The 56,491-nt window shown below is 72.0% G+C and carries 52 protein-coding genes (2 of these 52 running past the window's edge); 29 read left to right on the top strand and 23 right to left on the bottom strand.

Annotation, left to right across the window (positions count from 1 at the left end; all coding sequences use genetic code 11):
• Both ACIBBD_RS24065 and glgB read left to right on the top strand, forming a co-directional pair.
• Positions 1 to 169 carry the 3' end of a maltokinase gene (locus ACIBBD_RS24065; protein ID WP_399421543.1) on the top strand. The gene continues 1,202 nt to the left of window position 1, outside the view, so the window shows 169 of its 1,371 coding nt (coding positions 1,203-1,371); its start codon lies beyond the left edge, outside the window; it ends in the stop codon at positions 167 to 169.
• Positions 170 to 182: 13 nt separating this feature from the next.
• Complete coding sequence (gene glgB / locus ACIBBD_RS24060; RefSeq protein WP_399421542.1) at positions 183 to 2,903, top strand: 1,4-alpha-glucan branching enzyme; 2,721 nt, start codon at positions 183 to 185, stop codon at positions 2,901 to 2,903.
• 67 nt (positions 2,904 to 2,970) lie between these two features.
• Here the strand turns inward: glgB and ACIBBD_RS24055 are convergent, their stop codons facing one another.
• The 5 genes from ACIBBD_RS24055 to ACIBBD_RS24035 form a co-directional block, all read right to left on the bottom strand.
• A complete protein-coding gene (locus ACIBBD_RS24055) occupies positions 2,971 to 3,330 on the bottom strand; it encodes a hypothetical protein (protein WP_399421541.1) in 360 nt (119 codons plus the stop codon).
• A 405-nt stretch (positions 3,331 to 3,735) separates the two neighbouring features.
• Positions 3,736 to 5,988 (bottom strand): HelD family protein, encoded by a 2,253-nt coding sequence (locus tag ACIBBD_RS24050; RefSeq protein ID WP_399421540.1) that lies wholly within the window; start codon positions 5,986 to 5,988, stop codon positions 3,736 to 3,738.
• A gap of 178 nt (positions 5,989 to 6,166) precedes the next feature.
• Positions 6,167 to 6,481, bottom strand: a complete 315-nt coding sequence (gene trxA / locus ACIBBD_RS24045; RefSeq protein ID WP_399421557.1) for a thioredoxin — start codon at positions 6,479 to 6,481, stop codon at positions 6,167 to 6,169.
• 20 nt (positions 6,482 to 6,501) lie between these two features.
• Complete coding sequence (locus tag ACIBBD_RS24040; protein ID WP_399421539.1) at positions 6,502 to 6,924, bottom strand: MerR family transcriptional regulator; 423 nt, start codon at positions 6,922 to 6,924, stop codon at positions 6,502 to 6,504.
• Positions 6,925 to 6,953: 29 nt separating this feature from the next.
• A complete protein-coding gene (locus tag ACIBBD_RS24035) occupies positions 6,954 to 7,406 on the bottom strand; it encodes an Lrp/AsnC family transcriptional regulator (protein WP_399421538.1) in 453 nt (150 codons plus the stop codon).
• Positions 7,407 to 7,511: 105 nt separating this feature from the next.
• Between ACIBBD_RS24035 and ACIBBD_RS24030 the strand changes: the two genes are divergently transcribed.
• Both ACIBBD_RS24030 and ACIBBD_RS24025 read left to right on the top strand, forming a co-directional pair.
• Complete coding sequence (locus ACIBBD_RS24030) at positions 7,512 to 8,480, top strand: NAD-dependent epimerase/dehydratase family protein (RefSeq protein WP_399421537.1); 969 nt, start codon at positions 7,512 to 7,514, stop codon at positions 8,478 to 8,480.
• Between the two features lies 1 nt (position 8,481).
• Complete coding sequence (locus ACIBBD_RS24025; protein WP_399421536.1) at positions 8,482 to 9,390, top strand: aldo/keto reductase; 909 nt, start codon at positions 8,482 to 8,484, stop codon at positions 9,388 to 9,390.
• A 266-nt stretch (positions 9,391 to 9,656) separates the two neighbouring features.
• Here the strand turns inward: ACIBBD_RS24025 and ACIBBD_RS24020 are convergent, their stop codons facing one another.
• Positions 9,657 to 11,441 (bottom strand): MFS transporter, encoded by a 1,785-nt coding sequence (locus ACIBBD_RS24020; protein WP_399421535.1) that lies wholly within the window; start codon positions 11,439 to 11,441, stop codon positions 9,657 to 9,659.
• Positions 11,442 to 11,619: 178 nt separating this feature from the next.
• On the opposite strand from ACIBBD_RS24020, the gene ACIBBD_RS24015 reads away from it, so the two are divergent.
• Together ACIBBD_RS24015 and ACIBBD_RS24010 are read left to right on the top strand one after the other, a co-directional pair.
• A complete protein-coding gene (locus ACIBBD_RS24015; protein WP_399421534.1) occupies positions 11,620 to 12,243 on the top strand; it encodes a TetR/AcrR family transcriptional regulator in 624 nt (207 codons plus the stop codon).
• A 338-nt stretch (positions 12,244 to 12,581) separates the two neighbouring features.
• A complete protein-coding gene (locus ACIBBD_RS24010) occupies positions 12,582 to 12,905 on the top strand; it encodes a hypothetical protein (RefSeq protein ID WP_399421533.1) in 324 nt (107 codons plus the stop codon).
• Positions 12,906 to 13,248: 343 nt separating this feature from the next.
• On the opposite strand, the gene ACIBBD_RS24005 is transcribed toward ACIBBD_RS24010, so the two are convergent.
• Positions 13,249 to 14,676, bottom strand: a complete 1,428-nt coding sequence (locus ACIBBD_RS24005; protein WP_399421556.1) for a cation:dicarboxylate symporter family transporter — start codon at positions 14,674 to 14,676, stop codon at positions 13,249 to 13,251.
• 122 nt (positions 14,677 to 14,798) lie between these two features.
• On the opposite strand from ACIBBD_RS24005, the gene ACIBBD_RS24000 reads away from it, so the two are divergent.
• Complete coding sequence (locus ACIBBD_RS24000) at positions 14,799 to 16,451, top strand: ATP-binding protein (RefSeq protein WP_399421531.1); 1,653 nt, start codon at positions 14,799 to 14,801, stop codon at positions 16,449 to 16,451.
• Positions 16,448 to 17,155, top strand: a complete 708-nt coding sequence (locus tag ACIBBD_RS23995) for a response regulator (RefSeq protein WP_399421530.1) — start codon at positions 16,448 to 16,450, stop codon at positions 17,153 to 17,155. The genes ACIBBD_RS24000 and ACIBBD_RS23995 overlap by 4 nt, the downstream gene beginning before the upstream one ends.
• A 252-nt stretch (positions 17,156 to 17,407) precedes the next feature.
• On the opposite strand, the gene ACIBBD_RS23990 is transcribed toward ACIBBD_RS23995, so the two are convergent.
• Complete coding sequence (locus tag ACIBBD_RS23990; protein WP_399421529.1) at positions 17,408 to 17,968, bottom strand: hypothetical protein; 561 nt, start codon at positions 17,966 to 17,968, stop codon at positions 17,408 to 17,410.
• Between the two features lie 45 nt (positions 17,969 to 18,013).
• Here ACIBBD_RS23990 and ACIBBD_RS23985 point away from each other — a divergent pair, with 45 nt between their 5' ends.
• The 3 genes from ACIBBD_RS23985 (at position 18,014) to ACIBBD_RS23975 (ending at position 21,739) form a co-directional block, all read left to right on the top strand.
• A complete protein-coding gene (locus ACIBBD_RS23985) occupies positions 18,014 to 18,874 on the top strand; it encodes a 5'-methylthioadenosine/S-adenosylhomocysteine nucleosidase (protein ID WP_399421528.1) in 861 nt (286 codons plus the stop codon).
• 91 nt (positions 18,875 to 18,965) lie between these two features.
• Complete coding sequence (locus ACIBBD_RS23980) at positions 18,966 to 20,948, top strand: ATP-binding protein (protein WP_399421555.1); 1,983 nt, start codon at positions 18,966 to 18,968, stop codon at positions 20,946 to 20,948.
• A 68-nt stretch (positions 20,949 to 21,016) separates the two neighbouring features.
• Positions 21,017 to 21,739 (top strand): helix-turn-helix domain-containing protein, encoded by a 723-nt coding sequence (locus ACIBBD_RS23975; protein ID WP_399421527.1) that lies wholly within the window; start codon positions 21,017 to 21,019, stop codon positions 21,737 to 21,739.
• 64 nt (positions 21,740 to 21,803) lie between these two features.
• On the opposite strand, the gene ACIBBD_RS23970 is transcribed toward ACIBBD_RS23975, so the two are convergent.
• Complete coding sequence (locus ACIBBD_RS23970) at positions 21,804 to 22,829, bottom strand: ATP-dependent 6-phosphofructokinase (protein WP_399421526.1); 1,026 nt, start codon at positions 22,827 to 22,829, stop codon at positions 21,804 to 21,806.
• 212 nt (positions 22,830 to 23,041) lie between these two features.
• On the opposite strand from ACIBBD_RS23970, the gene pta reads away from it, so the two are divergent.
• From pta to pyk, 3 genes are all read left to right on the top strand, one after another.
• A complete protein-coding gene (pta, locus tag ACIBBD_RS23965; RefSeq protein ID WP_399421525.1) occupies positions 23,042 to 25,132 on the top strand; it encodes a phosphate acetyltransferase in 2,091 nt (696 codons plus the stop codon).
• Positions 25,129 to 26,337: an acetate kinase gene (locus ACIBBD_RS23960; RefSeq protein WP_399421524.1), complete on the top strand. Its 1,209-nt coding sequence runs from the start codon at positions 25,129 to 25,131 to the stop codon at positions 26,335 to 26,337. Before pta ends, ACIBBD_RS23960 begins: the two co-directional genes overlap by 4 nt.
• 89 nt (positions 26,338 to 26,426) lie before the next feature.
• A complete protein-coding gene (gene pyk, locus ACIBBD_RS23955; protein WP_399421523.1) occupies positions 26,427 to 27,857 on the top strand; it encodes a pyruvate kinase in 1,431 nt (476 codons plus the stop codon).
• 105 nt (positions 27,858 to 27,962) lie between these two features.
• Here pyk and ACIBBD_RS23950 read toward each other — a convergent pair whose 3' ends face one another.
• The 4 genes from ACIBBD_RS23950 to ACIBBD_RS23935 all read right to left on the bottom strand — a co-directional run bounded on the left by ACIBBD_RS23950 (position 27,963) and on the right by ACIBBD_RS23935 (position 32,345).
• Entirely contained in the window at positions 27,963 to 29,363 is a 1,401-nt protein-coding gene (locus ACIBBD_RS23950; RefSeq protein WP_399421522.1) for a hypothetical protein, read from the bottom strand.
• Positions 29,353 to 29,967, bottom strand: a complete 615-nt coding sequence (locus tag ACIBBD_RS23945; RefSeq protein ID WP_399421521.1) for a DUF6114 domain-containing protein — start codon at positions 29,965 to 29,967, stop codon at positions 29,353 to 29,355. Before ACIBBD_RS23945 ends, ACIBBD_RS23950 begins: the two co-directional genes overlap by 11 nt.
• Positions 29,968 to 30,086: 119 nt before the next feature.
• Entirely contained in the window at positions 30,087 to 30,722 is a 636-nt protein-coding gene (locus ACIBBD_RS23940) for a DUF6230 family protein (RefSeq protein ID WP_399421520.1), read from the bottom strand.
• Between the two features lie 648 nt (positions 30,723 to 31,370).
• Positions 31,371 to 32,345, bottom strand: a complete 975-nt coding sequence (locus ACIBBD_RS23935; protein ID WP_399421519.1) for a tetratricopeptide repeat protein — start codon at positions 32,343 to 32,345, stop codon at positions 31,371 to 31,373.
• A 232-nt stretch (positions 32,346 to 32,577) separates the two neighbouring features.
• On the opposite strand from ACIBBD_RS23935, the gene ACIBBD_RS23930 reads away from it, so the two are divergent.
• The gene (locus tag ACIBBD_RS23930; protein WP_399421518.1) at positions 32,578 to 33,204 is read left to right on the top strand and encodes a TetR/AcrR family transcriptional regulator; all 627 of its coding nucleotides are present in this window, start codon (positions 32,578 to 32,580) and stop codon (positions 33,202 to 33,204) included.
• Between the two features lie 58 nt (positions 33,205 to 33,262).
• Here the strand turns inward: ACIBBD_RS23930 and ACIBBD_RS23925 are convergent, their stop codons facing one another.
• The 4 genes from ACIBBD_RS23925 to ACIBBD_RS23910 all read right to left on the bottom strand — a co-directional run bounded on the left by ACIBBD_RS23925 (position 33,263) and on the right by ACIBBD_RS23910 (position 37,035).
• Positions 33,263 to 34,963 carry a methylmalonyl-CoA mutase gene (locus ACIBBD_RS23925; protein ID WP_399421517.1) on the bottom strand — a complete coding sequence of 567 codons (1,701 nt, stop codon included), beginning with the start codon at positions 34,961 to 34,963 and terminating at the stop codon, positions 33,263 to 33,265.
• A 74-nt stretch (positions 34,964 to 35,037) separates the two neighbouring features.
• Entirely contained in the window at positions 35,038 to 35,376 is a 339-nt protein-coding gene (locus tag ACIBBD_RS23920; RefSeq protein WP_399421515.1) for a DUF3817 domain-containing protein, read from the bottom strand.
• A gap of 43 nt (positions 35,377 to 35,419) precedes the next feature.
• Complete coding sequence (locus ACIBBD_RS23915) at positions 35,420 to 35,929, bottom strand: MarR family winged helix-turn-helix transcriptional regulator (protein WP_399421514.1); 510 nt, start codon at positions 35,927 to 35,929, stop codon at positions 35,420 to 35,422.
• A gap of 113 nt (positions 35,930 to 36,042) precedes the next feature.
• Positions 36,043 to 37,035: a matrixin family metalloprotease gene (locus ACIBBD_RS23910; protein ID WP_399421513.1), complete on the bottom strand. Its 993-nt coding sequence runs from the start codon at positions 37,033 to 37,035 to the stop codon at positions 36,043 to 36,045.
• A gap of 185 nt (positions 37,036 to 37,220) precedes the next feature.
• Between ACIBBD_RS23910 and ACIBBD_RS23905 the strand changes: the two genes are divergently transcribed.
• Genes ACIBBD_RS23905 through ACIBBD_RS23895 form a run of 3 tightly spaced genes read left to right on the top strand, consistent with a single transcriptional unit; the run spans position 37,221 to position 39,300 of the window.
• Entirely contained in the window at positions 37,221 to 37,973 is a 753-nt protein-coding gene (locus ACIBBD_RS23905) for a hypothetical protein (RefSeq protein ID WP_399421512.1), read from the top strand.
• Positions 37,970 to 38,650, top strand: a complete 681-nt coding sequence (locus ACIBBD_RS23900; protein WP_399421511.1) for a DUF4166 domain-containing protein — start codon at positions 37,970 to 37,972, stop codon at positions 38,648 to 38,650. The genes ACIBBD_RS23905 and ACIBBD_RS23900 overlap by 4 nt, the downstream gene beginning before the upstream one ends.
• Positions 38,647 to 39,300, top strand: a complete 654-nt coding sequence (locus ACIBBD_RS23895) for a TetR/AcrR family transcriptional regulator (protein ID WP_399421510.1) — start codon at positions 38,647 to 38,649, stop codon at positions 39,298 to 39,300. Before ACIBBD_RS23900 ends, ACIBBD_RS23895 begins: the two co-directional genes overlap by 4 nt.
• Before the next feature lie 94 nt (positions 39,301 to 39,394).
• On the opposite strand, the gene ACIBBD_RS23890 is transcribed toward ACIBBD_RS23895, so the two are convergent.
• Both ACIBBD_RS23890 and ACIBBD_RS23885 read right to left on the bottom strand, forming a co-directional pair.
• The gene (locus tag ACIBBD_RS23890; RefSeq protein ID WP_399421509.1) at positions 39,395 to 39,697 is read right to left on the bottom strand and encodes an MTH1187 family thiamine-binding protein; all 303 of its coding nucleotides are present in this window, start codon (positions 39,695 to 39,697) and stop codon (positions 39,395 to 39,397) included.
• Entirely contained in the window at positions 39,694 to 40,041 is a 348-nt protein-coding gene (locus ACIBBD_RS23885) for a DUF3817 domain-containing protein (protein WP_399421508.1), read from the bottom strand. The genes ACIBBD_RS23890 and ACIBBD_RS23885 overlap by 4 nt, the downstream gene beginning before the upstream one ends.
• A 221-nt stretch (positions 40,042 to 40,262) precedes the next feature.
• Here ACIBBD_RS23885 and ACIBBD_RS23880 point away from each other — a divergent pair, with 221 nt between their 5' ends.
• The 4 genes from ACIBBD_RS23880 to ACIBBD_RS23865 all read left to right on the top strand — a co-directional run bounded on the left by ACIBBD_RS23880 (position 40,263) and on the right by ACIBBD_RS23865 (position 42,914).
• A complete protein-coding gene (locus tag ACIBBD_RS23880) occupies positions 40,263 to 40,895 on the top strand; it encodes an AIM24 family protein (protein WP_399421554.1) in 633 nt (210 codons plus the stop codon).
• A gap of 1 nt (position 40,896) precedes the next feature.
• A complete protein-coding gene (locus tag ACIBBD_RS23875; protein WP_399421507.1) occupies positions 40,897 to 41,547 on the top strand; it encodes an AIM24 family protein in 651 nt (216 codons plus the stop codon).
• On the top strand, positions 41,544 to 42,341 hold the full coding sequence (locus ACIBBD_RS23870) for an AIM24 family protein (RefSeq protein WP_399421506.1): 798 nt from the start codon (positions 41,544 to 41,546) through the stop codon (positions 42,339 to 42,341). Before ACIBBD_RS23875 ends, ACIBBD_RS23870 begins: the two co-directional genes overlap by 4 nt.
• A gap of 96 nt (positions 42,342 to 42,437) precedes the next feature.
• Positions 42,438 to 42,914, top strand: coding sequence for a MarR family winged helix-turn-helix transcriptional regulator (locus tag ACIBBD_RS23865; RefSeq protein WP_399421505.1), 477 nt, complete (start codon positions 42,438 to 42,440; stop codon positions 42,912 to 42,914).
• Positions 42,915 to 42,923: 9 nt separating this feature from the next.
• On the opposite strand, the gene ACIBBD_RS23860 is transcribed toward ACIBBD_RS23865, so the two are convergent.
• Positions 42,924 to 44,387 (bottom strand): ATP-binding protein, encoded by a 1,464-nt coding sequence (locus ACIBBD_RS23860; protein WP_399421504.1) that lies wholly within the window; start codon positions 44,385 to 44,387, stop codon positions 42,924 to 42,926.
• Positions 44,384 to 45,106 (bottom strand): response regulator transcription factor, encoded by a 723-nt coding sequence (locus tag ACIBBD_RS23855; protein ID WP_399421503.1) that lies wholly within the window; start codon positions 45,104 to 45,106, stop codon positions 44,384 to 44,386. The genes ACIBBD_RS23860 and ACIBBD_RS23855 overlap by 4 nt, the downstream gene beginning before the upstream one ends.
• A gap of 148 nt (positions 45,107 to 45,254) precedes the next feature.
• On the opposite strand from ACIBBD_RS23855, the gene ACIBBD_RS23850 reads away from it, so the two are divergent.
• Positions 45,255 to 45,869 carry a PepSY domain-containing protein gene (locus tag ACIBBD_RS23850; protein WP_399421502.1) on the top strand — a complete coding sequence of 205 codons (615 nt, stop codon included), beginning with the start codon at positions 45,255 to 45,257 and terminating at the stop codon, positions 45,867 to 45,869.
• 457 nt (positions 45,870 to 46,326) lie between these two features.
• Here the strand turns inward: ACIBBD_RS23850 and meaB are convergent, their stop codons facing one another.
• Entirely contained in the window at positions 46,327 to 47,283 is a 957-nt protein-coding gene (gene meaB / locus ACIBBD_RS23845; protein WP_399421501.1) for a methylmalonyl Co-A mutase-associated GTPase MeaB, read from the bottom strand.
• A 42-nt stretch (positions 47,284 to 47,325) separates the two neighbouring features.
• Positions 47,326 to 48,528: an acetyl-CoA C-acetyltransferase gene (locus ACIBBD_RS23840; RefSeq protein ID WP_399421500.1), complete on the bottom strand. Its 1,203-nt coding sequence runs from the start codon at positions 48,526 to 48,528 to the stop codon at positions 47,326 to 47,328.
• Between the two features lie 150 nt (positions 48,529 to 48,678).
• Here ACIBBD_RS23840 and mce point away from each other — a divergent pair, with 150 nt between their 5' ends.
• From mce to ACIBBD_RS23810, 6 genes are all read left to right on the top strand, one after another.
• Positions 48,679 to 49,119: a methylmalonyl-CoA epimerase gene (mce, locus tag ACIBBD_RS23835; RefSeq protein WP_399421499.1), complete on the top strand. Its 441-nt coding sequence runs from the start codon at positions 48,679 to 48,681 to the stop codon at positions 49,117 to 49,119.
• A 233-nt stretch (positions 49,120 to 49,352) separates the two neighbouring features.
• Entirely contained in the window at positions 49,353 to 53,264 is a 3,912-nt protein-coding gene (gene scy, locus ACIBBD_RS23830) for a polarized growth protein Scy (RefSeq protein WP_399421497.1), read from the top strand.
• 182 nt (positions 53,265 to 53,446) lie between these two features.
• A complete protein-coding gene (locus ACIBBD_RS23825) occupies positions 53,447 to 54,382 on the top strand; it encodes a cellulose-binding protein (protein ID WP_392005861.1) in 936 nt (311 codons plus the stop codon).
• 85 nt (positions 54,383 to 54,467) lie between these two features.
• Entirely contained in the window at positions 54,468 to 55,418 is a 951-nt protein-coding gene (locus tag ACIBBD_RS23820; protein WP_399421496.1) for an ABC transporter ATP-binding protein, read from the top strand.
• Between the two features lies 1 nt (position 55,419).
• Entirely contained in the window at positions 55,420 to 56,190 is a 771-nt protein-coding gene (locus ACIBBD_RS23815) for an ABC transporter permease (protein ID WP_399421495.1), read from the top strand.
• A 276-nt stretch (positions 56,191 to 56,466) separates the two neighbouring features.
• Positions 56,467 to 56,491, top strand: the 5' portion of a protein-coding gene (locus tag ACIBBD_RS23810; RefSeq protein WP_399421494.1) for an ABC transporter ATP-binding protein. The gene runs 1,250 nt beyond the window's last position; 25 of the gene's 1,275 nt are visible here — the first part of the coding sequence; its start codon is at positions 56,467 to 56,469; the stop codon falls past the right edge of the window.

Raw genomic sequence — 56,491 nt, 5'->3', positions numbered from 1 at the left:
GTACGCCGAGGTGGCCGGCGCGGACCCGCGCACCGATCCCGTACTGCTGCGGGCCTACGAAACGGACAAGGCCGTCTACGAGGTCGTCTACGAGGCCCGGCACCGCCCCGACTGGCTCCCCGTCCCGCTGTCCGCGATACGCAGGCTCGCCGCATCCGACCAGCTCTGAGGAGGCTTGGCCCGTGACCCCCAGTCCCCCGTCCGACGGTTCGAACCCGAGGAAGAAAGCCGCCGCGAAGAAGGCAGTGGCGAAGAAGACGGTGGCCAAGAAGGCGGTGGCGAAGAAAGCGGTGGCCAAGAAGGCGGTGGCCGAGAAGGCGGCGAGCGCGAAGACGGCGGCGATCGGGAGGGTCACTCCCGAGGACGCCACCGTGAAGAAGGCCGTCGCCGAGAAGGCCGTCGCGGCGAAGGCCACGGCCAAGAAGGCCGCAGCCAAGACGGCCATGGCGAAGACGACCGTGGCCAGGAAAGCAACCGCTGAGAACGTCAGTGCCGAGAAGCCCGCCGCGAACAGGACGTCCGCCGAGAAGGCCGTGGCCGAGGCGTCCGCCGCCAAGAAGGCGTCCGCCAAGAAGGCCGTGACCAGGAAGGCCGTGGCCAAGACGGCGCCCGCGCCGGCCGTGGCGAAGAAGGCTCCCGCCAAGGCCCCGGCGCGGAGGCGCTCCGCCAGGAAGGCCCCGGCGACGAACCCCGCCGTGGAGCCTTTGGAGGTCGCCCTCTCCCCCGCGCTGGACGCCGTCGACCGCGAGCGGCTGCTGCAGGGCACCCACCACGATCCGCACTCCGTGCTCGGCGCCCATCCGGCGCCCGGCGGGATCGTCGTGCGGGCCTTCCGCCCCTACGCGCTGTCCGTCACGGTGGTCTCCGGCGATCTGCGCGCCGACCTCCACGACGACGGCGACGGCTTCTTCTCCGGCCTGCTGCCCCTGGAGGAGGTACCGGACTACCGCCTCCTCGTCACGTACGAGAGCACGGCCCTGGAGACCGAGGACGCGTACCGCTTGCTGCCCACGCTGGGCGACCTGGACCTGCACCTGATCGGCGAGGGCCGGCACGAGCAGTTGTGGACGGTGCTCGGGGCGCATCCGATGACCCACCAGGGCGTGGCCGGAACCCGCTTCGCCGTGTGGGCGCCCAACGCGCGCGGGGTGCGGGTGGCCGGCACGTTCAACTTCTGGGACGGCACCGGGTTCCCGATGCGGTCGCTCGGCTCCTCCGGGGTCTGGGAGCTGTTCGTGCCGGGCATCGGGGAGGGCGAGCTGTACAAGTTCGACATCACCCGCCCCGACGGTTCGCACACCCTGCGCGCCGACCCGCTGGCCCGCCGTACGGAGGTGCCGCCGGCCACCTCGTCGGTCGTGCACGCCTCGCACTACGAGTGGGGCGACGAGGAGTGGCTGGCGCGCCGGGCCGACCGGCCGGTCCACGAGGCCCCGCTCTCGGTGTACGAGGTCCACCTGCCGTCCTGGCGGCCCGGTCTGACCTACCGCCAACTGGCGGAACAGCTGCCGGCGTACGTCAAGGACCTGGGGTTCACGCACGTCGAGCTGATGCCGGTCGCCGAGCACCCCTTCGGCGGCTCCTGGGGCTACCAGGTCACCGGCTTCTACGCGCCGACGGCCCGGCTGGGCACCCCCGACGACTTCAAGTACCTGGTCGACGCCCTGCACCGGGCCGGGATCGGTGTCCTCATGGACTGGGTACCGGCGCACTTCCCGCGCGACGACTGGGCGCTGGCCGAGTTCGACGGGCGGCCCCTGTACGAGCACGAGGACCCGTTGCGGGCCGCGCACCCCGACTGGGGGACCCTGGAGTTCGACTTCGGGCGGCGCGAGGTGCGCAACTTCCTGGTGGCCAACGCCACGTACTGGTGCGAGGAGTTCCACATCGACGGCCTGCGGGTGGACGCCGTCGCCTCGATGCTCTACCTGGACTACTCGCGCGAGCCCGGCCAGTGGACGCCGAACGAACACGGCGGCCGGGAGAACCTGGACGCGGTGGCCTTCCTCCAGGAGATGAACGCCACCGTGTACCGCAGGAACCCGGGCGTGGTGACGATCGCCGAGGAGTCGACGGCCTGGGACGGCGTCACCCGGGCCACGCACCACCGGGGTCCCAGCGGCTTCGGCGGGCTCGGTTTCGGACTGAAGTGGAACATGGGCTGGATGCACGACTCGCTGCAGTACGTCAGCCACGAGCCCGTCCACCGCGCATACCACCACCACGAGATGACCTTCTCGATGGTGTACGCCTACAGCGAGAACTACGTCCTGCCGATCTCCCACGACGAGGTCGTCCACGGCAAGCGCTCGCTGGTGTCGAAGATGCCCGGCGACTGGTGGCAGCGGCGCGCCGACCTCCGGGCGTACCTGGGGTTCATGTGGGCCCATCCCGGCAAGCAGCTCCTCTTCATGGGCCAGGAGTTCGCCCAGGGCGCGGAGTGGTCCGAGGCCCACGGTCCCGACTGGTGGCTGCTGGACCCCGCCTACGGCGCCGAGGCCGACCACCGGGGCGTACGGGACCTGGTCCGCGACCTGAACGCCGTCTACCGGTCGACGCCGGCCCTGTGGGAGCGGGACACCACGCCCGACGGCTTCCAGTGGGTGGTGGGTGACGCGGCCGACGACAACGTCCTCGCCTTCCTGAGGTACGACGCCGACGGCACGCCCCTGCTGGCCGTCTGCCACTTCTCCCCGGTCGTCCGCCAGGACTACCGTCTCGGCGTCCCCGACGACGTCCCCGCCTGGCACGAGGTCCTCAACACCGACGCCGCGCGGTACGGCGGCAGCGACGTCACCCATGCCCACCCGGTCAAGCCCGAGCCCCGGGCCTGGCACGGGAAACCGGCGAGCATCCGGCTGACGCTGCCCCCGCTGGCGACGGTGTGGCTGCGGCCGGCCTGAGCAGGCGGCGCGGCGGCGTGGAGCCCGGTGGTCGTCGCCACCGGGCTCACGGCCGTCCCGGATCCGCTCAGCAGTCGGCGCGGATGCTGTACACGGGCGTCCAGTTGCCCCGGACGGGACCGTAGTTGGCCGGCGTGGTGTAGATCCGGGTGCCGTCCGCGCCGAACATCCGGACCACGCCGTTGCCCGGGAGGCGGTTGTTCCAGGTGCCGCCACCGCTCCACGGGATGCTCCGCGACATGCCGCAGTACAGGGTGAGACTCCCTCCACTGTCGCTGGTCGCGCAGAACGCGCCGGAGACGTGGCAGGTCGCCTGGATCCTGCTGCCGGTCTCGGCGTGGGCGGTCGCGCCCGCCCCGGTGGCGGTGAGCGCCACCGTGGCCGCCGACAGGGCCAGTACCGACAGGGCGTTGCGCTTCTTCCTCATGTTTTCCCCTTCGTGCGAGCGGGTGTGTGCTCTCACCGTGCCGGGGCCGGCTTCGGGAAACCTTGGGGAAATCTGCGGCCGGGCTTCACCGGCAGGTCAGCGCGGGGGCCTGGGGACGTCTCTCGTGCGAGACCAGCCGCCGCGAGGGCCGTCAGCCGCCCGCCCGGCCCGGCCCCCGCCGCCCTCGGGGCCGGCCGTGGCCGAGGGGAACTCCGGGTGGCCGCCGCGGGGCAGGGCGCCGTGCACGGCGCCCGGGTCGGTGTCGCGCTCCGCGGTGAGCAACGGCTCCGCGGGCAGCGACCCGAGCGCGGGGCGTCGGGCCGGTGCGGCGGCAGGGAGGCGGGCTTCCCTGCCGCACCGCCTGCCGCACCGTCCGTGCACGCGCGGTGAGCGCGGCCCGAACTGCTACGTCCTGGTCGTCCCGCGTGCCGAAAGGGCTTCGGCCAGCGGCTTCGGCAGTTCCCCGGTGTGCACTACGCCGAGCCGCTGCGTGGCCCGGGTCAGGGCGACGTACAGGTCGCTGGTGCCGTACCGGCCCGGTTCGACCACGAGCACGGAGTCGAACTCCAGGCCCTTGGACTGGCGGGGGTCCAGGAGCACGACCGTCCGGGTGAGGTCCGGTTCGGCGCCCGCGGTGACCCCGTCCAGCCGGGCCGCCAGACGGCGGTGCAGCTCGCGCGGGGCGATCACCGCGAGCCGGCCCTCGGCCGGGGTCAGCTCCTGGACCGCCTCGGCGACCGCGGCGGGCAGGTCGTCGGTGGCGCGCGCCCAGGGCCGCACGCCGGTGGAGCGCACCGAGCTGGGCGGCGCGAACTCCGGCTGCTCGGCGCGTACGACGGCCGCGGCGACCTCCATGATCTCGGCCGGGGTGCGGTAGTTGACGCCGAGCCGGGTGTGTTCCCAGCGGTCCTGCACGTACGGCTCGAGGATCCCCGACCAGGAGCCGACGCCGGCCGCCTCCGCGGTCTGGGCGGGATCGCCGACCAGGGTCATCGAGCGGGTGGGGCAGCGCCGCATCAGCAGCCGCCACGCCATCGGCGACAGCTCCTGCGCCTCGTCGACGATGATGTGCCCGAACGCCCAGGTCCGGTCGGCCGCCGCCCGCTCGGCCGCGCTGCGGTGATCGTCCTCCTCGTGCCGCTCGGCGAACCGCTCGGCGTCGATGATGTCGTGCGCGGACAGCACCTCGCTGGCTTCCGGATCGCTGTCCTCCTTGTCCTCGAACTCGTAGGTGCGGGAGGCGTAGGAGACGTCCAGCACGCCCTGCGCGTAGGCGATCTGCGTCTGCCGTTCGCGGTCGGCCCGGGCCCGCGCCGACCGGTCGTCCTCGCCGAGGAGTTCGGCGGCCTCGTCGAGCAGCGGTACGTCCGCCACGGTCCACGCCCGGGTCACCGGCCGGCGGATGGCGGCCGCGTCCTCGTCGCCGACGTACCCCTCGGGGTCGGCGAGGAAGTCGGCGACCACGCGCTGCGGGGTGAGCACCGGCCACAACTGGTCGATGGCGGACCACACGTCGGGGTTCTCGGCCAGCTCGTCGCGGATCTGGGTGATGTCACTGGGGTCGAGGAGGCTGGAGCCGTCGTAGGGGTCGGTGCCGACGCGCTCGGCGTACAGCTCGGTGAGCGTGTTGAGGATGTGGCCCTCGAAGTGCTCACGAGCGGCGTTGTGCGGCAGTCGGGCGGCCCGGGTGCGCTCACGGGCGACGCCCACGAGCCCGTCGTCGAGCATCAGCACCTCGCGGTCGTGCTCGATCGCGATCACCGGGTCGGGCAGCGCCTGCCGGTCGCGTACGACGGCGGCGAGCACGTCGGCCATGTCGGCGCGGCCCTTCACGGCGGCCGCCTCGGGGGTGTCCGTGGCCGTCGCCCGTACGCCCGGGTACAGCTCGCCGACCGTCGCGAGCAGCACGCCCGTCTCGCCCAGCGAGGGCAGCACCTCGCCGATGTAGCCGAGGAAGGCGGGGTTGGGGCCGACGATCAGCACGGCGCGCTTGGCGAGCAGTTCGCGGTGCTCGTAGAGCAGGTAGGCCGCCCGGTGCAGGGCGACCGCCGTCTTGCCGGTGCCGGGACCGCCCTCGACGACCAGGACGCCTCGGTGCGGGGCGCGGATGATCTCGTCCTGCTCGGCCTGGATGGTCTGCACGATGTCGTGCATGCGGCCGGTGCGGGCGGCGTCGAGGGCGGCGAGCAGGACGGCGTCGCCGGCCGGGTCCTCGTACCCGGTGCGGGTGGCGTCGCCGAGGTCGAGGAACTCGTCGTGCAGGGCGGTGACCCGGCGGCCCTCGGTGGAGATGTGCCGACGGCGGCGCAGGCCCATCGGGGTGTGGCCGGTGGCCAGGTAGAAGGGGCGGGCGACGTCGGCCCGCCAGTCGACGAGGACCGGGGTGCGTTCGGCGTCGTCCAGGCGCAGCCCGATCCGGCCGATGTGGTGGCTCGCGCCGGAGGCCAGGTCGATCCGGCCGAAGCAGAGGGAGCCGTCGACGGCGTTCAGCGCGGCGAGCAGCCCCGAGCGCTCGGCGACCAGGATGTCCCGCTCCAGCCGGGCCTGCATGGGCTTGTCGCCCTGGGCGAGGGCGTGGGCCACCGAGGCCTCGGTGTCGCCGCGCAGGGCGTCCACGCGGGCGTACAGGCCGTCGATGAATTCCTGTTCACCGCGCATTTCACCGTCGGTGAATTCGGTGTTTGACTCGGTGTTTGACAATTCCGCTCCCGCCCGGATATACTGTGCTCACTGAACTTCTGCGCGACCGCTCCATTCCAAGTCGCGAACCATTGAATATACGCAGAAAAATCCCCCGGACGCAATTGTCCGGGGGATTTCCTGGTGTACGGGGTGTTCAGAGCACGTCCGACAGCTCCTCCAGCAGCCGCCGCTTCGGCCGCGCCCCCACCATCGCCTTCACCGGCTCACCACCGCGGAACACCATGAAGGTGGGCATCGACAGCACCTTGTAGTGCTGGGTCGTGTCCGGGTTGTGGTCCACGTTCAACTGCACCACCTTCAGCCGCTCCCCCTCCTCCGACGCGAGCGCGCTGAGCACCGGCGCCATCTGCCGGCAGGGCGGGCACCAGTCGGCGGTGAACTCCACCAGCACCGGCAGATCCGCCCCCAGCACCTCCGCCCCGAAGTCCGCGTCCGTCACCTCGGGCACTCCGGCCGCCTTCGTCACCGTCACTGTCCTCCCAGCTCGCACACGGGTTCCGGACCCCCCGGAACCAGCGCCTCGGCACCCAGCTCGTCCCGCGCCGCCTCCGCTCGCGCGAGCTGCCCGGCGACCTTCTCCCGGACCGCGCGCAGATCCCCGATGAGCGCGTCCAGCTCGTCCAGCTTGCGCCGGTACACCGCGAGCGACGCCGGGCAGGAGTCGCCCTCCGGGTGCCCGGCGCGCAGGCACTCCACGAAGGGCCGGGTCTCCTCCAGTTCGAACCCGACGTCCTGCAACGTCCTGATCTGCCGCAACAACCGCAGGTCGCGCTCGTCGTACGCACGATGACCCAGTTCGTCACGCCGCGCGGGCAGCAGCCCCCGCGACTCGTAGTACCGCAGCGCCCGCGTCGTGGTCCCGGCCCGTGCGGCCAGCTCGCCGATTCGCATGGTGACGAACGTACGGCTTGACGCCGACGTCAAGGCAAGGGCGGCAGGAGCGGTTTCCGCTCGACCGGGGAGGTGAGCACGATCGACGTCGTCGTGCGGCCCAGCGCCGAGGTCTGTTCGAGGACCTCTTCCAGGTGGACCGTGTCCGCGACGGCGACCTTGAGGATCCAGCAGTCCTCGCCGACCACATGGTGCACCTCGGTGATCTCGGGGCGGTCGATCAGCTCCAGGGTGCGGGGGTGCTTGAGGGTGTAGCCGCCGTGCGGGTCGACCCGGATGAACGCCTGGATGCCGTAGCCGAGGCGGGCCGGTGCCACCTGCGCGCCGTAACCGGTGATCGCGCCGGTCGCCTCCAGCCGCCGCACCCGCTCGGTGACCGCGGCCGGGCTGAGGCGCACCCGCCGGCCCAGCTCGCTGAGCTTGATCCGTCCGTCGGTCTGGAGCAGGTGGAGGATCTGCCGGTCCAGCGCGTCGAAGGCCACCGACGTTCCGTTGGCGGCGGAGCGAAGATGCCGTGGTTCTTTCGGTGCGGTGGCCGGATCTCCCATGTCTTCCCCTTCAGACCTCGTGGGTACGCCGGGAGAATTATGGTCATGGAAAAGGCTGGAGGGGCAGTGGCCGGCACGGCAGGGGCCCGAGAGGTGTTGGTCATCGGCGGCAACCGGTATTTCGGGAAGCGGCTGATCGAGCGGCTGCTGAAGGCCGGAGACCGGGTCACGGTCGTCAACCGCGGATCGGCACCGCCACCGCCCGGCGTCACGCACCTCGTCGCCGACCGCGACGACGAGCGGTCGCTGAGCACGGCGCTCGGCGAGCGCACCTTCGACGTCGTGGTCGACCAGGTCTGCTACACCCCGCGCCAGGCGGCGACCGCCCTGCGCGTCTTCACCGGCCGCACCCGCCGCTACGTGATGACGTCCACGGTCGAGGTGTACGAGTACGAGGACTCGATCGCACCGGTGCGCGAGACGGACGTCGACCCGCTGACGGTGCCCGTCGACCTGGAACTGCCCTGGGACGACGCGCAGTTCCGGGAGTCCCACTACGGCGAGGGCAAGCGGCAGGCGGAGGCGGTGTTCGCGGCGGCCGGCGCCTCCGGCCCGCCGTACGTGTCCGTCCGGGTGGCCCATGTGCTGGGCGGGGACGACGACTTCACCGGACGGCTGGCGCACTACGCGGACCGTATCCGCGCCGGCGAGCCGATCGCCGTGCCCTCCCCGAACCATCCGGCGACGTACATCCATGTCGAGGAGATCGCCGACTTCCTGTTCTGGGCTGCGGGCGAGGACTTCACCGGGCCGGTCAACGCGGCCTCGCACCAGCCGCTGAGGACCGAGGAGCTGTGCGGGGCGGTGGCCGCACACGTGCCCGACGGCAGGATCGTCTTCCAGGAGGTGGAGGTCGGCGAGGTCTCGCCGTTCGCCTTCCGCCGCTGCTACGCGATGGACAACTCCCGCGCCGTACGGCTGGGTTTCCGCTTCGGGTGTGCCCGGCGGTGGCTCGGGCGGGCGGTGGCGGAGACGCTCGGTGCGCCCGGCGTGCGGAAGGACGGCTGACATGCGGTACCGCACGCTGGGCGGGCTGCGCGTGAGCGCGATCGGGCTCGGCGCGATGCCGCTGTCCATCGAGGGCCGGCCCGACGAGGCCCGTGCCCTGGCCACGATCCACGCGGCCCTGGACGCGGGCGTGACCCTGCTGGACACGGCGGACTCCTACCACCTGCCGGGCGCCGCGCCCGGCCACAACGAACGCCTGGTGGCCCGCGCCCTCGCCACCTACGGCGGTGCCACGGACGACGTGCTGGTGGCGACCAAGGGCGGCCGGGGCCGGCCGGCCGGCGAGGACTGGACGGTGAACGGCGATCCCCGGCACCTGAAGGCGGCCGCCGAGGCCTCCGCCGGACGGCTCGGTGTCGAGGCGATCGGCCTCTACCAGCTCCACAAGCCGGATCCACGGGTGCCGTTCGAGGAGTCGGTGGGCGCGCTGCGGGACCTGCTGGACGCGGGCACGATCCGGCTGGCCGGCGTCTCCAACACGGACGCGGACCAGATCCGCCGGGCCCGCGCGGTCCTCGGTGACCGGCTGGTCTCGGTGCAGAACCGGTACTCTCCCGCCGTCGGCGACAGCGAGCGGGAGCTGCGGCTCTGCGCCGGGCTGGGGCTGGCGTTCCTCCCGTGGAGCCCTCTGGGCGGCATCTCCCGCAGCTCCCTGGACGGGCCGTCCCGGCAGGAGGACGAGCGGCGTTTCGGCGCCTTCCACGAGATCGCCCGCGACCGCGGCGTGAGTCCCCAGCAGGTCTGCCTCGCCTGGCTCCTGGCCCGCTCCCCCACGGTCCTCCCGATCCCGGGCGCCAGCCGGCCGCGGACGGCACGGGACTCGGCGGGCGCGGCGGACCTGGTCCTCTCGGCCGAGGAGTCCGAACGGCTGGAGGGGGCGGTGGAGCGGGGGCGGAGGCTTCGGGTGTGAGGCGTCGTTCCCCGTCACCCACCCGGGTCGGCCGGACCACCGCACGCCGTGCGCCGCCGTAGGCGACGCGCGCCGCGGGGGCCGGACGTGCGGCCACGCTCCCCGGGTGGGCGTGGCCGCACCGGGAGGCGTGCCCACTCAGGAGGGCGTGGCCGTCCGAGGCCCGCAGGGCAGGTGGCTGCCGGATGCGCGCGGCGGCGAGGGTTGAGTGTCACCGGCGCCGCCGCGTCGGCGGGAGCACGAGCCGCGTCGGCGCTTCCGCCCCCTCAGCGGTGCCGGCCCGCATCGGCCACTTCGGCACCCTCGGCCGATTCCACGCCCTCGGCCGATTCCACACCCTCGGTGGTCTCGACGCCGTCCGCGGGGGCTTCGGCCCCTTCCGCCGCGTCGGCCGCTCCGGCCTGCTCGGCGGTACCGGCCTCCTCCTGCACCGTCTGCGTCCCGCGCGGCAGCAGCACCGCCACCAGCAGCGTGCCGATGCCCAGCACCACCGCGCCCACCAGGCTGGTGTGGGCGACCGCGTCCGCGAAGGAGGAGCCGACCGCGTCGGCCATCTGCCGCGCGTTCCCGGCGAGCTGGGTCGCCTGGGCCTTGAGCTGGGCGGCCTGCTGCGGGTCGGTCGCGCGTGCCGCCTGCTCGGCGAGCTGCGCGGCCTTGTCGGCGACGCCCTGGGCGACGGCGTACCCGGCGCCGACGGAGTCCTGGGCGGTGGCGAGGGTGCCGGCCGGGAGCTCCGCGCCGGAGGCGGCGTCCGCGAGGTGGTCCGCGTACGACGTGCCCAGCAGCGAACCGAGGATCGCGATGCCGAGCGAGCCGCCGAGCTCGAGCGAGGTGTCGTTCACCGCGCCGCCGACGCCCAGTTCGGGCTCGGGGAACGCCCCCATGATCGCGTCCGTGCAGGGCGAGAGGGCGAGCCCGATCGCCAGTCCGAGGACGACGAGGGGGGCGACGAAGTCGCCGTACGACGAACCCGCGTCGACCCGGGTGAGCAGGGCGAGGGCCGCGGTGCCTCCGGCCATGCCCGCGCCCACCGTCCACTTCATGCCGACGCGCGGGGTGAGGTAGCCGGTCAGGGCGGAGCCAACGAAGACCGCGCCGGCCAGCGGGAGCATGCGCAGCCCGGTGTCGAGGGCGTCGTAGCCGAGGACGAACTGCAGGTGCTGGGTGAGGTAGTAGAAGGCGCCGAAGACGGCCAGGAAGAACAGGGCGACGGCGAGGTTGGAGCCGGCGAAGCGGCGGTCGGTGAAGCGGCGGACGTCCAGGACCGGGCGCGGATGGCGCAGCTCCCAGAGGACGAACCCGAGCAGGCCCGCGGCCGCGACGGCCGCCGCCGTGATCGCCTTCACGCCCCAGCCGAAGTGCGGCCCCTCGATGATCATGTAGACGAGCGCGCCGGTCCAGACCACGGACAGCAGCCCGCCGACATGGTCGATACGGTCCGCGTGACCGGCCTTGGACGGCGGTACGAGGACGAGGGCGCCGACGATCGCGAGGACGGCGACCGGCACGTTGATCAGGAACGTCGACGACCAGCCGTGGTCCTCCAGCAGGGCGCCGGCCACCAGCGGGCCGGCCGCGATGGCGAGGCCGGCGGTCGCCGTCCACAGGGTGATCGCCTTGGCGCGCTCCGCGCGCGGGAAGGTCGCGGCGAGCAGGGAGAGGGTCGCGGGCATGATCATCGCCGCGCCGACGCCCATCACGGCCCGGGCCGCGATGACCGCCGTGGAGCTGTCGGCGAGGTAGCCGGAGACCGCGCCGCCGCCGAACACGACGAGCCCGAGGACGAGCGCGCCCCGCCGGCTGTACTTGTCGCCGATCGCGCCGAGCAGCAGCATCAGCGCCGCGTACGGCACGGTGTAGCCGTCGATCACCCACTGCAGGTCCGCGCTGGACAGGCCCAGGTCCTGGGTCATGTCGGGTGCGGCGACCGTGAGGGCGGTGTTCGCCATCACGATGATCAGCAGGCTCAGGCAGAGGACGAGCAGCGCCCACCAGCGCCGGCGGTAGGGGCCCTCCATCCGTTCGACCGGTTCGTTCATGACGAGTCGCATGGGCCGGGATCGCCTTCCTCAGGACGTACGCGGGGACGTGCGCGGGGATGTGCCCGACGGCACGCCCGCTGGATTTGCACACTGGCGTGCAATTTTTCAGTCATGTGCAATGTACGTCGATGCACAACCGTGTGCAAATCACGGGAGGAGAACGAGCCAGGGACGGAAGGCGGGCAGAATGGCCGCCATGACCACGGGTAACACCAGTCGCGCCGACGCCAACCGCCGCCGCATCCTCGACGTGGCCCTCGCCGAGCTGCTGCGCGACCCCGACGCGTCCATGGACCAGATCGCCCGCGCCGCCGGTGTCGTACGCCGCACGGTGTACGGGCACTTCCCCAGCCGTGAGGCACTGATCGGCACACTGGTCGACGGGGCGGTGGACGCGCTGGCGACCGCGCACGCGACGGGCCGCGAGGGCGTCGCGGACCCGGCGGAGGCACTGGCCCGCTCGGTGCTCGCGGTCTGGGAGATCGCCGACCGCTACCGCCTGCTGGTCGCCCTCGCCCAGCGCACGGTCACGATGCAGGGCATCCGGGAGCGGCTCACCCCGGTCCGTGAGAGCAGCGTCCGGCTGATCCAGCGCGGGCTGGACGAGGGCACCTTCGCCTCACCGCTGCCGGCGCCCGCCCTGGCGTACGTCCACGAGCAGATCCTGTTCGCCCTGATGGAGGCCGTGAACGACGACCTGCTGAGCACTCGCGAGGCGGGCCGCTCGGCCGCGGTCACGGTGCTGACCGCGTCGGGCGTGCCCGCCAATCTGGCCACCGCGCTGGTGGCGAGGGTGAGCGGATCCGGCTGACGCGCCGGCCCGGCCCGCCCACTCCGCCACCCGTCCGCTCCGCCACCCGCCCGGCCCGCCCGCTCTGCCGCTCGCCCCTCTGCCGCTCGCCCCTCTGCCGCTCATCCCTCCGGGCACGGAGAGAGACCGCCGGATCACCGACCTGGGCACTCGCCACCCGTCCGCTCTGCCGCTCGTCCGCTGGTCCGCTGGTCCGCTGGTCCGCTGGTCCGCTGGTCCGACCGGACGATGAGCTGCCGATGAGGCCGAAGGCCTGACATTCGCACGCCACCGCAACCGGCGCCGGTGTCCCAGCGCTCCTGTCCTGCAGATCCGCAATCAACCCGAGGAGCAGAGACGTGACCGCCATCACCGTCGAGCACAGCTCGCCCCGTACCTTCGTCGACCCGTACGCCGTGGACGACGCCGCACCCGTCTGGCCGGCCCCGGCCGGGCAGCCGCAGGACGCGGACGCGGACCACCTGCTGCCGCCGCCCCACCCCGCCGAGCGTCTGAGCCTCGCCCTCGACCCGCGCGACCGCCGGCGCCTCGATCTGCACGCGGCCCTGACCGCGGCCGGCATCCCGCCCCGCCCCGAGGACCGGGAGGCCATCGACCAGCTCAGCGCGCTGCCCCTCAGCGTCAACACCGCCCTCCAGCGGTGGCTCCGCCACACCCTCTGAAGCCAAGGAGGAGCCGGTGCCGGCCTGACGCGACCTGCGTATCGGCGTACGGCGCGCACGGCGCGTGAGGGGGGATCCGACGCGGGCCGCGCACGGGAAGACCCACAAGGCCAGCGCACGGGAAGACCGCCTGCGGCCCGCGCACGGGAGACCGTACGCGGGCCGCAGGCGGATAAAGAGAGAACCGGGCGGCTGAGCTACGGGGGAGCACTCAGCCGCCCGGAGTGGGGGGCGGACACCGCACGGGACCACCGCGGGGATACCGCGGGCGGTCCCGCCGGGACCTCGGCCGGATGCCCGGCCCCGGTTCAGGCGGGGCCGGACACCCGGAGTCCGGGACCGGTCAGGCCTTGGCGAGTTCCTTCTCGCCCTCCTCGTGCTGCTCGGGCACGTCCGCGGCCGCCGGAGCGGGACCGTGTCCGTCGTCCAGCAGCGTCTTCTCGTCGAAGGGCGCCCGGCCGGCGAGCACCTGCTCCACGCGGACCTTGTCGATCTCCTTGGTCCAGGTGCCGATCAGGACGGTGGCGACCGCGTTGCCCGCGAAGTTGGTGAGGGCGCGGGCCTCGCTCATGAAGCGGTCGATGCCGACGATCAGACCGATGCCGTCCACCAGGGCCGGCTTGTGCGACTGGAGGCCGCCGGCCAGGGTCGCGAGGCCGGCGCCGGTGACACCGGCGGCACCCTTGGAGGCCACCAGCAGGAAGAGCAGCAGCGGGATCTGCTCGCCGACCGACATCGGCGTCCCCATGGCGTCGGCGATGAAGAGCGAGGCCATGGTCATGTAGATCATGGTGCCGTCGAGGTTGAAGGAGTAGCCGGTCGGGACGGTGATGCCGACGACGGGCTTGCTGACGCCGAGGTGCTCCATCTTCGCGATGAGACGCGGCAGGGCGGACTCGGAGGAGGAGGTCGACAGGATCAGCAGGAACTCACGGCCCAGGTACTTGAAGAGCGTGAGGATGTTCAGGCCGGCGACGATCCGCAGCAGCGCGCCGAGCACGATGAAGACGAACAGGAAGCACGTGACGTAGAAGCCGAGCATCAGCACGGCGAGGCTCTTGAGCGCGTCCACGCCGGCGGAGCCGGTGACGGCCGCGATGGCACCGAAGGCACCGATCGGGGCGGCCCACATCACCATGGCGAGGATGCGGAAGACGAGCCGCTGGATGTGCTCGACACCGCGCAGGATCGGCTCTCCGGCCGCGCCCATGGCCTGCAGGGCGAAGCCCGCCAGCAGGGCGATGAGCAGGGTCTGCAGCACCTCGCCGCCGGTGAAGGCGGAGACGATCGTGGTGGGGATGATGCCCAGCAGGAACTCGGTGGTGTCCTTGGCCTCCGCCGACACCTGCGCCTGGCCGGTCTCCTTGACCGCGTCGGTGATCGCGAGGCCGGTGCCCGGCTCCAGGATGTTGCCGACGACCAGGCCGATACCCAGCGCCACCAGCGACATGGCCAGGAAGTAGACGAGGGCGATACCGCCCACGGCGCCGACCTTGGCGGCCTTCCGGACGGAACCGATGCCGAGCACGATCGTGCAGAAGATGATCGGCGAGATCATCATCTTGATCAGGTTCACGAAGCCGGTACCGATGGGCTTCAGCTCGACCGCGAAGTCCGGTGCGATCAGACCCACGGCGATGCCGATGGCGACCGCGACGATCACCGCGATGTACAGGTAGTGGGTGCGGTCCCGCTTGGCGGGTGCGGCAGGTGCCGTATGGGGAGTGGTGCTGGCGGCCACGGCTGCCCTCCTTGACGTCTTCGTCGGCATCACCGGCGTGCGGCTCACGTCCGGGGGTTATGGGGATTGCCGTGACTATCCCCCCACGCTGTGAGCGCGGTCACCCTTCCGTTCATTTAGTTCACGCTCGACGCCGGGGGCACACTGACGGCATGCGCATCCCCGCCCCCCGACCCCGCAGCCTGGCCGGCCAGCTCTTCGCCATGCAGGCCGTGCTGATAGCGGTCGTCGTCGCCGGTTACGCGCTGTTCACCTACGTCAGCGACCGCGGCCAGGCCGAGGAGGCGGCGCGCCGCCAGGCCACCGCCGTGGCCCGCTCGGTCGCCGACTCCCCGTCCGTGCGCGAGGCGATCCACACCGGGAACCCCACGGCCGAGCTCCAGCCGTACGCGATGCGGATCATGCGGGACACCGGGGTCGACTTCGTCACGATCATGAACCCGGAGGGCATCCGCTGGACCCACCCCGACGTCGACGAGATCGGCCGGCACTTCCGCGGCAACACCGCGCGCGCCCTGAAGGGCGAGACGTTCACCGAGACCTACACCGGCACCCTCGGCCCGTCCGTCCGCGCGGTGACCCCCGTCGAGGACGACGACAAGCGGATCGTCGGCCTGGTCAGCGCCGGCATCAAGGTCGAGGCGATCAGCAAGCGCGTCTCGGACCAGGTGACGGCCCTGTTCGGGGTCGCGGCCGGCGCGCTCTCGCTCGGCGCGGTCGGCACCTACGTCATCAACGCCCGCCTGCGCCGCCACACCCACGGCATGAACGCGACCGAGCTGAGCCGGATGCACGACTACCACCAGGCGGCGCTGCACGCCGTGCGCGAGGGCCTGCTCATGCTGGACGGCCAGTACCGGGTGGCGCTGGTCAACGACGGCGGCCGGGAACTGCTCGGCGTCTCGGAGGAGGTCGTGGGCTGCTCGGTCGCCGACCTCGGCCTGCCCGCCCCGCTGACGGGCGCGCTGCTGTCCTCCGAGCCGAGGGTGGACGAGGTGCACCTGACGGCGAACCGGGTGCTGGTGGTGAACACCTCACCGGTGTCGGGCGGCGAACACCGGGGCACGGTGGTGACCCTGCGCGACGTCACCGAACTCCAGTCCCTGATGGGCGAGTTGGACTCGGAGCGCGGTTTCACCCAGGCGCTGCGCTCGCAGGCCCACGAGGCGGCCAACCGTCTCCACACCGTGGTCTCGCTGATCGAACTGGGCCGCGCGGACGAGGCCGTCGACTTCGCGACCGCCGAACTGGAACTGGCCCAGGCCCTGACCGACCAGGTGGTGGCGGCGGTGAGCGAGCCGGTGCTGGCGGCCCTGCTCCTGGGCAAGACGGCCCAGGCGAACGAGCGCGGGGTGGAGCTGGTCGTGTCGGAGGAGAGCGGCCTGGACGACGGGCTCCTGCCGGAGTCGCTGCCGGCCCGGGACCTCGTCACCATCCTCGGCAACCTCATCGACAACGCGGTGGACGCGGCGCAGGGCAGCGTGCGGGCGCGGGTGACGGTGACGGCGTCGACGGAGGGCTGCAGGGGCGGTGCCGGGGGCGGTGAGCTGGTGCTGCGGGTGGCGGACACCGGGGCGGGAGTGGATCCCGCGCACGCCTCCCAGGTCTTCGAACGCGGTTTCTCGACCAAGCCGGCGGGCCCCGGGGGCCGGGGCCTGGGCCTCGCCCTCGTCCGGCAGGCTGTACACCGCCACGAGGGCACGCTGTCGGTGACGGAGGCCGAAGGGGGCGGCGCCGAGTTCGTGGTGCGGTTGCCGTTGCGAACGACGGTTCCGGCCGCGCCGGTGTCGGGAGGCGAGAGATGACGGACGTGACGGGCGGGACCGGCGGCGAACCGATCAGAGTGCTGGTGGTCGAGGACGACCCCGTGGCCGCCGACGCGCATGTCCTGTACGTCGGCCGGGTGCCGGGGTTCGTCGCCGTGGGCAAGGCCCACACGGGCGCGGAGGCGCGGCGGCTGCTGGACCGTACACCGGTGGACCTGCTGCTGCTGGACCTGCACCTCCCCGACGGACACGGGTTGCAGCTGGCCCGGTCACTGCGGGCCGCGGGCTACCACGCGGACGTCATAGCGGTGACGTCGGCGCGGGATCTGACGGTGGTGCGGGAGGGCGTGTCCCTGGGCGTCGTGCAGTACGTGCTGAAGCCGTTCACCTTCGCGACGCTCCGCGACCGGCTGGTGCGGTACGCGGAGTTCCGGGGGGCGGCGGGCGAGGCGAGCGGCCAGGACGAGGTGGACCGCGCCCTGGCCACCCTGCGCGCGCCGGGGCCGGCCGCACTGCCGAAGGGACTGAGCGGGCCGACGCTGGAGCGGGTCGTGGGGGCCGTGCGGGAGGCGGCGGAAGGGCTGACGGCGGCGGGGGTGGCCGAGGAGGTGGGGATCTCGCGGATCACGGCTCGGCGGTATCTGGAGCACCTGGTGGAGGCGGGACGGGCGGAACGGAAGCCGCTGTACGGGCAGGTGGGGCGGCCGGAGCTGGTGTACCGCTGGGTTCGGACGGGGCGCTGAGGACGGCGGCCGGCATCCGGGCGGCTGCCAGGGGGCGCCGGCTCGGGCGCAGGCGTCCGCGGCTCGCCGCCAGGCCCTCCGGGCTTCGGCCGGCCGGCTCGCCGACAAGGTGCGCTCCGGCTCGACGCCGAGCGCCGGCAGGAGCGACCGCGGCGCCTGATCCCCGGTGACCGGAAAGGCCGTCGTACCGAACACCTGGACGAGCGACCGAGGCGCCCGATCCGTGGTCACGGGAAAGGCCGTCCTACCGGGTCATGTCCCACTCCCGCCCCCGCCCCCGCTCCCGAACGGCACCGCGTACCGCACGACGTACACCCCCAGCCCCGCCACGGCCACCGCCTCCACGACGGACAGGGCCAGCAGCCCCGCCGAGACCTGTCCCCCGCCCCAGTACACGGCCAGCCCGCTCAACGGCACGACGCAGAAGGCCAGCAGATCCACCACGCACTGCACGAGCTTGCGCGAGTAGCGGCGGGCGTCGCTCCGGTGGAAGCTCTCCCACCGGAACGTCTCCGCCTCACCGGCGAGCGCGGCGAGCCGAGGCGCCAGTTCCCCCCGCACATACCGCCCGATCGCCGAGATCTTCTCGTCGTTGACCAGGTAGGTCCACCCCAGCACGACACACACCGGTGGCAGGGCCAGCAGCATCTCCGTCCGCTCGGCCTGGGCCGCCGCCGCGATGACGGCCGCGACCACGGCCAGCGTCACGTACAGCAGGTTGTCCCGGAAACCGATCCGCGCCTTCTGCTCGTCCTTGACGCTCTGGTACTCGACGAGCAGCAACTGCCCGACGGTGACGTCGCGTTCGGCCATGGCAAGCGCCCCTTCCCCCGGTGGACCTGGCAGTACCTTAAGGGGGTGCCAGAGACGAATCCCACTGTCGTGGTCCTCACCGCCCTCCCGCTCGAGTACGCGGCCGTGCGCGCCCACCTCGCCGACCGGGAGGAGGACGTCCACCCGGAGGACGGCACCCGTGTCGAGACCGGGCGCCTGGACGGCACGTCGTGGACGGTGGCGCTCGCCGAACTGGGCGAGGGGGTGGACAACGCGGCCGCGATGACCACCCAGCTCATCGGCTGGCTCCGCCCGCAGGCCGTCCTGTTCGTCGGCATCGCCGGCAGCCTGAAGGGCGACATCGGGATCGGTGACGTCGTCGTGGGCACCAAGGTCTACGGCATCCATGGAGGCAAGTGGACCCCGCAGGGCTTCCTGTCCCGTCCCGAGGCCTGGCGCGCCTCCAACGCCCTGGTCCAGGCGGCCCGTTCCGCGGTGCGGGACATGACGGACGTACGACCGCACTTCAAGCCGATCGCCTCGGGCGACGTCGTCCTGGCCGACGCCGCGTCCGAGATCGCCCGGCACCTGCGCGAGCACTACAACGACGCCGCCGCGATCGAGATGGAGGGTTCGGGAGCGGCCCACGCGGCGCATCTGAACGGACAGCTGCACGCCCTGGTGATCCGCGGCATCAGCGACCGGGCCGACGCCGGGAAGGCGGACGCCGACGCCGGCGGCTCCCAGGAACGGGCCGCCGTGCAGGCGGCGAAGGTCGCGGTGGCGGTGCTGCGCAAGCACCGTCCGCGAGGCGGCTCTCCCGACTCCCAGGAGGGCCCCCAACACGGCTCCGGCAACCGGAACACCTACGGCGGCGACCACATCGACCTCCGGGGCGGCACCTTCCACGGGCCGGTCACCGTCAAGCGGGTCGGAAAGCCGTAGGAAGACCGTCCACGGCCCGGTCCCCCGGGCCACGGCCGTCCTCCCGCCGCGCCCCCTCGGCTTCACCGGCCGGCGGGAACAGCTCGACCGCCTGCTCACCCAGCTCGCCCCCACGCCGGACGATGCCGGCGCCCTCCCCGTCCTCATCTTCGCCGTCACCGGCATGGGCGGCATCGGCAAGACCGCGCTGGCGGTGGAGGCGGCGCACCGGGCGTGCGGGAAGGGGTGGTTCCCGGGCGGGACGCTCTTCGTGGACCTGCGCGGGTACGACGACAATCCGGTGACCGCGGATCAGGCGGTGCTGGCGCTGCTGGACGCGCTCGGGGTGCGGGGCGCGGACCTGCCGGCGACGGCGACGGGCCAGTACGACACCTACCGGGGACTGCTGGCCGAGCGGCCGGGGCGGATGCTGCTGATCCTGGACAACGCGTCGGATCCGGAGCAGTTCCGGGAGCTGCTGCCGGGCACCGGCCGCCACCGTGTGCTGATCACCTCGCGGGACCGGCCGGACTCCCTGCCGTTGCGGCTGGTCGACCTGGAGACGCTCGCCCCGGACGACTCCGTCGACCTGGTGACCCGGGCCCTCCTCGACGCCGACGAACGCGACGAGCGGCCGCGGCGCGAACCGGACGCCCTGCGCGAGCTGACGGAGCTGTGCGGCCACCTGCCCCTCGCCCTCCAGATCGCGGCCGCCATGCTGCGCAGGCGCAGACACCGGGACATCGCGACGCTGGTCACCGAGGTCAGGGCTGCCGGGGACCCCGCCGCCGTCCTCGACACCGGTCGCCCCGGAGCGGACCTGTACGGGCGGCCGCTCGCCCTGCGCCCGGTGCTGGAGACCTCCTACCACCGTCTGCCGGACGACCAGGCCCGGATGCTGCGCCTGCTGTGCCTCGCCCCCGGCGCGGAGACCGGGCCGGGGGCCGTGGCCGCGATGGCCGGTATCGACCGCGACGCGGCACTGACGCTGCTGGAGGACCTGGCCGCGACCCATCTCGTCACGCCGGTCCGGCGGACCGACGACGCGGCTCGCGTCACCCGCTGGCGCGTGCACGATCTCGTGCGGGCGTTCGGCGCGGGCGTGGTGGCCGCCGACCCCGCGTTCCGGGAAGAGGGGGAGGCCGCGCGGGAGGCGGTACTGACCTACTACTCCGGTATGGCCGCCACGGCGAACGCCCGCCTGGTGACCGCGCCGGACGGGCCGGAGCGGTTCACGGACCGGGCGCTGGCGCTGACGTGGCTGGACTGCGAGCGGTCGGCGCTCGTGGCGGCGGTGCAGTGGGCACGGGAGGAGCGGTTCGCGCAGGCGGCCGTGACGCTGGCCGAGTCGCTGGGCGAATACCTCTCCTGGAGGCGGTACTTCGACGACTGGGTCACCGTCTCCCAAAGCGCCAGGGACGCGGGACACCGCGCGGGAGACCGCCGGACCGAGGCCGTCGCCTGGAACAACCTCGGTCTGGCCCTGCGGGAGGCCGGACGTGTGGAAGAGGCGATCGCCGCCCACGTCCAAGCCTTGGAGCTGCACCACGCCGACGGAGGCCGCGCCAACGAGGCCAGCGCGTGGAACAACCTGGGCAACGCCCTCCAGACGGCGAACCGCCTGACGGAGGCCATCGAGGCGCACACACGTGCCCGCGACCTGTACCACGCCGTGGAGGACCCCCGTGAGACGAGCGCGTGGAGCAATCTGGGCAACGCCCTGTCGAAGGCGGGCCGGCACGCCGAGGCCACCCGGGCCCTCACCCATGCTCTCGAACTGTGCCGGAGGGACGGCAACCGGCACGGCGAGGCCATCATCCTCAACAACCTGGGTTCCGCCCAGCGGGTGAGCGGCGAAGGGGACAGGTCGGCCGAGGCGTTCGGGAGAGCGCTGGAGATCTACGAGGAGTTCGACGACTCGTTCGGGGTGGGCCAGACACTCCAGAACCTGGCGCACATCCACCTGCTGGAGCACCGGCCGGTCGAGGCCCGCACCACCTACCTCCGAGCCGCCGAGGCCTTCACCCGGGCCAACGCCCCCACCGATGCCGCCCGCGCCCGCGCCTCCGCCGCCCGACTGACCGACCGGTCATGACCGTACGTTCCTACAACCGGTGACTATGGCCAAACAGCCCGTAGTCACCCTCCCGCACGGCCCCTACCTTGTCCCCCGTGCCCCGACCCCCGTCCCACGCCCACCAGCCCGGACCCCCCTTCGACGCGCCCGCCGCCCGCAGGCTCCGCGCGGCGCTCGGCATGACCCCCGCCCGTGTCGCCCACCACCTCCGCACCTCCTACGGCCTCCCCCACGTCACCCCGGATCTCGTGGTCACCTGGGAACGCGGAACCGCCACGCCCACGCACCCGGAACTGACCGCGCTCGCCGCCGCCCTGTGGTGCTCCCCGGCCGACCTCATCGGCCGCCCCCGCACCCTGCGGGAACACCGCATCGCCCGAGGCCTCGCCCCCGAGGACGTGGCGCGTGCCGTCGGTCACGAGTTCCTGGCCTACGTCCGCATGGAGGAGAGCGGCCAGTGGCGCGGCACCGAGCGCCAGTCCGCCGCCCTCGCCGAGCTGCTCGGCCTGACCCTGCCCGACCTGATCGCGGTCACCGGCCGCGAGGGGAGACTCGCCGACCTGCTGCGCGGCGCGGCCGCCACCCGCTGGCAGGCGTACGTCAGGCCCGTCGGCAGAGTCGTGCCCCTGGACCGGCGTCTCCTGGAGGAAACCCTGCGGGAGCTGCACCGGAACTACCAGGGGCACATGGTCGCCACCCTGCGCTGGGGCGACGGCAGCGCGGCCGGTGAGGCGAGCGACACCGGCCGGGACTTCCTCGACCGGATCGTCGAGCACTTCTGGAGCGCCCTGGAGAACGGGACCGGCTGAGCGAACCGCCTCGGGAAGCCGGGAGAACCCGCCCCGCGAGGAGCCGCCCTACGAGGAGCTCGCCCTAGAAGACGGACTCCGCCTCGTCCATCCGGTCCTTCGGGACCGTCTTCAGCTCGGTCACCGCCTCCGCCAGTGGCACCATCACGATGTCCGTCCCCCGCAGCGCCGTCATGTTGCCGAACTCGCCCCGGTGCGCCGCCTCCACCGCGTGCCAGCCGAAGCGGGTGGCGAGGACGCGGTCGTAGGGGGTGGGGGTGCCGCCGCGCTGGACGTGGCCGAGGATGACCGGGCGGGCCTCCTTGCCGAGGCGCTTCTCCAGCTCGTACGCCAGTGCCGTACCGATGCCCTGGAAGCGCTCGTGACCGAACTTGTCGATCGCGCCCTTGCCGTAGTCCATGGTGCCGTCGGCGGGGTGGGCGCCCTCCGCCACGCAGACGACCGCGAACTTCTTGCCCCGCGCGAAGCGCTCCTCGACCATCTTCACCAGGTCGGCCGGGTCGAAGGCGCGCTCGGGCAGGCAGATGCCGTGGGCGCCGGCGGCCATCCCGGACTCCAGGGCGATCCAGCCCGCGTGCCGGCCCATGACCTCGACGACCATCACGCGCTGGTGGGACTCCGCCGTCGTCTTCAGACGGTCCATCGCCTCCGTGGCCACGCCGACCGCCGTGTCGAAACCGAAGGTGCGGTCGGTCGACGAGATGTCGTTGTCGATCGTCTTCGGGACGCCGACCACCGGCAGGCCCGCGTCCGACAGCATGCGGGCCGCGGTCAGCGTGCCCTCGCCGCCGATCGGGATCAGCGCGTCGATGCCGAAGTCGTGGATCATGTCGCCGGCGCTCTCGCAGGCCTCGCGCAGCCGGTCGCGCTCGAGCCGGGAGGAGCCGAGGATCGTGCCGCCACGGGCGAGGATGCCGCTGACCGCGTTCAGGTCGAGCGCGCGGTAACGGCCGTCGAGGAGACCGGCGTAGCCGTCCTCGAACCCGATGACCTCGTCGCCGTAGTTGTCGACCGCTCGGTGCACGACCGACCGGATCACTGCGTTCAGCCCGGGGCAGTCGCCACCTGCGGTGAGAACTCCGATACGCATCGTGCTGTGTCTCCTGCTCGCTTCGACACCGGTGAGCCAACCCCGATTCTTTCATGCCCCCGAGGGGGCTGTCTCTTGACGGGCGCCTTATCCGCGGGCAGGGGTATTGTCAAGAGGGTTCTGCTCACCTTGGTGGGCGATTTTTGTGCACGGCGGGTTCCCCCGGGGCAGCCGACGAAGAAGACGACGACGAGACGAAACGGAGAGCACGCGTGACGCGCAGCGTGTACGTGACCGGGATCGACCGCGGCGACGGCCGCCAGGTGGTCGAACTGGGGGTCATGGAGCTCCTGACCCGGCAGGTCGACCGGGTCGGCGTCTTCCGCCCCCTCGTCCACGACGGGCCCGATCGTCTGTTCGAGCTGCTCCGTGCCCGCTACCGACTGTCCCAGGACCCGGCGACCGTCTACGGCATGGACTACCACGAGGCGTCCGCCCTCCAGGCGGAACAGGGCGCGGACGAGCTGGTCTCCACCCTCGTCGACCGGTTCCACCGCGTCGCCCGTCACTACGACGTCGTCCTCGTCCTCGGCACCGACTACGCCGACACGCAGTTCCCGGACGAGCTGTCCCTCAACGCGCGTCTGGCCAACGAGTTCGGCGCCGCCGTGATCCCCGTCGTCGGCGGCCGCAAGCAGACCACGGAGTCCGTGCTCGCCGAGACCCGCAACGCCTACCGGGCCTACGAGGCGCTGGGCTGCGACGTCCTCGCCATGGTCGCCAACCGGGTCGCCCGGGAGGACCGTGAGCGGATCGCCGGTCAGCTCGCCTCCCGCCTGCCGGTGCCCTGCTACGTGCTGCCCGACGAGCCCGCCCTGTCCGCGCCGACGGTGGCCCAGGTCAGCTCCACCCTGGGCGCGAAGGTGCTGCTCGGCGACGACTCCGGCCTCGCCCGGGACGCCCTCGGCTTCGTCTTCGGCGGCGCCATGCTGCCGAACTTCCTGAACGCCCTGACGCCGGGTTGCCTGGTGGTCACCCCGGGCGACCGGGCCGACCTGGTCGTCGGCTCGCTGGCCGCGCACAGCGCCGGCACCCCGCCGATAGCCGGCGTGCTCCTCACCCTCGGGGAGGTGCCGAGCGAGGACGTCCTCACCCTCGCCGCCCGGCTGGCCCCCGGCACGCCCGTCCTGTCGGTGGCCGGCAACAGCTTCCCCACCGCCGAGCAGCTGTTCTCCCTGGAGGGCAAGCTGAACGCGGCCACCCCGCGCAAGGCGGAGACCGCGCTCGGCCTGTTCGAGCGGCACGTCGACACCGCCGACCTGCTGAGGCGGGTCTCCGCGCCGAGCAGCGACCGCGTCACGCCGATGATGTTCGAGCACAAGCTGCTGGAACAGGCCCGCTCCGACAGGCGCCGGGTCGTCCTCCCCGAGGGGACGGAGGAGCGCGTGCTGCACGCGGCCGAGGTGCTGCTCCGCCGCGGCGTCTGCGACCTCACCCTGCTCGGCCCGGTCGACCTGATCCGCAAGAAGGCCGCCGACCTGGGCATCGACCTGGGCGACTGCCAGTTGATCGACCCGGCGACCAGCGAGCTGCGCGACGGCTTCGCCGAGCTGTACGCGGGCTTCCGCGCCCACAAGGGCGTGACCGTCGAGCTGGCGTACGACGTCGTCTCCGACGTGAACTACTTCGGCACGCTGATGGTCCAGGAGGGCCTCGCCGACGGCATGGTGTCGGGTTCGGTGCACTCCACGGCCGCGACCATCCGGCCCGCCTTCGAGATCATCAAGACCAAGCCGGACGCCGACATCGTCTCGTCGGTGTTCTTCATGTGCCTCGCCGACAAGGTGCTGGTGTACGGCGACTGCGCCGTGAATCCCGACCCCGACGCCGAGCAGCTCGCCGACATCGCCATCCAGTCGGCGGCGACCGCCGCCCGGTTCGGGGTGGAGCCGCGGATCGCGATGCTGTCGTACTCCACGGGGACGTCCGGGTCGGGCGCCGACGTCGACAAGGTGCGGGAGGCCACGGAACTCGTCCGCGCCCGGCGGCCCGACCTGAGGATCGAGGGGCCGATCCAGTACGACGCGGCCGTCGAGCCGTCCGTCGCGGCGACCAAGCTGCCGGGTTCCGAGGTCGCGGGCCAGGCCAGCGTGTTGATCTTCCCCGACCTGAACACCGGCAACAACACGTACAAGGCCGTGCAGCGTTCGGCCGGCGCGATCGCCGTCGGGCCGGTGCTGCAGGGTCTGCGCAAGCCGGTCAACGACCTGTCGAGGGGCGCCCTCGTGCAGGACATCGTCAACACCGTCGCCATCACGGCGATCCAGGCCCAGTCCCCCAGCGAGAAGGCAACCGCCCAGTGAGCTCCACGCGCGTCCTCGTCCTGAACTCCGGCTCCTCGTCGGTGAAGTACCAGCTGCTCGACATGCGCGACAGCAGCCGGCTGGCCATGGGGCTCGTCGAGCGCATCGGCGAGCAGTCCTCCCGGCTCAAGCACACGCCGCTGACCGGCGGTGAGTCCCGGGAGTGGACCGGGCCGATCGCCGACCACGACGCCGCCCTGAAGGCCGTGGCGGAGGAGCTGGCCAAGGACGGCCTGGGGCTGGACTCGCCCGAGCTGGCCGCGATCGGGCACCGCGTGGTGCACGGCGGCAAGCACTTCACCGAGCCGACGGTCATCGACGACGCCGTCCTCGCGGAGATCGAACGGCTGATCCCGGTGGCGCCGCTGCACAACCCGGCCAACCTCACCGGGATCCGCACGGCGCAGGCCCTGCGGCCCGACCTGCCGCAGGTCGCCGTCTTCGACACCGCCTTCCACACGACGATGCCGGAGTCGGCCGCGCGCTACGCGATCGACGTGCGGACGGCCGACGAGCACCGCGTCCGGCGCTACGGCTTCCACGGCACCTCGCACGCGTACGTCTCCCGGGCGACCGCGAAGCTGCTGGGCAGGGCGCCGGAGGAGGCCAACGTCATCGTGCTGCACCTCGGCAACGGGGCGTCCGCGTCGGCGGTGCGGGGCGGCAGGTGTGTGGACACCTCCATGGGGCTGACGCCTTTGGAGGGGCTCGTGATGGGTACGCGCTCCGGAGACACCGATCCGGCCGTCATCTTCCATTTGGCGCGTGTTGGCGGAATGTCCATCGACGAAATCGACACTCTTCTCAACAAGAAGAGCGGACTGATGGGCCTGTGCGGCGACAACGACATGCGGGAGATCCGGCGCCGGATCGACGAGGGCGACGAACAGGCGAAGCTCGCCTTCGACATCTACATTCACCGTCTGAAGAAGTACATCGGCGCCTATTACGCCGTGCTCGGGCGGGTGGACGCGATCGCGTTCACCGCCGGGGTGGGCGAGAACGCCGCCGAGGTGCGGGAGGCGGCCGTCGCGGGCCTGGAGACCCTGGGCATCGTGGTGGACGGCGAGCTGAACGCCGTCCGGAGCGACGAGCCGCGCCTGATCTCGCCCCGTGACGCGCGCGTGAAGGTCGCCGTGGTGCCGACCGACGAGGAGCTGGAGATCGCGACGCAGACCTACGCATTGGTGGGAAACACAAACTGAGCAGGAAAGCAACTGAGCGCCGGCCACCTCATTTGTATCTTCCACCAGACGGAATATTCCGTAGCGAAACAAACCGATAGGATCGCCCCATGCGCCGTTCGAAAATCGTCTGTACTCTCGGCCCCGCGGTCGACTCCCACGAAATGCTCGTGTCGCTGATCGAGGCCGGCATGAACGTGGCCCGGTTCAACTTCAGCCACGGCACCCACGCCGAGCACCAGGGCCGGTACGACCGGGTCCGTGCCGCCGCCAAGGAGACCGGCCGGGCCATCGGCGTCCTCGCCGACCTCCAGGGCCCGAAGATCCGTCTCGAGACCTTCGCCGAGGGGCCGGTCGAGCTGGTGCGCGGTGACGAGTTCACCATCACCACCGAGGACGTGCCCGGCGACAAGACGATCTGCGGCACCACCTACAAGGGCCTGCCCGGCGACGTCTCGCGCGGCGACCAGGTCCTCATCAACGACGGCAACGTCGAGCTGAAGGTCCTGGACGTCGAGGGCCCCCGGGTGCGGACGATCGTCATCGAGGGCGGTGTCATCTCCGACCACAAGGGCATCAACCTGCCCGGCGCGGCCGTCAACGTGCCCGCGCTGAGCGAGAAGGACATCGAGGACCTGCGGTTCGCGCTGCGCATGGGCGCCGACCTGGTCGCGCTGTCCTTCGTCCGCGACGCCAAGGACGTCCAGGACGTGCACCGCGTCATGGACGAGGAGGGCCGCCGCGTCCCCGTCATCGCCAAGGTGGAGAAGCCGCAGGCGGTGGAGAACATGGAGGACGTCGTGATGGCGTTCGACGGTGTGATGGTCGCCCGTGGCGACCTGGCCGTCGAGTACCCGCTCGAGAAGGTCCCCATGGTGCAGAAGCGCCTGATCGAGCTGTGCCGGCGCAACGCCAAGCCGGTGATCGTCGCGACCCAGATGATGGAGTCGATGATCACCAACTCCCGTCCGACCCGCGCCGAGGCCTCCGACGTCGCCAACGCGATCCTGGACGGCGCCGACGCGGTGATGCTGTCCGCCGAGTCGAGCGTGGGCGCGTACCCGATCGAGACCGTGAAGACGATGTCGAAGATCGTCGCCGCGGCCGAGCAGGAGCTGCTGAGCAAGGGTCTGCAGCCGCTGGTGCCGGGCAAGAAGCCGCGCACGCAGGGTGGTTCGGTGGCCCGTGCCGCCTGTGAGATCGCGGACTTCCTCGGGGGCCGCGGCCTGGTGGCCTTCACCCAGTCCGGCGACACCGCCCGCCGTCTCTCCCGCTACCGCGCCGCCCAGCCGATCATCGCGTTCACCACGGACGAGGGCACCCGCAACCAGTTGGCGCTCAGCTGGGGCGTGGAGTCGCACGTCGTGCCGTTCGTGAACAGCACCGACGAGATGGTCGACCTGGTGGACCAGGAGATCACCCGGCTGAACCGCTTCGAGCCGGGCGAGATCGTCATCATCACCGCCGGTTCACCGCCCGGTGTCCCCGGCACCACCAACATGGTCCGCGTCCACCACCTGGGCCAGGGCTCCCGCGACTGAGGAGACGGCCCGTGAGGGCGTTCGAACGGCGCTGAGGGCGCCCCCCTTGTGACAGGGGGGCGCCCTCAGCGTGTGTGCGGCTCCCGAACGGGCTTGTGGGGTGGGTTACTCGGTGCTGTAGACGTGCATCCCCGGGACGTGCAGGTCGCCGCCGAACTGGCCGGCCTGGACGACCTTCACCTTGGTGAAGTAGATCAGCGGGATGTTCAGCGGGGGCGGGCTCTCCGGGCTGAACGTCACCGGGATCAGACCGAACAGGTTCCCCGAGATGCTCTCGGTGTACATGATCGTGTCGCCGTTGCGGATGGTGGACGTCGTGCCCGCGCCCGCCTGGACGTGGTACGTGACGCCGGCCTGCTTGTCGTTCACCGTCTGGTGCAGGTCGCCGATGTCGGTGCCCTCGGAGATGACGTACTTCAGGACCTTCTTCTTCGTCCCGTTGGCCGTCTTCACCTCGACGATGCCCTGGTAGTCGGCGCCCTTGAGCAGCAGCGAACTGGCGTCCAGGTACCAGGGGTCGTCCGCCAGCGGCACCTTGTTGTCGACACCGCTCTCGTCGTCGGTGGCGACCGGGCAGTCCTCCGCGTCCGTCGTCTCGCTCGCCGACGGGCTCGGTGAGGCGGTGGCGGCGTCAGCGGCGTCGGAGGCCTCCTCCTCGGCCTTCTCCGCGGTGTCCTCGGCCGCCTCGCCCGCCTTCTCCACGGTGTCCTTCACCGCGTCGCCGGCGGCGTCGGTGGTGTCCTTGGCGGTGCCGGAGCCGTCCGTACCGGAGCCGTCCGTACCGGAGCCCGAGGAGCCGGAGTCCGACGACGTGTCCCCGCCGGTGCCCGCGGCGGCGGACCCGGAGGCCGACGGCGACGGGCTCGCACCGGCCGTCGCCTGGGCGTCCTGGCCGTCGAACAGGTCGGTGATCGCGTCGCCGATCGTGTCCAGCACGTTCTTGTCGGTCTCGGACGGCGACGGGCTCTCCGCGGCGGTGTCGCCGCCGGACGAGGACGTCGACTTCTCCGGCTCCGACGCGGAGGGGGAGGCCGACGGCGTGGGCTCGGCCCCGCCGCCGGCACCCGCGTCCGAGGAGGAGTCGTCCGAGGTGTCCTCGCCGTCCGGGGAACCGCCGGACGAACCACCGGAGTCACCGGAGCCGTCCGTCGCGTCGTCCTGGGAGTCGTCCTTGCCCTCGTCCGCCGAGTCGCCCGAACTCTCCGAGGCGGAGGGCGAGGGAGAGGCCGACGCGTCGGCGTCCTGGTCCTCCAGGGCCGCGACGCACTCCTTGTACTCGTCGATGGTCAGGTTCTTGGAGGACGGCTGGTCCTCCGCGTTGGCGAGGGTCGGCGTGAACCCCATGCCCATGAGGACCGCCGTCGGCATGGCCGCCAGGGCTATCACCTTGCCGGCCGGCATGTGGAGCCGGGTGAACAGCGGCTTCTTGGGTGCCGCGTGGCGCGGCCCGGTTCTCACACGGGCAGCGTCCACATCGCTCCCGGTGGTCACCTCGTCAGCCGGCACTGTGCCTCCCGTTCGCCCCGTTGGCCGGGCTCGTTCCTGACAGATCGTTCGGCTCGTCCGCGGTGCCGGCGTTCTTGGTGAGGCCGGGGCCGCCCGTGCTGTACGGGTTCACCGTGGCCTCCCCGGCCGGGGCGCCGCCGTCCGGGTACACGCCGGCGGGGGTGTTCCCCGGAGCCGCGCCCGCCGGCGGCGCCGGCTCCGGCGCGGGCGGCGCGCCCGGCGCCCAGGACACGGCCATCGCCCCGCCGATCAGCGCGAACAGGAAGCCGATGAGGAAGCCGCCGAGGTTGGACACCGGGATGGACACCAGGCCGAGCAGGATCGCCGCGACACCCGCGAAGACCCGTACGTGCTTCTGGAACCACAGGCTGACGCCCAGTACGACCAGCAGCACACCGATGATCAGGGAGCCGGCGCCCGCGGTGGTCGCCATCGCCAGCGTCAGATGGCCGATCTGCAGGTGTGCGTACGGGAAGTAGGCGATGGGGAGTCCGCTGAGGAGGACGAACAGGCCCGCCCAGAACGGCCTTGTGCCCCGCCAGGCGCGGAACTGCTGCCTCCGGTGGGTGAACTGGCCGGTGGCGACAGGGGTCTCGGCGCTCATGGAAAACAGCTCCCTGGTGCGGCGTTGCTGTGGTGGAGATGGGGGCCGCGAGTGAAGACGCGGCGCTTCAGACTGGACGGGCGGGGGCGCCAGTGGCTCCCCCGCCCGTCAGAGAGTGCTTAGTAGCACTCCTTGACACCCGTCGACAGCGACATCTTCAGGCCGCTGAGCTTGAAGGTTCCGGCGGTGGTGGCCCACGCCGTCTGCTTCACGTCGGTCAGGACGGCCGACTCGGCCTGCTGGGCGAACCCGTAGGGGTTGGCCTGCTCGCTGCCACCCTTCATGCCCGGACCCTTGTTGAGGTCCTTGGCGGCCACACCGATGTCGATGTTCTTGAACGTGGCGTCGGCCGCCAGGTCCTCGACGTCGATGTACAGGTTCTCGGCCTCGACCGGCGTACCGCCGCCGCCCGCCTTCAGGGTCAGGCTGACCGACCCGAGCAGCGGGATGTTCGGGGTGACCACGGACTGGCACATGTTCGTGATCGAGGCGTTCTTGAACGCCGAGACGGCGACGGGGTGAGCCGTCTTCTTGCCGTCCAGGGTGTAACCCGAGTCGAGCGCACCGTACTGCGAGAAGCCCGTGCCGACGAGCTTGTCCGCGGTGACCTTGAACGACTGGCCCGACACGCTGAACGACGCGGCGAGCGCGCCCTGCGCGAGGGCGATGCCTATACACGCCGTAGCGGCGACGCTGGGCACCATGACCACAGCGAACCGCTTCCATCTGGTCCCGCCACGCACCTGGGACTCCATAGTTCCTCCTTCTCGGACGTACATCTCCTGACCCCGACTCACCGTCGAAAGCGGCGGCTCAGCCGGGCAGGGATGGGAGAAGTGCTACGTCCTCGGGAAGGGGAGCGCCCGCACTCGGAGGCGCGAACCGCGCACCGATCACCGGCGATCACCCCCGAGCGACAACCACTGGTCGCGCCTGACACGCATCACGCACAACCTTGCTGGACAGGCTTCGCCTCAGCGAAGACCCCCCTGCCCAAGAGCCGGCGCCACTGCCGTCGGCTCTGCTCGGTGGGGACCCAGGAAAACCCGTTGACCCAACCGGCTGTCGGGGTACGGGATTGGACCGAGCGTGGCCGATCGTGGTGCATTCTCGCCGCCCGCACAAGGGGGTTCGTTACTCGCTAGTAACGGGCGGATAACCGAACAACGACCCGGAGGTCTCGGCCGACGACTCAGGGTGGCGTCAAAGCCCGGAACAAAACTATTGATCGCTGGACGAAACCAGACAGAACCCAGCCCCCGACTTACTTGCAGTAACAGCGGCCGCGATTACCAAGATTTGGTAAAGCGCGGCCGCAGGGAGGCACCGTGGGCAGAACTTTCACGCGGGCACCACAGGCCCAGGCGTTTAGCGACTGGTCAGCACCGGACGCTTGATCCGGCTCAGAACAGCGCCCGCGCCAGGGCCCGCCGCGCGGCGGCCACCCGGGGATCGTCGGGCCCGACCACCTCGAACAGCTCCAGCAGCCGCAGCCGTGCGGCGTCCCGCTCGTCGCCCGCCGTGCGCTGCACGGTCTCGATGAGCCGTCCGAACGCGTCCTCGACATGACCGCCCACCAGGTCCAGGTCGGCGGCGGCGATCTGCGCCTGCGCGTCCGTCGGCCTGTCGGCGGCGTCCTTGCGCACCTGCTGCGGGTCCATGTCCTGCACCCGCTGGAGCAACTCGGCCTGCGCGAGACCGAGTGCGGCCTCGGTGTTGCCCGGGTCGTCGGCGAGCACGTTCTGGTAGGCGCGTACGGCACCGGCCAGGTCGCCCGCGTCCAGTGCCTGTACGGCGGCTTCGAGCAGGGCGTCGTAGGGGCCGGCCTGCTCGGCGGGGGCCGCGGTACGGCCGCCGGGCTCGGCGTCGGCGTCGACGGTCAGGCCGGTCAGACCGAAGCGCTGCTCGGCGACGGTCACCAACTGGTCGAGGGTCTGCCGGATCTGCGCCTCGCCGGCGGCCCCCTGGAAGAGCGGCAGCGCCTGCCCCGCGACGACGGCGAACACCGCCGGGATGCCCTGCACCCCGAACTGCTGCATCAGCATCTGGTTCGCGTCGACGTCGATCTTGGCGAGCAGGAAACGGCCGTTGTACTCGACGGCGAGCCGCTCCAGGACCGGGCTCAGCTGCTTGCAGGGCTGACACCACTCGGCCCAGAAGTCGATGACGACGGGCACCTCGGCGGACCGCTGGAGGACATCCCGCTCGAAGCCCGCCTCATCGACGTCGATGACGAGATCGGCGGGCGAGACGGCCCCCGTCCCACCCTGCCGGGCGGCTTCGGCGCGTGCCTGCTCCGCCTTCGCCTTGGCCTCCTGGGCCGCCTTCACCGCGGCGAGGTCGACGACTCCGCTCATGGACATGTTCCGTGGCTGCATGCGTCTATCCTCCCCCGTTCCCGCGTGTGCGTGAAAAGCGATCCGAAAAGTGCGCCGGGTCCCCACCCAGCGCCAGGGGATCGCGGCCCGCGCACGTCCGGCACGAGCCTCCGCTCAGCTTTCGCTACGACCCGTAGCGTAATGCCGCGGGGGGTGCCCGTGGGACCGCTTCCCGGTGATCTCCCTCACTACGGCTCGTACCGGCCCGGGAACGGCCGGATATCGTCGAAGGATGCAGAGCCGCACCCCCGCCGGCCGTACCGGCCGGCCGCGCAGTGCCGCCGCGGACGCCGCGATCCTGGCCGCGACCCGGGAGGCACTGGTCGAGCTGGGCTGGTCCAGGCTCACGCTGGGGGACGTGGCGACCCGCGCCGGGGTCGCCAAGACGACGCTCTACCGCCGCTGGGCCGGCAAGAACGAACTCGTCGTCGACGCGGTCGCGGAGCTCTTCGGCGAACTCGAACTCCCCGACCGCGGCAGCCTCGCCGCCGACATCGAGGGCGTGGTCCTCCAGTTCGCGGCGATCCTGGCCCGCCCGGAGGCCAGGAGCGGTCTCATGGCGGTGGTCGCCGAGGCAACCCGCGACGACGCCCTGCGCGAACGCATCCGCGCCTCCATCGTCGAACCCCAGAAGGACCTGGTCCTGGAGGGCCGGGCCCGCGCCCAGGCGCGCGGTGAACTCCCCCCGGAGACCGACCCCGAGGACTCCGCCCGCACGGTCGACCTCATCTTCGACATGGTCGCGGGCGCGGTGGTCCACCGCACGCTGGTGAGCGCGGAACCGGCGGACGAGGAGTGGGTGCACCGCTTCACGGCGATCCTGGTCGGCGGTCTCGCCACCACCTCGGCCGCGTCCTAGTCGGCCTCCGGCGAGCCCTCCGGGCCAGAGCGCGCGCGGCGCGGCGATCCGGAGCCGTCTAGAAACCCGCCGGCTCCGTGTACACCCCCCACTCGTCCCGCAGCACGTCGCAGATCTCGCCCAGCGTCGCCTCCGCCCGCACCGCGTCGAGCATCGGTTCGATCATGTTGCCGCCGTCGCGCGCGGCCGCGAGCAGACCGTCGAGGGCGCCGCGCACGGCGGCGTCGTCCCGGGCGGCCCGGCGCGCGCCCAGCACCCGCACCTGCTCCCGCTCCACCTCGTGGCTGACCCGCAGGATCTCCAGGTCCCCGGTGACCGACCCGGTGTGCGCGTTGACGCCGACGACCTTCTTGTCCCCCTTCTCCAGGGCCTGCTGGTACCGGAACGCCGACTCGGCGATCTCCCCGGTGAACCAGCCGTCCTCGATGCCGCGCAGGATCCCGGAGGTGACCGGCCCGATCGGGTGCCGCCCGTCGGGGTGCGCCCGCAGCCCCCGCTCCTTTATCTGTTCGAAGATCTTCTCGGCGTCGGCCTCGATCCGGTCCGTCAGCTGCTCGACGTACCAGGAACCGCCCAGCGGGTCGGCGACGTTGGCGACGCCGGTCTCCTCCATCAGGACCTGCTGCGTGCGCAGCGCGATCTCCGCGGCCTGCTCGCTCGGCAGCGCCAGCGTCTCGTCCAGGGCGTTGGTGTGCAGCGAGTTGGTGCCCCCGAGCACCGCCGCGAGCGCCTCCACCGCCGTACGCACCACGTTGTTGTACGGCTGCTGGGCGGTGAGCGAGACGCCGGCGGTCTGGGTGTGGAAGCGCAGCCACTGCGCCTTCTCGCTCCTCGCGCCGTAGACGTCCCGCATCCACCGCGCCCAGATCCTGCGCGCCGCGCGGAACTTCGCGATCTCCTCGAAGAAGTCGACGTGCGCGTCGAAGAAGAAGGACAGGCCCGGTGCGAAGACGTCGACGTCGAGCCCGCGGCTGAGCCCGAGTTCCACGTACCCGAAGCCGTCGGCGAGCGTGTACGCCAGCTCCTGCGCGGCCGTCGCCCCGGCCTCGCGGATGTGGTAGCCGGAGACGGACAGCGGCTTGTAGGCGGGGATGCCGGCCGCGCAGTACTCCATCAGGTCGCCGATGAGGCGCAGATGCGGCTCGGGCGGGAAGAGCCACTCCTTTTGCGCGATGTACTCCTTGAAGATGTCGGTCTGCAGCGTGCCGTTGAGGACGGCCGGGTCGACGCCCTGGCGCTCCGCCGCGACGAGGTACATGCAGAAGACGGGCACGGCGGGCCCGCTGATCGTCATCGAGGTGGTGACGTCCCCCAGCGGGATGTCCTGGAACAGCACCTCCATGTCCGCCGCCGAGTCGATGGCGACCCCGCAGTGCCCGACCTCGCCCAGCGAGCGCCGGTCGTCGGAGTCGCGGCCCATCAGCGTCGGCATGTCGAAGGCGACGGACAGTCCCCCGCCGCCGTTGGCGAGGATCATCTTGTAGCGCTCGTTGGTCTGCTCGGCGTTGCCGAACCCCGCGAACTGGCGGATGGTCCAGGTCCGTCCGCGGTAGCCGGTCGGATACAGACCGCGCGTGAAGGGGTACTCCCCCGGCCATCCGATCCGCTCGAAGCCCTCGTACGTGTCACCGGGCCGGGGCCCGTACACCGGCTCCACGGGATCGCCGGAGAGCGTGGTGAAGTCAGCGTCGCGCTTGCGTGCGGCGTCGTACCGGGCCTGCCAGCGTCGGCGGCCCTCCTCGATGGCGTCAGCGTCCATACCCTCGAATTTACTAGGACGTCCTAGTAAATGTCGATGGCTGACCGCCGTACGCGTCCGTACGGCGGTGGTGACTACGCCTTGGCGACGGCCGCCGCGTCCTCGGAGACCTTGGCCTCCAGCTCACGCGAGACGTTCCGCTCCACGAAGAAGGCGGCCGTGGGGATGGTGCCGGCCAGCAGCACCCACAGCAGCTTGCTCACCGGCCACTTCGCCTTGGAGCCCAGGTCGAAGGCGAAGACGAGGTAGACGACGTAGAGCCAGCCGTGCGCGATGGAGACGGCACGGGTGGCGTCCGCGGCGCCGTTCACGTCCAGGACGTACTTGCCGATCATGCACAGGCACAGCAGGACCAGCAGCACACCGGTGACGTAGGCCATCACGCGGTAGCGGGTCAGCACGGTCTTCTTCATGCCGTCGAGCGTAACGACCCGTTCCGGGAGATCTTGGGGCGGGTCACTCCTCGTCGAAGTCGTGCGCCGCGATCCGCAGGGGCCGCAGCATCGCGAAGATCTCCGCGCACTCCTCCGCGTCGTACACCCCGAGCCCGAAGTCCATCGCCATCAGGTCGCGGGTGGCGGCCTCGACGACCTCGCGGCCCTTGTCGGTGATGGTGGCGAGGGTGCCGCGGCCGTCGTTGGGGTTGGGCCGTTTGGCGACCAGACCCGACCTCACCAGGCGGTCGACGGTGTTCGTCACGGACGTCGGATGCACCATGAGCCGCTCGCCGATCTTCGACATGGTCAGCTCGCCCTCCTTGGAGAAGGTGAGCAGCACCAGCGCCTCGTAGCGCGCGAACGTCAGCCCGTACGGCTTGACCACCGCGTCCACCTCGGCGAGCAGGATCTGGTGGGCGCGCATGATCGAGGTGATCGCGGCCATGGACGGCACGTTTCCCCAGCGCTGCTTCCAGAGCTCGTCCGCGCGGGCGATGGGGTCGAAGGGGAGGCTGAGCGGCTTCGGCACGGCATCAGACCCTACCCGTCGGTCATATCGTGGTCAGCCCCGTCTCGGCTTTCGGTCAGCGGGGCCTTCCCCACGGGCATCCGCAGCCTCACCGGTCCCCCCGGTGACGGCGGTCAGTAGAGCCTGCGCAGCCCGAGGACGTCACCCCGGCCCAGGGTACGGGCGCTCGTCGAGCAGGCGAACGAGTTGGTGAACATGGTCTGGCCCTCGTGGCCGGCGCCGACGTGCCCCAGACCGAAGACGTGACCGGCCTCGTGCGTGGCGACGCTACGGATGTCGTACGCGTTGGCGCAGTGGTCACCGGGGTTGTTCGTGAAGGTGTAGTCGCCGGTGTTGAAGCGGACGTCTGCCTCCTTGAGCCAGTCCGGGCCGCCGGGCACCGGCCGGCTCCACGAGCAGGTCGTGGCGACGACCCCGCCGCTGAGGTTCCCGGCGTCCCAGACGCTCACCCCGTCCCGCGCGGTGCAGTGGGCCCCGCCGTCGACGTCGGCCTCGTGGTGGGTCACGGAGTGGTACGCGGCGCGCGCCCCGACCGCGTCGCCGTAGCCGCAGTCGTTGCGGGTGCCGGTGATGGTCCCGATGGCGGCCTCGAAGGCACGGCGGGCGTCGGCGGGGGAGAGACCGCCCGGCAACGGGCCGTCGCCGATCCACCAGTCGTAGGTGCCGTACTCCTTGTGGTCGGCGACGGCGTAGGCGCTGTCGGCGCAGGCGGCGCGGGCGGCGGCGGGCGGGCCGGCGGCGTGCGTGTGCTCCTCGGACCCCGCGTCGGCCGCCAGATCGTAGGAGACCGTGCCGTCGGCGGCGACCTCCAGGGTGAAGCCGTGCCGGGAGCCGTCCACCGCCAGGGTGTCGACGGTGACCTTCATGCCGGGCTCGGGGACCGTGACGCCGGCGCCCTCGTGGGTGACGAGGCGCCCGACGGCCGCGCACTCGAGCACGGAGGATCCGGCGGGCAGGTCGTCCACCGTCAGCGGGCCGCGCCCGGGCGCGCACCCGTCGCCCGCGCGCGTGGGCGCGTCACCGCCCCTGCCCGCCGCCACCGTCACCGCCAGCACCACCGCCGCGACGACCCTGCCCGCCCGTCCCGGCCCGTGACGACCTGTCACTTCGCCTCCGCCCTCAGGTCCGCCCCGCGGGCGGAACATGATCGGTTCCCGGAGAGGTTAGCCGTCTCATCCAAGATGAAAACCATGCGAATGTCCCCCGTTTGAGCGATCGCTCAAACGGGTGTACCGTCCCCTCACAAGTTTTGAGCGATCGCTCAAACACGGTCTCGACCTGGGGGGTTCACATGGGGCTGTACATCGAGACGCGGATCCGCGCCACTCTCGACGACCTGTGGGCGCGGACGCAGGAGCCGGCCCGGCATCAACGCTGGGACCTGCGGTTCACCGAGATCGAGTACCTCCCGCGGGCGGCCGGGGACCCGCAGCGCTTCCGTTACGCCACACGCCTGCTGCCGTTCGTCACGATCGCCGGGACGGGCGTCTCGGCGGGTGAACGCGAGCGTCCCGACGGCACCCGCACCTCCGCCCTGCGCTTCGCCTCACCGCACCCGCTCTCGCTGCTCGCCGAAGGCAGCGGCTACTGGCGCTACGTCCCCGACGGCGACGGGGTCCGCTTCCTCACCGGCTACGACTACCGCCCCCGCTGGGGCGCCTTCGGCGCGCTCGCCGACCGGCTGGTCCTGCGCCCGCTGATGGGCTGGGCGACCGCCTGGTCCTTCGACCGGCTGCGGCTGTGGCTGGAGCGGGGCATCACCCCGGAGCGCGCGCTGCTCAACTGGCTCGCGGAACTCGCCGTGCGCGCCCTCGTCGTCACCCTCGCCTGCACCGGCCTCGGCCTCGAGTCCCTGCTGCTCCTCCTCGGCCCGTTCGCGGCCTCCACGGCGTACCTGTGCCCGCTGCTGCTGAGCGTCGTCGTGTGTCTGGCGCTCTTCACGGCACCGCTCGCCTCCACCCCGGCCGCCCGCCGCTGCCTGCGCACACCCCCGGCACACGCGCGTGCGCCCCGTGTCCTGCGCTCCCTGGAGAACCCGCGATGACCTCGATCTTCCGTACGGCGATGGGCTCCGACTTCGACCGTCTGCACCCGCGGCTGCGGCGGCGCTTCTCGGTGGGACTGGCCGGCGGCCAGGCGTGCACGGGGAGGGGCGTGATGGACCGCATCTGGCACGGGCCGGCGTTCGTGAAGCCCTTCCTGGCGCTGGGCGCCACCCGCAACATCCTCGTCCCGCGCGCGGGCCGCTCGGTGCCCTTCGTCATCGAGAACGTGCCGTACCTCGACTCCTACGGCCGTGAGACGGTGACCTTCGTGCGTACCTTCGATCTGCCCGGCCGCGCCCGCCGGTTCGACGCCCAGATGGTGCTCGGTCCCCGGGGCGACCGGATCCTCGACTACCTCGGCACCCACCAGCACCTCGCCACCGACCTGCACTTCCACGCCGAACCGGACGGCTCCCTGCTGATCCGCTCCGGCGAGCACCGGTTCCGTGAAGGGGCCGTGGACGTGCGCGTGCCCGAGCTGATCGGGGCCACCGCCGAGGTGCGGGAGTCCTACGACGAGGACGCCGGCCGCTTCCGGATCCGCGTCGACGTGGTGAACCGGTACGTCGGCCCGCTGTTCGGCTACGAGGGCTCGTTCACCGCCACCTACACGGACGTCCGCTCCCACGGTGTGCGCCCCGGGCTGCGGCCCGTGCGCGAGGAGGCCCGCGCGTGAGTCCGGAGACCGCCAAGTCCCTGGAGACGAGGACCCGGCTCCTCGAAGGGGCGCTGCGCACCCTCACCGAACAGGGCATCGCCAAGACGTCGGCCCGCACGGTCGCGGCGACCGCCGGGGTCAACCAGGCGCTGGTCTTCTACCACTTCGGCTCGGTCGACGAGCTGCTCGCGGCGGCCTGCCGGTACGGGGCGGAGCGCACGGTGGCGCGCTACCGGGCGCGCTTCGAGACGGTCACCTCGCTGTCCGAGCTGCTCGTCCTCGGGCGGGAGATCCACGAACAGGAGCGGGCCGGGGGCCACGTCATGCTCCTCGGCCAGCTCCTGGCCGGCGCCCAGACCCACGAGGCGCTGGGCCCGGCCACGGCCGCCGGCCTCGACCTGTGGATCGTGGAGATCGAGAAGGTCCTGCGCCGGGTGCTCGCCGGCACCCCCTTCGGGGAGTTCACGGACCCGGCCGGGCTGGCCCGGGCGGTCGCGGCCTCGTTCGTCGGGATGGAGCTGTACGAGGGGGTCGACGCCGCGGGGGCCACGGCGGCGCTCGACGCGCTGGAGCAGCTGGGGATGCTGGTGAGCGCGGTGGAGGAGCTGGGGCCGGTGGCGCAGCGGGCGGTGCGGCAGTACCTGCGGCGGGCCTCCGGGAAGCGGTGAGGGACCCGGCCGGCCCCCGCGCGCCTGCCGCCTCCCGCGCTCACTGCCCGGGCGACGCAGGCGCGCGTCCCGGCGGGCCTGGCGCTCCTCGCCCTCACTCCCCGGGCGACGCCAGATGCCGCTCGACCGTCGCCACCTTGGACGTCAGCCCGTCGGTCACTGAGGGCCGGATGTCCGCCTTGAGGACCAGGGAGACGCGCGGCGCCCGCTGCTCGACGGCGGCGACGGCGCGCCGGACGACGTCCATGACCTCGTCCCACTCGCCCTCGACGGACGTGAACATGGCGTCGGTGCGGTTCGGCAGCCCGGACTCGCGGACCACCCGGACGGCATCGGCGACGTACTCCCCCACGTCCTCGCCGACGCCGAGGGGGGTGACGGAGAAGGCGACGATCACGAGGCCTTCACCACGCCCTCACGGCGGGCGCGGGAGGCGATGACCGCGTCCTCGGCCTCGCGGCGGAGCTTGCGGTCGGCGAAGAAGCCACCGGTCGGCAGGACCGACAGGACGAAGTAGAGGGCGGCGGTCTTCAGGGACCACCGCGCGCGGTTCCAGGCGTCCGCCCAGAAGATCACGTACAGGACGAACAGCACGCCGTGGACCATGCCCATCACGGGCACCGCGTTGAAGTCCGTGGTCCGCTTCAGGACCGAGCAGACGAGGAGCAGCAGGAAGGAGATGGCCTCGGGGCCGGAGACCAGGCGGAGGCGGCGGAGGGCGGAGGCTGTCTTGAGGTCCACGGGTCACCTTCGGATGGGGGATACGTCGAGGATCCGGTCTTTGTGAACGCACGCACAAGCGTTCGCCCATTGTGGCAAACGACGACAGCGGGCGGGGCAGCGGGTCCGGGACCGCCGCCACAAGGGTGGGCAGACACACCCCTAGGGGTGCGTTCAGGGGCGATCTCCACCCGTCGGCTCTGTCGGCGGAGGCCCCCGGAGGCTATTTTCGCAGCGTGGCGATGTTCCGACTTCAAGGCAGCAAGGTGCTGGCCGTCGACATGACCGGGGACGCCGTGAAGGCGAAGAACGGCTCGATGGTCGCGTACGACGGGCAGATGGCGTTCAAGAAGCTCAGCGGCGGCGGGGAGGGGCTGCGCGGGATGGTGACGCGGCGGCTCACCGGCGAGCAGATGACCGTGATGGAGGTGAGGGGGCAGGGGACGTGCTGGTTCGCGGATCGCGCCTCAGAGATCAACCTCGTCGATCTCCAGGGGGACAAGCTGTACGTGGAGTCGAGCAACCTGCTCGCGACGGACGCGGGACTGCGGACGGGGACGAGCTTCACGGGCCTGCGCGGCGCCTCCCAGGGCAACGGGCTGTTCACGACGACCGTCGAGGGCCACGGCCAGGCGGCGATCACCTCGGACGGACCCGCGGTGGTGCTCAGGGTCAGCCCGCAGTACCCGCTGACCGTCGACCCGGGGGCGTACATCGCGCACCAGGGCGACGTCCGGCAGTCCTTCCAGTCCGGCGTGACCTTCCGCACGTTCATGGGCGAGGGCGGCGGCGAGGCCTTCCAGATCCGGTTCGAGGGGGACGGCCTGGTGTACGTGCAGCCGAGCGAGCGGAACACGATCGCGGGGGACGTCTGACATGCCCTTCCGCGAGATCAACTCCAAGATGGTCGAGGCGACCGTCCTGCCCGGCCAGCGGCTGTTCAGTCAGCGCGGCGCGATGCTCGCCTACAAGGGCGAGGTGTCCTTCACGCCCAACACGCAGGGCGGCCAGGGCGGCGTGATGTCGATGATCGGCCGGCGGCTCGCCAACGAGGACACCCCCCTGATGACCGTGGAAGGCAGCGGCACCGTCCTCTTCGGGCACGGCGGCCACCACGTCCAGGTCATCCACCTCACCGGCGACACGCTGTACGTCGAGGCGGACCGCCTCCTCGCCTTCGAGGGCACGCTCCAGCAGGGCACGATGTTCATGGGCTCCCAGGGTGGCGTCATGGGCATGGTCCGCGGCCAGATCAGCGGCCAGGGCCTGTTCACCACCACCCTGAAGGGGCACGGCGCGGTGGCCGTGATGGCCCACGGCGGCGTCTTCCAGATCCCGATCACCCCCCAGCGCCCGGTCCACGTCGACCCCCAGGCGTACGTCGCCCACCACGGCGACGTCCGCAACAAGCTGTCGACCGCCCTCGGCTGGCGGGACATGGTGGGCCGCGGCTCCGGCGAGGCGTTCCAGCTGGAGCTCAGCGGCAGCGGTGCGGTGTACGTCCAGGCGTCGGAGGAGAAGCTGTGACCACCTACCCGGGCACCGGGCCCACCGTCTTCGACCCCATGACCCTGCCCGTCGACGACAACGTCAACGCCTACACCTTCTGCGTGGAGCTCAAGGGGAGCCAGTGGTTCCTGCAGAAGGGGAAGATGATCGCCTACTACGGTTCGATCGATTTCAACGGCATCGGGCACGGCCGGCTGGACCGTCTCGTGCGTACGTCGTTCCATTCGCCTCTGCACGCGAGCGACTGGGTCGTGGCCGAGGGCCAGGGCAAGATGCTCCTCGCCGACCGGGCCTTCGATGTGAACTCGTACGACCTGGAGGACGGCAATCTGACCATTCGCTCGGGCAATCTGCTCGCTTTTCAGCCAAGTCTGTCGCTGAAGCAGTCGATCGTCCCGGGTTTCCTCACGCTGATCGGAACCGGAAAGTTCGTCGCCGCATCAAACGGTCCGGTGGTGTTCATGGAACCGCCGATCCGGGTGGACCCGCAGGCGCTCGTCGGCTGGGCCGACTGCCCCTCCCCGTGCCATCACTACGACCACGGGTACATGACCGGCCTCATGGGCGGTCTACGTGCGCTGACGGGCCTGGGCGGGGCCTCCGGGGAGGAGCACCAGTTCGAGTTCGTGGGGGCCGGCACGGTGCTGCTCCAGTCGACCGAGACGCTCATGGCCGAGCAGGCCACGGGGACGGTTCCGCACGAGCCGGGGGTGCCCGGTGGCGGCGGACCGCTGGGGGGACACGGCGGCCAGGGCGGCGCACCGCGCCTTCCCGGACAGCTGGGAGACCTCCAGCGGCGCTTCGGGCTGTGAGCGGTAGTCTGCGGAGGGTGACGTCGAACGTGTGCGCGCCGTCACCACACCACCCCTCACTAGTTCGCCTTTCAACATTTTAGGTAGACTTCATTCATGGAGACCGAAACGGCCACGCGCTGGCTGACCGATGCGGAGCAGTGCGCCTGGCGCACCCACCTGGAGGTCAACAGGCTGTTGACGTATCAGCTCGAAAAGGACCTGCAGCCGTTCGGCCTGACAATGAACGACTACGAGATCCTGGTGAACCTCTCCGAGTCGGAGGACGTACGGATGCGGATGAGCGACCTCGCGTCCGCCACCCTCCAGTCCAAGAGTCGCCTCTCGCACCAGATCACCCGCATGGAGAACGCCCATCTGGTGCGCCGTGAGAACTGCGAGTCGGACCGGCGCGGCCTGTACGCGGTCCTCACCGAGCACGGCATGGAGACCATGAAGAAGGTGGCGCCCCATCACGTGGCGTCCGTGCGGCGGCACTTCATCGACCGCCTCTCCCCCGAGGCCCTCGTGGAACTCGACAAGGCCCTGAAGCCCATCGCGGAGCACCTCCGCGGGCAGCGGGGACGCCCGTAGCGGCAGTGGTCACCCGGTGGTCGGCAGGCGGAGCTCGAACAGGGCTCCGCCTGCCGCCGTTTCCCGGACGGTGAGCGTGCCGCCGTGCCGTACGGCCACGTCGCGGGCGATGGCCAGGCCCAGGCCCGCCCCGCCGTCGTCACGGCTGCGCGCGTCGTCGAGCCGGACGAACCGCTCGAAGACGCGCTCGCGGTCCGCCTCCGGGACGCCGTCCCCGTCGTCGGAGACCTCGACGACGGCCCACCGCCCCTCCCGCCGTACCGCCACGGCCACCGCCGAGCGGGCGTGCCGCCGGGCGTTGTCGAGGAGATTGGCGAGCACCCGCCCCAGCTGCCCCCGCGATCCGGCCACTTCCACGGGCTCCGCGTCCACGGTGACCCCCGCCCGGTGGGCCGTCTCCTCCCGGGCCAGCGCCGCCAGGTCCACCCGCGTCCGCCCCGGCCGCTCCCCCGCGTCCAGCCGGGCGAGCAGCAGCAGGTCGGCGGCGAGGTTCTGCAGCCGTACGGTGTCCTCGACGGCCCCCGGCACGTCCAGCAGTTCGGGGTGGGCAACACCCACCTCCAGCTGGGTGCGCAGGGACGCGATGGGGCTGCGCAGTTCGTGCGAGGCGTCGGCGACGAAGCGGCGCTGCCGCTCCACGGCGGTCTCCAGCGCGGCCAGCGTCTCGTTCGTCGTCCGGGCGAGCCGGGCGACCTCGTCGTGGGTGTCCGGCTCGGGCACCCGCCGGGCCAGGTCCGCGGAGGCGGTGATCGCGGCCATCTCCCGCCGGATGCCCTCCACCGGGCGCAGCGCCCGCCGGGTGACCAGCCAGGTCACGCCCGCGACGACGGCGAGCAGCAGCGGGAACCCGATCAGCATGACGGTGAGGGCGGTGCGGACGGCACTGCGCTCGCCGGACAGGGGCGCGCCGGCGTACACGGTGAGGGTGCCGCGGTCCTCCGTCTCGACCTGGACGGAGGCGAAGCGGTAGTCGGCGGTGTCGCCGTCGACGGTGGCGGAGCCGTCGCGGTAGGAGGTGTCCTCACCGATCTCGCCGGGTCGGAGGTCGGAGCCGGCCGCGGACTCCTCGTCGGCGCCGTCGTCCGAGTCGCCGTCACCGTCGCCGTCGCCGTCGTCGTCGTCCGGGGGACCGGCGGGGGCCGTCGTCGGTGCCGCCGTCGGCCGGACCGCCCCGGTGCCCGCCCCGCTGATCCGCTGGAGGTCCTCGGTGGCCGCGACCAGTGTCCCGTCCTCGGTCAGGACCTGGACGGGACGGTCGTCGTCGTCCAGGGACAGCCGGGCGTAGGACCGACCGGCGGCCAGCTGGACGGCGACCTCCCGCGCGGTCCGCTCCGCCTCCGCGCTCGCCTGACCGCTCAGGTTGGACCTGAGCGACAGCAGGACGGCCGCCCCGGCGGCGACCAGCGCGACGGCGACGACGAGGGTGGCGCCGAGCGTGGCCCGGGCCCGTACGGAGTGCAGCCGGCGTCTCATCGCCCCGCCTCCAGCCGGTATCCGGCGCCGCGGACCGTCCGGATGAGCCCGGCGTCCAGCTTGCGGCGCAGCGCGCTCACGTACACCTCGACGATGTTGGGATCGCCCTCGTAGGCGAAGTCCCAGACGTGCTCCAGGATGTCCGCCTTGGACACCACCTCACCGGCCCGCACCACGAGCTGCTCCAGGACGGCGAACTCCTTGGCGGTGAGCACCGCCTCCTCGTCCCTCAGGAACACCCGGCGCGCGGCGGTGTCGACCCTCAGCTCGCCGAGGACGTGCACGGGCGAGGCACCGGCCCCCTGCCCGCCGCGCCGCAGCAGCGCCTTCACCCGCGCGACGAGGACGACGTACGAGAACGGCTTGGTCAGGTAGTCGTCCGCGCCCGTGTCCAGGCCCTCGGCCTCGTCGTACTCGCCGTCCTTGGCGGTGAGCATGAGGATCGGGACGTCGTTGCCGGCGGCGCGCAACGCGGAGCAGACGCGGTAGCCGTTCAGGCCGGGCAGCATGATGTCGAGGACGACCAGGTCGTACGGCGACTCGCCCGCCCGGTGCAGGCCCTCCAGGCCGTCGTGGACGACGTCCACGGCGTAGCCCTCGGCGGTCAGGCCCCTGGCGAGGGACAGGGCGAGTCGCTTCTCGTCCTCGACGATCAGGAGCCGGGAGGGGCGGCGCGCGGCGCCTCCGGCAGGGCGATGGTGGGTGACGGGCGGGCGCATGTCCCTCAGGGTCCCAAACCGAACCTGAAGCGATCTTCAGGTGGCTTCAGGTTCCCCTCAGCGTCGGTCGGCGAGGGTGGTTCCCGTCGCAACGAAACGACGCGATCCGTCGACACGACGTGATCGACCGGACACGGGAGGAACCCTCATGAAGCGCAAGCTGCTCATCGCCGCCGTCGCCGCGACCACCGTGATCGGCGCGGGCACGGCCGTCGCCTTCGCGGACGACGACGTGCGGGACGCCACGCGGGCCGAGGTGAGCGACACGCAGCCCCAGGGGGACACCGCGAAGGCCCGGGCGAACGGCGCGAAGCTGACCGCCGCCCAGGCGATCGCCGCCGCCCTGGCGTCCCGGCCGGGCACGGCCGTCTCCGCCGACCTCGACGACGACGGTGCCGACCGCGGCTGGGAGGTCGACGTCCTCGGCAAGGGCACCACCTCGTACAGCGTCCTCGTGGACCCGTCGAACGGCCGGATCCTCGGCACGGAGACCGACCGCGACGACGACGCCGACGAGCGCCGCGTCCTGAAGGGCGCCGACGTCACCGCCGCCCGGGCCGCCGAGGCCGCCGCCGCGAAGGGTGTCGTGACCTCGGTCGACCTGGACGACGACGCCACCGGCGGCTGGAGCGTGGAGACCACCGACTCCGCGGGCACGGAGCACGACTGGACCGTCGGCCTGAACGACGCCCAGGTCACCGCGGACCGTCACGACACCGACGACCAGGACACGGACGCCGCGGACGACCGCGACGACGACTGACCCCGTCCCTCGCACGGCGGGACGGGGGCGAGGGCGGCGGAGCCGCACCTCCTGCGGCTCCGCCGCCCGCCCGCGCCGGACCGCCGTACCCAGCGCTGGGACGCGCCTGCGACGGCGGCACGCCTGCCGCGGACGCCGTCGGCGTGGCACGCCGGCACGGCTCCTCGTACGGCCGGGACGACTGGCGGGGCCGACGCCTCGGACCGGCCGACCGCGCGCGTCGACGGTGTGTGCGAGGGCAGCGAAATTCTCCTCGCGGAAGGCCCCCGACGAGGAAGGCCCCCGACGCCCCGCCGGTCTTCTCGGCCGGCACGCTCCACCCCGGTCGCCGCGCAGGTCACCGCTCGACCGGGCCCCGCGCGGGTCACCGCGTGGCCGAGCCACGCACCGGCACGAGCGCAGGCCGGACACGGGCGGCCCGAGCAAGCACCGCCGCCGACGCCCGCCCCGCGGCGCCTCAGCCCTCCGTCAGTCCCGTCACCAGTTCGTCGGCCGCCCGGTACGGGTCCAGCTCGCCGGTGACGATGCGTTCCGCCAGGGCGTCGAGGCGGCGGTCGCCGTGCAGGTCGCCGATCCGTTCCCGCAGGGCCGTGACGGCGATCGTCTCGACCTCGCGGGCCGCACGGGCGCGGCGGCGTTCCGCGAGGATCCCGTGCTCCTCCATCCACGCGCGGTGCTTCTCCAGCGCCTCGACGACCTCGTCGACGCCCTCGGCGCGGGCCGCGACCGTCTTGACGATCGGCGGGCGCCAGTCGCCGGGGCCGCGGGCCTCGCCGAGGCCGAGCATGTGGTTCAGTTCGCGGGCGGTGGCGTCGGCGCCGTCGCGGTCGGCCTTGTTGACGACGTAGACGTCGCCGATCTCCAGGATCCCGGCCTTGGCGGCCTGGATGCCGTCGCCCATGCCGGGGGCCAGCAGGACCACGCTCGTGTCGGCCTGGGAGGCGATCTCGACCTCCGACTGGCCGACGCCGACCGTCTCGACCAGGATCACGTCGCAGCCGGCCGCGTCCAGCACACGGATCGCCTGCGGGGCGGCCCAGGCGAGGCCGCCGAGGTGGCCGCGCGTCGCCATCGAGCGGATGTAGACGCCCGGGTCGGAGGCGTGCTCCGACATCCGGACGCGGTCGCCGAGCAGGGCGCCGCCGGAGAACGGCGAGGACGGGTCGACGGCCAGGACGCCGACCCGCCTGCCCTGCTTGCGGTAGGCCGTCACCAGCGCCGAGGTGGACGTCGACTTGCCCACCCCCGGCGAGCCGGTCAGACCGACGACGTAGGCGTTGCCCGTGAGCGGCGCCAGGGCCGCCATGACCTCCCTGAGCTGCGGAGACGCCCCCTCCACCAGGGAGATCAGCCGGGCCACGGCCCGGGGCCGGCCTTCCCTGGCCTGGGCGACCAGCGAGGAGACGTCCTGCATCACAGCTCCGTTCACGAAAGAGAGGCGTCCAGAAAGCGGGACTCAGGCCTTGGGTACCCGCACGATCAGCGCGTCACCCTGGCCGCCGCCGCCGCACAGCGCGGCCGCGCCGACCCCGCCGCCCCGCCGCTTCAGCTCCAGGGCCAGGTGCAGCACCAGCCGGGCGCCGGACATGCCGATCGGGTGGCCCAGGGCGATGGCCCCACCGTTGACGTTCACCTTTTCCAGGGACACCCCGAGGTCCTTCATTGACTGGACCGCGACGGCGGCGAAGGCCTCGTTGATCTCGATGAGGTCGAGGTCGGAGACCTCCAGGCCCTCCTTCTTGAGGGCGTGCAGGATGGCGTTGGAGGGCTGCGACTGGAGCGAATTGTCCGGGCCGGCCACATTGCCGTGGGCGCCGATCTCGGCGATCCACTCCAGGCCCAGTTCCTGCGCCTTGGCCTTGCTCATCACGACCACGGCCGCCGCGCCGTCGGAGATCTGCGAGGCCGACCCGGCGGTGATCGTGCCGTCCTTGGCGAAGGCCGGACGCAGCTTGCCGAGCGACTCGGCGGTGGTCTCCGGGCGGATGCCCTCGTCCTTGCTGAAGACGACCGGCTCGCCCTTGCGCTGCGGGATTTCGACCGGGGTGATCTCGGCCTCGAACAGCCCGTTCTTCTGCGCGGCGGCGGCCCGCTGGTGCGAGAGCGCGGCCACGGCGTCCTGCTCGTCGCGGGCGATGCCGAGGCGGGTGTTGTGCTTCTCCGTGGACTCGCCCATGGCGATGCCCTCGAAGGAGTCGGTGAGGCCGTCGTGGGCCATGGCGTCGAGCATCTCGATGGCGCCGTACTTGAAGCCCTCGCGGGACTTCGGCAGCAGGTGCGGGGCGTTCGTCATGGACTCCTGGCCGCCCGCCACGATCACGTCGAACTCACCCGCACGGATCAGCTGGTCGGCCAGAGCGATCGCGTCGAGGCCCGACAGACACACCTTGTTGACGGTGAGCGCCGGGACGTTCATCGGGATGCCGGCCTTGACCGCGGCCTGGCGGGCCGGGATCTGGCCCGCGCCGGCCTGGAGCACCTGGCCCATGATGACGTACTGCACCTGGTCGCCACCGATCCCCGCACGGTCGAGGGCGGCCTTGATAGCGAAGCCGCCGAGGTCGGCTCCGGAGAAGGACTTCAGCGAGCCGAGCAACCGTCCCATGGGCGTCCGGGCGCCCGCGACGATCACCGACGTCGTGCTGTTCGTTCCAGTCATGAGCTGCGATCCCCTTACCGGCCTGCACGGGCCGAGGAGTGAACGAGGGTTTACTTCGAATGTACTGAGCGGTACTCCGCCCCGTCACCGGGCGGTCGGTGTGATCGCGCGCACGTTGCGTAACCACCTCCGGGGCGCTGCACTGAATCCATGCTGACGCGAATCGACCACATCGGGATCGCCTGCCACGACCTCGACGCCACCGTCGAGTTCTACCGCTCCACGTACGGCTTCGAGGTGTTCCACTCCGAGGTCAACGAGGAGCAGGGCGTGCGCGAGGCCATGCTCAAGATCAACGATACGTCCGACGGCGGAGCCTCGTACCTCCAGCTCCTGGAACCGACCCGGGAGGACTCCACGGTCGCGAAGTGGCTCGCCAAGAACGGCGAGGGCGTCCACCACATCGCTTTCGGTACGGCGGACGTGGACGGAGACGCCGCGGACATCCGCTCCAAGGGCGTCCGCGTCCTGTACGAAGAGCCTCGACGCGGCTCCATGGGGTCACGAATCACCTTCCTGCACCCCAAGGATTGCCATGGCGTACTCACAGAACTGGTCACATCGGCGCCTGTTGAGTCACCTGAGCACTGACCCTCGTACATAGGGGCCGGTAGGGTTGGGGGCGGTCGCCGCTCGTGACGGGCGACCGACGTCCTGCCGTCTCGGCGGCAGGACCAGCCGGGGTCCGGGTTTCGGGGGACGAGCGTCGGGGCAGCAGCCCGTGCTCCGCCGTTGATCTGACACCATTCCCCGGGGGCCCCGTTCGGCGGATGGACGGAGCTCGTTGGAGAAGCTTGCGACCAGGGGACGGATGGGACCGCGCAGTGCGGGGCTACGAGAGCCAGGAGCGGGAGCCGGCGGCTGACGTCGACCACCTCACTCGGTTCGAAGCCGAGATGAAACGGCTGAAGACCGAGCGGGAAAAGGCGATCCAGCACGCCGAGGACCTCGGCTACCAGGTCGAGGTGCTGCGCGCCAAGTTGCACGAGGCGCGGCGCACCATCATGTCCCGGCCCGCCTTCGACGGCGGTGACATCGGCTACCAGGCCGAGCAGCTGCTGCGGAACGCGCAGCTGCAGGCGGACCAGATCCGCGCCGACGCCGAGCGCGAGCTGAGCCAGGCGCGGGCGCAGACCCAGCGCATCCTCCAGGAACACGCCGAGCAGGCGGCCCGCCTCCAGGCGGAGCTGCACGCGGAGGCGGTGGCCCGTCGGCAGCAGCTGGACCAGGAGCTGGCGGAGCGCCGGCAGACCGTCGAGTCGCACGTCAACGAGAACGTGGCGTGGGCCGAACAGCTGCGGGCCCGCACCGAGTCCCAGGCCCGCCGCCTCCTCGACGAGTCGCGCGCCGAGGCCGAGCAGGCCCTGGCGGCCGCGCGCGCCGAGGCCGAGCGGCTGGCCACGGAGGCCCGGCAGCGGCTGCAGAGCGAGGCCGAGGCGGCCCGCGCGGAGGCCGAACAGCTGCTGCGCCGCGCCCGCACGGACGCCGAGCGCCTGCTGAACGCCGCCTCCACCCAGGCCCAGGAGGCCACCGACCACGCCGAGCAGCTGCGCACGTCCACCGCGTCCGAGTCGGACGCCGCCCGCCGTCAGGCGCAGGAGCTGAGCCGGACCGCCGAGCAGCGCATGGCCGAGGCCGACGCGGCGCTGCGCGAGGCCCGCGCCGAGGCGGAGAAGCTCGTCACGGAGGCCAAGGCGGCCGCCGAGAAGGCGCTGCAGAGCGCCGAGTCGGCCAACGAGCAGCGCACCCGGACGGCGAAGGAGCAGGTCGCCCGGCTGGTCAGCGAGGCCACCAAGGAGGCCGAGGCCACCAAGGCGGACGCCGAGCAGCTCGTCGCGGACGCCCGCGCCGAGGCGGAGAAGCTCCTCGCGGAGGCCGCCGAGAAGGCCCGTACGGTCACCGCCGAGGAGAGCGCGACCCAGCTGTCGAAGGCGGCCAAGACCGCCGAGGACGTCCTCAACAAGGCGCAGGAGGACGCGCGGCGCACCACCAGGGCCGCCGCCGAGGAGGCCGAGCGCATCCGCCGGGAGGCCGAGGCCGAGGCGGACCGGCTGCGCGCCGAGGCGCACGACATCGCCGAACAGCTCAAGGGCGCGGCGAAGGACGACACCAAGGAGTACCGCGCCAAGACGGTCGAGCTGCAGGAGGAGGCCCGCCGGCTGCGTGGCGAGGCCGAGCAGCTGCGGGCGGACGCGGTCGCCGAGGGCGAGAAGATCCGCGCGGAGGCCCGCAAGGAGGCCGTCCAGCAGATCGAGGAGGCGGCCAAGACCGCCGAGGAGCTGCTGTCCAAGGCGAAGGCCGACGCGGACGAGCTGCGCCAGAAGGCCACCGCGGACAGCGAGAAGGTCCGCACGGAGGCCATCGAGCGGGCCACCGCGCTGCGCCGGCAGGCCGAGGAGACGCTGGAGCGCACCCGCAAGGAGGCCGAGCGCCACCGCGACGAGGTCGTCGAGCAGGCCGAGACGATCCGGGCCGACGCCGAGCGGGCCGCGCTCGCGCTGCGCGAGGAGACCGAGCGGGCGGTCGAGGCCCGGCAGGCGGAGGCCACCGAGGAACTGACCCGGCTGCACACGGAGGCGGAGGCACGGCTCGCCGCCGCCGAGCAGGCGCTGGCCGACGCCCGGGAGGAGGCCGCGCGGATCCGTCGCGAGGCCGCCGAGGAGACCGAGCGGCTGCGCGCGGAGTCCGCGGAGCGGATCCGTTCGCTCCAGCAGCAGGCCGAGGCGGAGGCCGACCGGCTGCGCACCGAGGCCGCCGCCGACGCGTCCGCCTCGCGGGCCGAGGGCGAGGCCGTCGCCGTACGGCTGCGCTCGGAGGCCGCGGCCGAGGCGGAGCGGCTGAAGGCGGAGGCCCAGGACACCGCCGACCGGGTTCGCGCGGAGGCGCAGGCCGCCGCCGAGCGGCTCGCGGCCGAGGCGTCCGAGACGCTGGCCGCCGCCCAGGAGGAGGCCGCCCGGCGCCGCCGCGAGGCCGAGGAACTCCTCGGCTCGGCCCGCCAGGAGGCCGACCAGGAGCGGGAGCGGGCCCGCGAGCAGAGCGAGGAGCTGCTGGCGTCGGCGCGCCGGCGCGTGGAGGACGCGCAGGCCGAGGCCGTACGCCTGGTCGAGGAGGCCGACCGGCGCGCCACCGAGATGGTGACGGCGGCCGAACAGCACGCCCAGCAGGTGCGGGACTCCGTGGCCGGGCTGCACGAGCAGGCCCAGGAGGAGATCACCGGGCTGCGCAGTGCCGCCGAGCACGCGGCGGACCGTACGCGGCGGGAGGCCGAGGAGGAGGCGGACCGGGTCCGCGCCGACGCCTACGCGGAGCGGGAGCGGGCCGCGGAGGACGCGAGCCGTGTCCGGCGCGAGGCGAGCGAGGAGTCGGAGGCCGCGCGGGCGCTGGCCGAGCGGACCGTCGGCGACGCGATCGCGGAGGCGGAGCGGCTGCGTTCCGAGGCCTCCGCGCACGCCCAGCGGGTGCGCACCGAGGCGTCCGACGCCCTCGCGGAGGCCGACCAGGCCGCGGCGCGTACCCGGGCGGACGCCCGTGACGACGCCAACCGCATCCGGTCGGACGCGGCGACGCAGGCGGACACCCTCATCACGGAGGCGCGCGCCGAGGCGGAGCGCCTGCAGACGGAGACCATCGCCGAGGCCGAGCGGCTGCAGTCCGAGACGGCCGCCGAGGCCGAGCGGGTGCGCACCGAGGCCCTCGCCGAGGCCGAGCGGCTGCGGACCGAGTCGGTCGCCAAGGCCGAGAAGCTCATCACGGACGCCAGTGGCGACGCGGAGCGGCTGCGGGCCGAGGCCGCCGAGACGGTCGGCTCCGCGCAGCAACACGCCGAGCGCATCCGGGTCGAGGCCGAACGGGTCAAGGCGGAGGCGGCGGCGGAGGCCGACCGGATGATGAGCGTCGCCCGCGAGGAGGCCGACCGGACCCTGGACGAGGCCCGCAAGGAGGCCAACAAGCGGCGCTCGGAGGCGGCCGAGCAGGTCGACACGCTCATCACCGAGACCACGGCCGAGGCGGACAAGCTGCTCACCGAGGCGCAGCAGCAGGCGCTGAAGACCACCGCGGAGGCGGAGGCGCAGGCCGACACGATGGTCGGCGTGGCCCGCAAGGAGGCCGACCGGCTCGTCGCCGAGGCGACGGTCGAGGGCAACACGCGGGTGGAGAAGGCCCGTACGGACGCGGACGAACTGCTGGTCGGCGCCCGCCGGGACGCGACCGCCATAAGGGAGCGGGCGGAGGAGCTGCGCGACCGCATCACCTCCGAGATCGAGGAGCTGCACGAGCGGGCCCGCCGCGAGGCCGCCGAGACGATGAAGTCGACCGGCGACCGCTGCGACGCGCTCATCAAGGCCGCCGAGGAGCAGCTCGCCAAGGCCCAGGCCAAGGCCAAGGAGCTGGTGTCGGAGGCGAATTCGGAGGCGGGCAAGGTCCGGATCGCCGCCGTGAAGAAGGCGGAGGGGCTGCTCAAGGAGGCCGAGCAGAAGAAGGCGACGCTGATCAAGGAGGCCGAGGAGCTCAAGGCCGAGGCGATCCGCGAGGCCCGGCGCACGGTCGAGGAGGGCAAGCGCGAACTGGAGGTGCTGGTCCGCCGCCGCGAGGACATCAACGCGGAGATCTCGCGGGTCCAGGACGTGCTGGAGGCCCTGGAGTCCTTCGAGGCCCCGTCGTCCGCCAAGGACGGGGTCAAGGCGGGCGCGACGGTCGGAGCCCCTCGAACGGGTGGCAAGTCCTCGGAGAGCTAGCGGATCGGCGGGCTTCCGTTGTTGTCTGGGGCCTTTGACCAACTTTTTGGCAAGCCACCCACGGGTTAGCCACCCAAAAGGGGTGTCAATCTCCAGATCAAACACGTATCCGCTCGATGACACACCGCTTCGGCCCCTAGGATTCCCCTATCACCTCACCGGTCTCATTCGACAGGAACCCCATGAGCGACACTTCCCCCTACGGCTTCGAGCTTGTGCGGCGTGGATACGACCGCGCTCAGGTGGACGAACGAATCTCCAAGCTCGTCTCCGACCGTGACAGCGCTCTCGCCCGCATCACCGCTCTGGAAAAGCGCATCGAGGAGCTCCACCTCGAGACGCAGAACGCCCAGGCCGCCGTCAGCGACGCCGAGCCGTCGTACGCCGGCCTCGGCGCGCGTGTCGAGAAGATCCTCCGCCTCGCCGAGGAAGAGGCCAAGGATCTGCGCGAGGAGGCCCGTCGCGCGGCCGAGCAGCACCGCGAGCTCGCCGAGTCCGCGGCCCAGCAGGTGCGCAACGACGCAGAATCGTTCGCTGCGGAGCGCAAGGCCAAGGCCGAGGACGAGGGCGTCCGGATCGTCGAGAAGGCCAAGAGTGACGCCTCGCAGCTGCGCGCCGAGGCCCAGAAGGACGCGCAGTCCAAGCGTGAGGAGGCCGACGCCCTCTTCGAGGAGACCCGCGCCAAGGCCGCGCAGGCCGCCGCCGACTTCGAGACGAACCTGGCCAAGCGCCGCGAGCAGTCCGAGCGCGACCTGGCGTCGCGTCAGGCCAAGGCGGAGAAGCGGCTCGCGGAGATCGAGCACCGCGCGGAGCAGCTGCGCCTGGAGGCGGAGAAGCTGCGCACGGACGCCGAGCGCCGCGCCCGCCAGACCGTCGAGACGGCGCAGCGCCAGGCCGAGGACATCGTGGCCGACGCCAACGCCAAGGCCGACCGCATCCGTTCGGAATCCGAGCGCGAGCTCGCGGCCCTCACCAACCGCCGCGACTCGATCAACGCCCAGCTGACGAACGTCCGCGAGATGCTCGCCACGCTCACGGGCGCCGCGGTGGCCGCCGCCGGCTCCCCGGCCGACGACGAGCCGATCTCCCGGGGTGTCCCGGCCCAGCAGGCCCGGTAACCACCGGACGTACGGCGGCTGAAAACCCGTGAAGCCCTCTGCCACTGGGTGGCAGAGGGCTTTCCGCCGTTCTAGCGTGGGGCGCATGATCGAGCTCGAGGGGCTGACCAAGCGGTACGGCGAGAAGGTGGCGGTCAACAACCTCACCTTCACCGTCAGACCGGGCATCGTCACCGGCTTCCTCGGTCCCAACGGCGCCGGCAAGTCCACCACCATGCGGATGATCCTCGGTCTGGACCGGCCCTCCGCCGGGGACGTCCGGATCGACGGCAGGCACTACGACCAGCTGAAGGACCCGCTGACGTACATCGGGGCCCTGCTGGAGGCCAAGGGTGTGCACCCGGGCCGCAGCGCGTACAACCACCTGCTGTGCCTGGCGCAGAGCAACGGCATCCCGCGGCAACGGGTGCACGAGGTGCTGGACACGGTGGGGCTGACGGCCGTCGCGAGGAAGAAGGCCAAGGGCTTCTCGCTCGGCATGGGGCAGCGGCTCGGGATCGCCGCGGCGCTCCTCGGCGACCCGCGGATCCTGATGTTCGACGAGCCGGTCAACGGCCTCGACCCCGAGGGCATCCACTGGATCCGCACCCTGATGAAGTCGCTGGCGGCACAGGGGCGGACCGTGTTCGTGTCCAGTCACCTGATGAGCGAGATGGCGCTGACCGCGGACCACCTCGTCGTCATCGGCCAGGGGCGGCTGCTGGCCGACACCTCCATGGCGGACTTCATCGCCCGCAACTCGCGCTCGTACGTCCGGATCCGCAGTCCACAACGCGAGCGGCTGCTCGACGTGCTGCACGGCGCCGGCATCACCGTCGTGGAGAACGGCAACGGCGTCCTGGAGGCCGAGGGGGACACGTCCGAGGCCATCGGGGAGCTGGCCGCGCGGCACCAGATCGTGCTGCACGAGCTGAGCCCCCAGCAGGCCTCCCTGGAGGAGGCGTTCATGCGGCTGACCGCGGAGTCGGTCGAGTACCACGCGCACACCGGGCCGGCGCCCGCGCAGCAGTGGGGCGACGGCTGGAGGAAGGGCTGACATGGCGGCGACCCAGGTCATCCGCTCCGAGTGGACGAAGATCCGCTCCGTGGCGTCCACCGTGTGGACGCTCTCCCTCGCCGCGGTGGTCACCATCGCCCTCGGCATGCTGATCTCGGCGCTGTCGAAGAGCGAGTTCGACAGCATGAGCCGCGACGACCGGCTCTCCTTCGACCCGACGTTCATCAGCTTCGCCGGGATGAGCCTCGGCCAGCTCGCGATGATCGTGTTCGGGGTGCTGGTCGTCTCGAACGAGTACAGCACCGGCATGATCCGCACCTCGCTGGCGGCCGTGCCGCAGCGCGGCACGTTCCTGTTCAGCAAGATCGCGGTGGCCACCGGGCTCGCCCTGGCCGTCTCGATGGCCACGAGCTTCGTCGCGTTCTTCCTGGGCCAGGCGATGCTCGGCTCCCACCGGGCGTCGATCGGTGACCCGGGCGTGCTGCGGGCGGTGATCGGCGGCGGCCTCTACATGACGCTCATCGCGGTGTTCTCCATGGGCGTGGCCGCGATGCTGCGCTCCCCGATGCTGTCGCTGGGCATCCTGATGCCGTTCTTCTTCCTGATCTCCAACATCCTGGGCAACGTCGACGCGACGAAGAAGGTCGGCCGGTACCTGCCCGACCAGGCCGGCAGCAAGATCATGCAGGTGGTCACCCCGATCGACGACGACACGCCGTACGGGCCCTGGGGCGGCCTGGCGATCATGGTGGTGTGGGTGGTGGTGGCCCTCGCGGGCGGATACCTGCTGCTGAAGAAACGCGATGCGTGAGGCTCAGAGCTCCGAACAAAAGGGAAGTCCGATCAGCTCGCGGCGTCCGGTGCGTGCGATCGCAAGGCGCCGGAAGGTCCTGGTAGCGGAGCTAGCAAAGCCTGTCGGCAACGCGGCGAGCGTGCGTGCCGGGCGTCGCCAGCCGGGCACCCCTTTTGTTCGGAGCTCTTAGGTCTTTACTTCCTCTTGAGCGGAACCGTCAGCGGATCGATATCCTCCTAACCCTTACGGGGGGCGTGTGCCCCGCTGTCCTGAACCTGTCGATGGGTGCGGAGCATGATCGAAGCAGTCGGCCTGACCA

Origin of the sequence: Streptomyces sp. NPDC051315 (genome assembly GCF_044455165.1) — a bacterium.
In the GTDB taxonomy this organism is placed as follows: Bacteria; Actinomycetota; Actinomycetes; order Streptomycetales; family Streptomycetaceae; genus Streptomyces.
The sequence above is the reverse complement of the archived record's forward strand: the minus strand, read 5'-3'. Positions and strand labels throughout refer to the sequence as shown.

Bases quoted from the DNA above. Each gene is read 5' to 3' on its own strand.
- ACIBBD_RS23840 (WP_399421500.1), bottom strand. From the start codon at position 48,528: ATGACTGGAACGAACAGCACGACGTCGGTGATCGTCGCGGGCGCCCGG.
- ACIBBD_RS23880 (WP_399421554.1), top strand. From the start codon at position 40,263: ATGTTCCGACTTCAAGGCAGCAAGGTGCTGGCCGTCGACATGACCGGG.
- mce (WP_399421499.1), top strand. From the start codon at position 48,679: ATGCTGACGCGAATCGACCACATCGGGATCGCCTGCCACGACCTCGAC.
- ACIBBD_RS23900 (WP_399421511.1), top strand. From the start codon at position 37,970: ATGACCTCGATCTTCCGTACGGCGATGGGCTCCGACTTCGACCGTCTG.
- meaB (WP_399421501.1), bottom strand. From the start codon at position 47,283: ATGCAGGACGTCTCCTCGCTGGTCGCCCAGGCCAGGGAAGGCCGGCCC.
- ACIBBD_RS23990 (WP_399421529.1), bottom strand. From the start codon at position 17,968: ATGGCCGAACGCGACGTCACCGTCGGGCAGTTGCTGCTCGTCGAGTAC.
- ACIBBD_RS24055 (WP_399421541.1), bottom strand. From the start codon at position 3,330: ATGAGGAAGAAGCGCAACGCCCTGTCGGTACTGGCCCTGTCGGCGGCC.
- ACIBBD_RS23945 (WP_399421521.1), bottom strand. From the start codon at position 29,967: ATGAGCGCCGAGACCCCTGTCGCCACCGGCCAGTTCACCCACCGGAGG.
- ACIBBD_RS23855 (WP_399421503.1), bottom strand. From the start codon at position 45,106: ATGCGCCCGCCCGTCACCCACCATCGCCCTGCCGGAGGCGCCGCGCGC.
- ACIBBD_RS24040 (WP_399421539.1), bottom strand. From the start codon at position 6,924: ATGCGAATCGGCGAGCTGGCCGCACGGGCCGGGACCACGACGCGGGCG.
- ACIBBD_RS23905 (WP_399421512.1), top strand. From the start codon at position 37,221: ATGGGGCTGTACATCGAGACGCGGATCCGCGCCACTCTCGACGACCTG.
- ACIBBD_RS24025 (WP_399421536.1), top strand. From the start codon at position 8,482: ATGCGGTACCGCACGCTGGGCGGGCTGCGCGTGAGCGCGATCGGGCTC.
- ACIBBD_RS24030 (WP_399421537.1), top strand. From the start codon at position 7,512: ATGGTCATGGAAAAGGCTGGAGGGGCAGTGGCCGGCACGGCAGGGGCC.
- ACIBBD_RS23970 (WP_399421526.1), bottom strand. From the start codon at position 22,829: ATGCGTATCGGAGTTCTCACCGCAGGTGGCGACTGCCCCGGGCTGAAC.
- ACIBBD_RS23925 (WP_399421517.1), bottom strand. From the start codon at position 34,963: ATGGACGCTGACGCCATCGAGGAGGGCCGCCGACGCTGGCAGGCCCGG.
- ACIBBD_RS23850 (WP_399421502.1), top strand. From the start codon at position 45,255: ATGAAGCGCAAGCTGCTCATCGCCGCCGTCGCCGCGACCACCGTGATC.
- ACIBBD_RS24005 (WP_399421556.1), bottom strand. From the start codon at position 14,676: ATGCCGACGAAGACGTCAAGGAGGGCAGCCGTGGCCGCCAGCACCACT.
- ACIBBD_RS24050 (WP_399421540.1), bottom strand. From the start codon at position 5,988: ATGCGCGGTGAACAGGAATTCATCGACGGCCTGTACGCCCGCGTGGAC.
- ACIBBD_RS23875 (WP_399421507.1), top strand. From the start codon at position 40,897: ATGCCCTTCCGCGAGATCAACTCCAAGATGGTCGAGGCGACCGTCCTG.
- ACIBBD_RS23940 (WP_399421520.1), bottom strand. From the start codon at position 30,722: ATGGAGTCCCAGGTGCGTGGCGGGACCAGATGGAAGCGGTTCGCTGTG.
- ACIBBD_RS23865 (WP_399421505.1), top strand. From the start codon at position 42,438: ATGGAGACCGAAACGGCCACGCGCTGGCTGACCGATGCGGAGCAGTGC.
- ACIBBD_RS23935 (WP_399421519.1), bottom strand. From the start codon at position 32,345: ATGCAGCCACGGAACATGTCCATGAGCGGAGTCGTCGACCTCGCCGCG.
- ACIBBD_RS23825 (WP_392005861.1), top strand. From the start codon at position 53,447: ATGAGCGACACTTCCCCCTACGGCTTCGAGCTTGTGCGGCGTGGATAC.
- ACIBBD_RS23815 (WP_399421495.1), top strand. From the start codon at position 55,420: ATGGCGGCGACCCAGGTCATCCGCTCCGAGTGGACGAAGATCCGCTCC.
- ACIBBD_RS24015 (WP_399421534.1), top strand. From the start codon at position 11,620: ATGGCCGCCATGACCACGGGTAACACCAGTCGCGCCGACGCCAACCGC.
- ACIBBD_RS24020 (WP_399421535.1), bottom strand. From the start codon at position 11,441: ATGCGACTCGTCATGAACGAACCGGTCGAACGGATGGAGGGCCCCTAC.
- ACIBBD_RS23920 (WP_399421515.1), bottom strand. From the start codon at position 35,376: ATGAAGAAGACCGTGCTGACCCGCTACCGCGTGATGGCCTACGTCACC.
- ACIBBD_RS23820 (WP_399421496.1), top strand. From the start codon at position 54,468: ATGATCGAGCTCGAGGGGCTGACCAAGCGGTACGGCGAGAAGGTGGCG.
- pyk (WP_399421523.1), top strand. From the start codon at position 26,427: ATGCGCCGTTCGAAAATCGTCTGTACTCTCGGCCCCGCGGTCGACTCC.
- ACIBBD_RS23930 (WP_399421518.1), top strand. From the start codon at position 32,578: ATGCAGAGCCGCACCCCCGCCGGCCGTACCGGCCGGCCGCGCAGTGCC.
- ACIBBD_RS23995 (WP_399421530.1), top strand. From the start codon at position 16,448: ATGACGGACGTGACGGGCGGGACCGGCGGCGAACCGATCAGAGTGCTG.
- ACIBBD_RS24000 (WP_399421531.1), top strand. From the start codon at position 14,799: ATGCGCATCCCCGCCCCCCGACCCCGCAGCCTGGCCGGCCAGCTCTTC.
- ACIBBD_RS23860 (WP_399421504.1), bottom strand. From the start codon at position 44,387: ATGAGACGCCGGCTGCACTCCGTACGGGCCCGGGCCACGCTCGGCGCC.